The organism is Nostoc sp. ChiQUE01b (genome assembly GCF_034531255.1).
GTDB lineage: Bacteria > Cyanobacteriota > Cyanobacteriia > Cyanobacteriales > Nostocaceae > Nostoc.
In genome coordinates this window covers 1-49,215 of the sequence record NZ_JAVRBM010000049.1, presented here as the reverse complement: position 1 = coordinate 49,215, position 49,215 = coordinate 1, and the positions used below count along the sequence as shown (strand labels likewise).

The following is a 49,215-nucleotide window of genomic DNA, read 5'->3' as shown; positions in this document are numbered from 1 at the left end:
AATACTGTGGATGAACTATCAGAAACCGTCAGTTTTGGGGAAACTTCAGATTCAGTCCAGACAAGCCCAGAAGTTTTAGAGACTGAGGAAAATAATAATCTAGAAACTACCTTTGATCTAAGAGGAAACACAGTTGTTGAAAATAATTTATCGTTTACAGAAACTACTGAAATAGTTGCTCAAGAAGATGAATTTGCAGACTTGGCAGCATTATTAGGAGAGGACGTAGCACCCATCCCCCAAGCTAAGAAGATACCAGGAGTAGATTTTGCTGCCCTGGAAGAATTGCTAAGTACAGATAACAACAGCTATGTCTACGACGGGCTACGCCAACGCCAGCCTTTCAACATTCAACCAGTCCAAGCTAAAAATGCTATTCCATCACCAGCCATAAAAGATGAATTTGGTGATTTAGAGAAGTTGCTGGCAGAAGCGAATCAAACAATATCCCATTCAACTGTAGTAAAATCGAACACCAACAAAACTACTGGCCCCTCTACTCGTCGGGCTGCGAGATTTGAAGAAACGATGAAGGTTCCGGTTAAGCAACTGGATGATATGAGTAATTTAGTTGGGGAGTTGGTGGTAAACCGCAATACCTTAGAGCAGGATCATGAACGACTGCGACAGTCATTAGATAACTTGCTGATTCAGGTACAACAACTCTCAGATGTGGGTGCAAGGATGCAGGAGTTGTACGAGCGATCGCTACTGGAAGCGTCTCTGTTAGCTGGACGCAAAAAGAAAGAACCGGGCTTACAAAGCGCTGATTCCAATGCTGACAGGGGTTTTAGCGAGCTAGAAATGGATCGTTTTACTCCCTTCCATACACTCTCACAGCAGATGATTGAGCGGATTGTACGAGTGCGTGAGTCGGCTAGTGACATTGATTTTGTTACCGAAGAAACCGAACGAGTCGCCAGGCAGTTCCGCCAAGTAACCACCCAGTTGCAAGAGGGATTAACTAGAGCGCGAATGGTTCCTTTTGCTCAAACTATTGATCGCTGGCGGCGAGGAGTGCGCGACAACGCTATCAAGTGTGGCAAACAAGTAGAGTTGGTGATCGAAGGTGGCGATACCTTAATTGACAAGATGATTTTGGATCATCTTACCGATCCGCTGACTCACATGCTGAATAATGCGATCGCTCACGGTATTGAAACGCCAGAAGAGAGACAAGCTGCTAGTAAACCACCTGTAGGAATCATTACTATCCGTGCCTTTCACCAAGGCAACCAAACGATCATTTCCGTAGGCGATGATGGCGCAGGTATCGATTCCGCAAGGGTTAAGGCTAAGGCGGTAAAGATTGGCATGATTACAGAAGCGCAGGCAAAAGCGATGTCTCGGCTGGAAGTCTACGATCTGCTGTTCCAGTCTGGTTTTACGATTAAAGACCAAGCAGATGAAATTTCCGGTCGTGGTGTGGGTATGGACGTAGTGCGCTCCGAAATTAGCGAAATTCGGGGAACAGTTAACACCGATTCTGCTCTTGGCAAGGGAACTACCTTCACCATTCGTTTACCACTGACTCTGAGTATTTGTAAAGCTCTCTGCTGCGTCTCCGATCGCGCCAGGATCGCCTTCCCAATGGATGGTGTAGAAGATACGCTAGATATACCAGTCAAAAATATTCAGCATGATGCCAATGGGCAATCATTTATTTCCTGGCGCGATACGGTGCTACCATTCCGACCCCTGAAGGAACTTTTAACCTTCAATCGCCAAATCAGTCGCGGTAATGTCTATGGCGGCACCAGAGATGATGATATGGTTTCTGTGGTTGTGGTGCGATCGGCAAATACCCTAATTGCTCTACAGATTGACTTGGTGTTAAGCGAACAAGAAATTGTAATTAAGCAATTTGAAGGGCCAGCACCTAAGCCAATTGGTGTAGCTGGTGCTACAGTCTTGGGTGATGGTCGGATTATGCCCATTGCTGACGTACTAGAAATAATTGATATCTTCCAAGGACGGATTTCTACACAAACTGGTGGCAATTCTTGGCAACAAAAACTCACTCCTCCAGATACCTCTCCCGCGAAGATTGACCCGACAGTGCTGATTGTCGATGACTCAATTACAGTCCGAGAGTTGCTATCGCTGACATTTAACAAAGCAGGTTATCGCGTAGAACAGGCACGTGATGGTCAGGAAGCTTGGGATAAACTCCGCTCCGGTTTGCCTTGCGATATCGTATTTTGCGACATCGAAATGCCCCGTTGCGATGGTCTGGAATTACTCTCTCGCATCCAGAAAGACTCTAACCTTAACCACTTACCGATCGCAATGCTCACCTCGCGCGGTGCAGACAAGCACAGACAAATTGCCGCTCAACTCGGTGCTAGTGGCTACTTTACCAAGCCTTATCTCGAAGAAGCTCTACTTGAAGCTGCGGCGCGAATGCTCAAAGGAGAGAAACTCGTTAACTAAATCAACCAAAAGATTTCGATTTTAGGCAAAATTCTACACGCTTCTACCTCGATTAAAGCTCAATACGCTTGGGTTAAGGCTAAAACTCTTTATTAGCCGTCAGTTTGACCTTTTGGTGTCGTCCCATGCGCGGCCCGATCAATCCGGGGCCAGACCTCGTTCGCCATGAGCTCCATGGAGCGCCGGGCGAGCGCTGGATCGGTCCAGTCGTGGCCCGTGTAGAGCAGTGTGCCGAACGCGCCGACCTCGTTGCGGAATGCAAGAATCTGGTCCGCGACACTCTGGGGGGTTCCCGCGATTACGAGACGCTCGATGCACCGCTTCGTAGAGAGCTCGGAATCCGGCTGGTCGGGAAAGTCGCGCATGACGTCCAGCGCGCTGGCCTTCGCGAGCTTAGTCCTCATGACGTGGAAGTAGAAGTCGTGCGCGCCGTCCTCGCGATGCACGTAGCGATGTGCCGTGGTCTCGTCATCAGCCACGAAAACGCTGCGCGCCACGCGCCACCCGGAAGCATCGGCACAAAGTCCCGCCGATCGCCGGCCTTCCAGGTAGTTCTTAATGTGGGCCCGGATGACGTGCGCACCCACGTAGGTCGCCGAGATTCCGGACCAGCCGCGCGCTCCCGCGGCGTGCGGTCCCTGAGCGTCCGGTCGGATCGAGGTGATGGCGATGGGCGGATGGGGCTCTTGCAGCGGTCGGACAGCGACACCCACTCCAATGTTCCGATCGAGCGAGCGCTCCGTGGTGGTCCGGTAGAACTTGCCTTCGATCCGGTACGGCGGCTCTTCGCTCCAGATCCGGCACATGTGCTCGAGCGCCTCCTGGGTCTTGCGATTTCGGTCTGAGCCCAAATCTCCGATGGCTTCTGCGTCACCGGCAACGCCGGGTCCGACTCCCAGGATCAATCGACCCTGCACCAGGTGGTCCACCATCGCGACCTGCGCCGCCACCATCGCCGGGTGGTAGTTGGCGAGCGGAAGCACGCCGGTACCGAAGGTGATCGACGGGCACGCATCGGCGAGATTCGCAATGAAAGCGAGGCTCGAGGTGATCGTCTCGGCTGAGTCGACGAGATGCTCGCCGATGAAGGCCTCGCGGTAGCCGAGCCGGTCGGCGAGCACGACCGCTTCGCGATCCTCGCCCAGAACGTCCCCATAGGAACGGGACGGCGGGTGGACGGGCTGGATGAAGAATCCGAGCTTCAGGGAGTTCTGCATTGAGTCTTTATAGTCGTTCATTCGTTCCATGCCGCCCAACTATTTATTATACGGAAACTTTCCGTATAATCTTTTTCTCAATCCTAATATATCAAGCATTACAACGAATTCCTGTCTGAATATACAGAAAACTTCTTTATCAAATTATTGTGCGCGATACAAAGGGAAATGAACCCCAAGTCTTGAGTCTATGTTTGTACTATGTAAAAAAGCACTTTGACCTAAGACTATGCCTTCTTCTGAAAAATCTCTCACTTACCCAACCAGCCATCAGAGCAATCAAGCTGATAATTACCACGGTACTTCAGTCGCAGATCCTTACCGTTGGTTAGAAGATTCTGACTCTGAAGAAACAAGAACTTGGATTGAGGCACAAAATCAAGTTACTTTTGCCTACCTGAGTGAAATTCCTGCTAGAGAAAAAATTAAACAGCGCCTCACCAAACTTTGGGATTATGAAAAATACGGTATTCCTTTTAAAGAAGGCGAATCTCTGCGAGACGGTTCCACCGAACGTTACTTTTATTTCAAAAATGACGGACTGCAAAATCAAAGTGTCCTTTACACTTTGAAAACCCTCGACGACCAACCCCAAGTTTTACTCGATCCTAATAAACTCTCAGAAGATGGCACTGTTGCTCTTTCAGGATTGTCGATTAGCGAAGATGGTAAACTTTTAGCTTATGGTCTATCCTCCTCTGGTTCTGATTGGCAAGAGTGGAAAGTACGCGATGTTGAAACTGGTGAAGACCTCCAAGACCATCTGAAGTGGATTAAATTTTCTGGTGCATCTTGGACACACGATCATCAAGGTTTCTTCTACAGTCGCTACGATGAACCAAATGAAAAAACTCGATTAGAAGATGTCAACTATTATCAAAAACTCTACTATCATCAACTAGGAAAACCCCAATCAGAAGACGTACTAATTTATCATCGTCCTGACCAAAAAGAATGGGGTTTTAGTGGTGGCGTTACTGAAGATGGCCGCTATCTAATAATTTCAATTTGGCTAGGAACTGACTCTAAAAATTTGGTTTTCTCCAAAGATTTAACTAACCCTAATGCGGAAGTTGTAGAACTAATTAACCAATTTGAGGCAGATTACAGCTTTATAGATAATGATGATAGCGTGTTTTATTTTCGCACAGATTTAAATGCACCAAGGGGAAGGGTGATTGCGATTGACACGAAAAACCCTGCATCCGAAAATTGGCAAGAAATTATTCCCCAATCTGCGGAAACTTTGGAAAGTGTCGGTATACTTAATAATCAGTTCGTTGCTGATTACCTCAAAGATGCTCACAGTCAAATCAAAATTTTTGACCTCAAAGGTGCGTTTATTCGAGAGATAGAACTACCCGGACTCGGTTCAGCCGGAGGCTTTGGGGGCAAGCGTTATGATACTGAAACTTTTTATAGCTTTACCAGCTTTACCATACCAGGCACTATTTATCGCTACGACATGGTGACAGGAAAAAGTGAGGTTTTCCGCCAGCCGCAGGTAGATTTTAATCCTGATGATTACGAGACAAAACAAGTCTTTTATCACAGCAAAGATGGTACTAGAGTACCAATGTTTATAACGCACAAAAAGGGTATTAAATTAGATGGAAATAACCCTACTTATCTCTATGCTTATGGCGGTTTTAATGCTTCAATGACACCTAGTTTTTCTGTGAGTCTTTTGGTGTGGATGGAAATGGGTGGTGTCTATGCTATGCCTAATATCCGTGGTGGTGGAGAATACGGCGAAGAATGGCATCAAGCAGGAATAAAAGATAAAAAGCAGAATGTCTTTGATGACTTTATTGGCGCTGCTGAGTGGTTGATTGCTAACAAGTATACTAAGACTGAGAAGCTGGCGATCGCAGGTGGTAGTAATGGCGGTTTATTAGTGGGTGCTTGTATAACGCAACGTCCCGATTTGTTTGGTGCAGCTTTACCAGCAGTCGGCGTCATGGATATGTTGCGGTTCCACAAATTTACCATCGGCTGGGCTTGGACTTCCGAATATGGTTCTGCGGATAATCCAGAAGAGTTTCCAGCGCTGTATGCTTATTCACCATTACACAACATCACACCAAACACAGCTTACCCAGCAACCTTAATTACCACAGCCGATCATGACGATCGCGTTGTCCCTGCTCATAGTTTCAAATTTGCCGCCGCTTTACAAGAGGCTCACACAGGTGATGCGCCAACGTTAATTAGAATTGAGACTAAAGCAGGACATGGCGCAGGTAAACCCACGGCTAAAATTATCGAAGAAGCCGCAGACAAATGGGCTTTTTTGGTACGTGCTTTAGATGTGAAATTTTAGCAACTTTGTCGGGTGGGCATTGCCTACCCTACGATACTAAACTAACTACTGCCCTGACTAACTTCTCTGGCTCTACAGGTTTTGTAATGTGAGTTTGAAATCCTACCTGAAGCGCTCTTTGTTGGTCAATTTCTGCGGCATAAGCAGTCAGTGCGATCGCCCGAATGTTTCCTCCTTGATTCGGTGGGCGAGAGCGAATCTGCTGCATCAGCATATAGCCGTCCATCTCAGGCATACCGATGTCACTTACTAGCACGTCAGGAGTGAACTGCTCTAGAGCTTGCAAAGCTTCTAAGCCAGAAGCGACGGCTGTCACATTTGCCCCGCTTAGTTCCAGGACAAATGCCTGAAACTCGCGGGTATCTGGCTGATCATCCACCAGCAAAATTTGAACGCCGTCTAAAGGCACTTCTGCTTCTGTCTGGGTGTGGATTGGCTCGGATGCGTTGAGCTTTGCTCTTGCCGCAGGCATCGATGTTGCTTGCTGCATGAGGGGCAATTGGATGATGAAAGTTGCGCCTTGATTCTCACCTTGACTTTCTGCTGTGACTGTGGCTCCGTGCATTTCTACAATTTGCCGGACGATCGCTAGCCCCAATCCCAACCCGCCAAATTTGCGTGTGGTTGAGCCGTCTTCTTGGCGAAAATACTCAAATACATAGGGCAAAAACTGTGGATTGATGCCCTTACCAGTATCGATTACCCGAATCTGAGCTACCCCGTCGAGTTGCCGCAGTTCAACGGTTACTTGTCCGCTGTGGGGTGTAAACTTAACTGCATTGGTAAGCAAATTCCACATCACTTGTTGCAAGCGAGCTGCATCGCCAGAAATCGGAGCGATCTCGGAGTCAAGATCGAGCGCGATCGCAATATTTTTTGCTTCTGCTGCCAAACGCACCGTTTCCATTGCGGCAGAAATCACAAAAGTCAAACTGACCGGAGCTGCTGTTAAGCTGAGTTTGCCCTGCATGATGCGGGAGATGTCGAGCAAGTCTTCGATGAGTTGCGTCTGTAGATTGGCATTGCGCTCGATAATTTTCAAGGCTTCAGCTCTACGGGCTTCGCTCAGTTTGCCGTTTTGTAGTAAGTGCGTCCAGCCCAAGATCGGGTTGAGAGGCGATCGCAGTTCATGGGACAGCACCGCCAAAAACTCATCTTTGATGCGGTTGGCGCGATCGGCTGCCTCTCTTGCAGCTTGTTCGCGGGCAAGAAGTTGTTCTCGTTCTGCCTCAATGTGTTTTTGCTCAGTGATATTGAGTACAGTGCCGACAAAGCGTTGTGGATTGTTGGCAGCATCAAAGTAAGCCTGTCCTCTGGCTGCAATCCACCGTTCAATCCCATCCTGAATCCCAATCGTGCGATATTCTACCTCATACTTGCCGCTGCTTTTTGGATTCAAAGTCCATTGCACCACCTGTTCTAGTCGTTCGCGATCATCGGGGTGCAGTCCGGCAAAAAAGACCTCAATGCTGCTCTCGGCTTCTGGTGGTAAGCCAAACATGGCTTTGCAACCCTGATCCCAAATCAATTGGTTGGTGATCAGATTCCAGTCCCAGGTGCCTAATTGGGCAGCTTCGATCGCCATGCGGAAGCGGTTTTCACTGTCGCGCAAGGCTGCTTCGGTGCGGGCGCGTTCGATCAGCGGAGCGACACGCGCTGCAACGTTTTCCAGCAACAACATCTCATCCGCCTTCCAATGGCGCGGCTTGTTGGAACTGACTCCGATCGAAGCTACCCAACGCCCTTCATGGACAAACGGTGCGATGACGTAAGATTGCAGATTGATCAGCGTGTAATTGTCGGCGAAATCCTTTGTCCACGGATGCACGTTCACGTCGTCAATCCCGAACGGTAAACGTGCCGCCGTTTCCCACCATTCCTTCGCGCCGAAAAGGGAAAGGTCATAAGTTCCGGCAAGATCCGATCCGTCGAGCCGCCAATCGGGTAGAACCGTTACCTGGCTGCCGTCCGGCGTGACATCGAGATAATAGCAGCGATGCCCGTTCAAAAACGTTCCGACTTCGCGCGTGACGATGCGGTTGATTTCCACTGCATCCGTCACTGTGCCGAGTCTTCGGCTTAACTCGGTCAAAAACTCCACTTGTCGTTCGGCTTGTTTGCGCTGGGTGATGTTGCTGAAAATAATGGCGACTTTGTGCTGTTCCGGCTCGTCCACCGGGAAAGCGTACAAATCGAACCAGAACCCCATTGCTTCGGAACTGTTGACCCACCTTTCGGGCTGTCTTGTTTTGACGACTTTTCCGAGAGTTTCCGCCCAGTGCGGCTCAATGTCTGGCACCAACTCGCGGATGCTTTTGCCAATTGCGTTTTCGAGCGCGGTGATATTCAAGAAGGCCGGATTGGTTTCAAGAAAGCGGTAGTCAACTGCCTTTCCGGCATCGTCGAATAAAACTTCGACCAGACAAAAACCTTCGTCAATCGAATCGAACAGCGTGCGGTATTTCTCCTCCGATTCGCGCAAGGCTGCTTCGGCGCTGGCGCGTTCGACTGCCGCCCAAGTGCGCTCGGCTACTTCCTCCGCCAAGGACACTTCGTCTGGTGTCCAAGTTCGTGCCTCGGATGTGTGAACTGCCAGCCCAGCTACAAATTCGCCCCCCTTGATCAGAGGTATGCCGATATAAGCACCGATCTCAATTGCGGCGTAGGCTGCTCGCTGATCTGGGGACAGGTTGGGATCGGCTTCCACATCGGACGCGGACACGGCGCGACCAGTGCGGTAGGCTGCGAGCAGCTTGGGGCCGAACGAATCAATTGGGTAGTTGCCAACGAGTACTGCGGCTTTGTTAACATAATCACACTCAACGACGTAATCAGCGCCGCGAACCTCGAAGTACACTACACGGTTCGCGCCGAGATATTCGCCAAGCACACGGCTGGCCGTAGCCTGAATCTCCACTGGGTCGGCAAGTGGGCGGAGTGCGTCGGTCAAAGAGACGCGGAAAGCATTAAATTCGGCGGTTTGCCGCGAAATTTCTTCTCTTAGTTTGCGATCACTAATATCTTTGAAGACAATGGCAACTTTTCGTGCCTCCGGCTCACCCATACGACAGGCATACACATCGAACCATCGCTTCATTGCAACAGAGCCATTTTCAAAGCGAGCAGGTTCACCCGTTAGAGCAACTTGACCGTAAATCTGAATCCAATGGTCTTCTAAATCTGGAACTAACTGACGCGCCGTTTTCCCGACTGCTTGTCGAAGTCCAGTTTGTTGCTCAAAAGTGGGATTGATCTCTAAGAAGCGGTAGTCGAGCGGCGTATCATTTTCGTCAAATAGCACTTCAATAATGCAGAAGCCTTCGTCGATCGACTCAAACAGCGTCTGGTAGCGTTCTTCGGATTGATGCAGGGTTGCGGCAGTTTGAATTTGCTCGGTAACATTCCTGAAATAAACGGTGATGCCCTTTGAGGCGGGGTAGGTGCGAACCTCGTACCAGCGATCGTGGTCAGGGTAAAACGCGGTCATTGAGGCAGCCACACGATGGCTTTGCCCGCCTTTGGCATCGCGCATGGCGCTCCAGTAAACCTGGGCCAATTCATTGTCAATCAGTCCTGGATATTCTGACCACAAATTCTTGCCAATTAAATCGCCTGGAGTGCGATCGAGTAGTATTTCGGCAGATGGATTCATGTAAGTAAACTGCCAGTTCTCATCCAGTGCAAAGAAGGCTTCAGCGATGCTCTCCAGAATATTCCGAGTCTGCTCTTCGCTTTGGCGCAAGGCAAGTTCAGCCTGTCTGCGCTCGGTGATGTCTCGCGTCACGCCTGCCACTGCATCTACTATGCCGTTTATACCCAAAATTGGTACGAAAATGTATTCATAGGTGCGCGTGCTGATTGCGCTAGTGTAGGGCGTTTCATCCTTGAGCGGTTGGCGCGTGGCGATCACCTGTTGAATCTGTTGCTGAAGTCGGGTTGCTAAATCCGTTGGATAATCCAGGTCAAAAAAGTTCTTTCCCAAAGCTTCATCCAAAGTTTTCTGCCAAAGATTGAGCAACGCCCGGTTAACATACGTGAACCGTCCCGCCAAATCAAAGGTGTAAATAAAATCGGGAATTGCCGCTACGAGCGCGTTGAACTTCCGCTGTTGCCCTTCGAGTTCGGTGCGGCTCTCGCGTAATGCTGCTTCAGCACGGGCACGCTCGACGGCTGCCCACGTCTGCTCTGCTGTTTCCTCGACTCGTTTCACCTCATCTTCCGTCCACTGGCGAGGGTTTGCCTGATGCACCGCCAGCAGAGCGACAAATTGATCGTTCTTGATCAGTGGCACATCAATATGCGCGGCAATATCGATTGATCGATACCTTGCCTTTTCGCTGGCTGAGTATTTAGGGTAGTTTGCCACATCAGGAACGATCGCCGTTTGCCCCGCTCGATGGTCATCTGTCAGGTTGCGTCCGAAGTCTTCTAGATGGTACAGCCCGCTCAGTTCGGCAACGCCGTTCGTGTAGTTTTTATGAACGATGACCTCCTTGCCGCCTGGTAACACTTCAATGTAAATGACGCGGCTTGCGCCTAGAGACTCGCCCATAATTCGGGCAGCGATCGCCTGAATCTCATTAGCGTCAGTCAGGGGGCGTAGCGCATTGGTGAGCTTGACTCGAAACGCATCGGCTTGGGCAGCTTGAGGCAAGGTATCTGTTAATGTGCGCCCCAGCAGCAGATCGGATTCTAGCTGCTGGGCTTGATCTAGTTCTGTTAACAGGATCTGCACAGCCGTTTTTAGGCTGTCCGACCAGGTTTCCACAACCCCTAGCGGCGTTTGCGACCAATCGTGCGATCGCAACAATGCACCGATCTCGCCACCACCAACAAAGAGGTTTTCAGCCTTTGCCTTGCGATCAGCAGCCCATCCCCGGCGGTGTCGCATCTCCCGTTCTAAAGCCTCAACTATTAAATCATTAAATGATTCACTGCTTTCCTTGAGTTTCCTGGCTTTTGCAAGCAAGTCAGGCGGAAAACAGATTGTTAAGGCTTCGTGTTCCATAGCAATGAGTGTAACCAGATATTGATATTATTTATTGTATTCTGCCCATAGAATAGTACGAGTGGGTTTGGTTCCATTCTCCTTATCTGCAATCAGAGGGTGAGTTTTAATATTGATAGATCAGTTAAAATTCAATCAATCACTCTAAGCAGATATTAACTATGAGATGGGAAGAAGTTTGCGAACACAAACAATTACAAGATTTACCCTTCAAAATTGAATTAAATAAATGGGGTCAAATCATCATGAGTCCAGTCAAAATTAAACATTCTTTTTATCAAGGAAGAATTCAACGTTTATTAGAATCTTTATTGAATACAGGAGAAGTAATGCCAGAATGTGCTATCAACACATCAGACAGTGTGAAAGTTGCTGATGTTGTCTGGTGTTCAGAAGAACGATTTTCTCAAATTCAAGATGAAGTCTCAGCGTCTATTGCACCAGAAATTTGTGTAGAAGTCAAATCAACTGGTAACACTTTGGAAGAAATGGAGTTTAAAAGAAATTTGTATTTAGAAGCTCAAGCAATTGAAGTATGGTTATGTAATGAACAAGGTCAAATTAAATTCTATAATCAGCAAGGTGAATTAGGACAATCTTTGTTAGTTCCTAAGTTTCCTAAACAAATTAAACGGTAATTGTAGAGAAGAGGGAAACAGCGTAGTTTACCGCCGTAGGCATCGCCTAAATTACCTATTTTTAAAATATAGCAATCATAAATCATTCGTGAAAAGTTAGATCCCCGACAACTTTTACGAAGTCGGGGATCTGGACACCGAAAATTTTCACAAATCAGATAGGATTGCTATATCTGTTAAAATTATTCATAAACTCTCCTTCGATGCTGAATTAAAATAATCCGCCCTTGGCGTTCCCCAAGGGTAGCGATCGCAAAGTACGGATGTTGCGATTGCTTCTCTTCAGTACGTTACGTACCCTGCGGGAACGCCTAACGGCGAACGCAATGACAAATTATGTTTTTACGCATTTGGGATGCTCCCGCTCCATCTAAGCAAAAGTTTAATATCTTTATCCTCCTTGTGTAGTTAAAACGCGACAGCTTGTGCTGTACCAGTCAAATGGATTGTGGTATAAGTTTGTCTTTGCCCCTGGTTGAATTTAGGAATCACAGAAAAGAGGTTTGTTGTTGTGATTCCCTTAGTTTCTACTGCGGCTGAGTTGCTTTTTCCAAGGTTTACACGGGGTAAGATCAAAGTAAACACGGTATTGCCAGTATCTACTGTCTTACGGATAGTTACAGTTACTAATGTACCAATTTCTGTTTCTACACTACGGATCTGCTCAGTACCTTGAAAGTTTAATGTCTGTTGCTTATCTTTATAGGTAAAAAGGGGCTTGCCAATAAAGCTTGTCGTTGAGTAACTAATGCTGACATTCTTACCTTGAAACTGGTACAAGTTCGGTACTGTTTCTGAGGCATTAGCTGATAATACAGGTATTGCTGTTAACAGCATACCTAATGTGAACGATCCAATTAAGTTTCTTGTTTGCATATCTAAAAAAGTTTTTGCTAGTTTGACAGAGATACTTACCCGAATGGGATGACAACAGGTATCAAACCAATTTTACAAGTAGATATTACTACAATCGTGTAAAATGGAACACATTGCAATGCTTGTTAATCTATTTGCAATAATTTCTAATATTCTGTAAAAGTTCGAGCTGCGAACCTGATAACCCGTGGGTAGTTTTAACAAATGCACCCAGATATGCTATGGGCAAAAAAGTAGTCCAGCAATAAGTTTACACATCATCTCCTGCCACATTTATTTTGAGGGGATTTGATTTCATTTTTGTCTTATTCCCTCCATAACTAGCAACTTGAGTTAGATTTAAATTTTGAAATACCCTTTGGGGTTTTATTTTAAGCTTGGAAATTTTGTATTGCTTATGAAACGGCGATCATACATGCTTCTAGGATTTTTCCTCAGCCTTCTTTTAACTATCGTGCCAATGCCTGGTAATTTCACTAATGCTGCAACACCAACAGCAGTCACACCTGTCTCTGCTCTCTCATTCACCCAAGGAGTGCAAAAAACGGTATTAGACAACGGTTTAACGGTGCTAACCAAAGAAGTTCATACTGCTCCAGTGGTGAGTGTGCAAGTTTGGTATAAAGTTGGTTCGCGCAACGAGGTTAAGGGAGAGAATGGTATTTCTCACCAGCTAGAACATTTGATGTTCAAAGGCACAAATGAGCGTCCAGTACAGTTTGGACGGTTGTTTAGTGCTTTGGGTAGCCAGTTCAATGCTTTTACTAGTTATGACGAAACAGCTTACTTTGGCACAGTGCAGCGAGACAAATTGGAAGCACTGCTGACACTGGAAGCTGATCGCATGGAAAACTCCTTAATTGGGACTGAACAACTCACAAGTGAAAAGCGGGTGGTGATCTCCGAGTTACAGGGATACGAAAATTCACCAGGTTATCGTCTGAGCAAGGCAGTGATGCGAGCTGCTTTTCCCAATCGAGCCTATGGTTTATCGGTGGGAGGCACAAAAGCCGATGTAGAGAAATTCACGGTGGAGCAGGTACGGAATTATTACCAAACCTACTATAGCCCAGAAAATGCCACATTGGTAATTACCGGGGATTTTGCTACAAAACCTGCACTCAAAGTTGTGAAAGAAACTTTTGGTAAGTTATCGCAACGAGCAAAAAAGAATACGGTAGTCAATAATGCCAGGAGAGCAATTGATAGCTCCTCGCCTTCTTCTTCCATTGCTGACGCTTCCCCGTCTACCCCTGTTGCGAAAAAAGCAACCATTGTCCTCAAGCAACCTGGAAGTGCAGCACTATTGCAGGCGGTATATCCTCTGCCAGATATCAAACATCCTGATGTTCCGGCAATTGATTTGATGGATGCCATTCTTACAGGTGGACGTAGCTCTAGGCTTTATCAGGCTTTGGTGGAATCTGGACTGGCGAGTTCAGTGAGTGGCGGTGCTGCCGAACTGATCGAACCGGGTTGGTATGAAATTGATGCTACGGCGGCTCCCGGTCAAGAGTTGGGGAAAATTGCCCAGGTACTCCAGGAATCTTTAGTAAAATTGCAACAGCAGCCTGTCACCTCAGAAGAGTTGAAGCGGGCGAAGACGCAACTGCAAGCCTCGTATATTTTGGGAAACCAAGATATCACTAGTCAGGCTAATCAACTGGGATATAACCAAACGATCGCAGGAGATTATCATTTTATTGAAAGGTATCTGGCTGCGATCGCTAAAGTTACCCCTGCTCAAGTCCAGAAAGCAGCAAAAACTTACCTCAATCCCGCTCAACAAACCATCGGCTTCTTTGAGCCGACTCAACCAGATGGTAAACCAGGGAGTTCTAACGCTGGTTCTAGTCGCACGGTGGAAAATTTCAGCCCTGGTAAGCCTGTAAATCCAGCAGAACTAGCAAAATATTTGCCACCTGCCACATCACAGACAGATTCTAATAAACAATCACTACCAGAAGAGTTTACCTTAAAGAATGGTTTGAAGGTTCTGCTGTTAAGCGATCGCAACCTTCCCACCATTAACCTGAGTGGACAAATTGACGCTGGTACTGAATTTGACGGCAATCAAAAAGCTGGATTAGCGAATCTAACTGCAAATAACTTAATGAATGGGACGCAGACTAAAAATGCTCTGACTCTAGCAAAAACTTTAGAAGACTTGGGAGCCGATTTGAGCTTCAGTGCTAGCCGCGAGGGAACTAACGTTAGTGGTCAGGGACTTTCAGCAAATCTGCCAATATTAATTCAAACTCTGGCAGATGTGTTAGAAAACGCCACTTTTCCAGCCGATCAGTTAGAACTGAGTCGCCAAAGGGCACTGACAAGCCTGAAAGTCCAGCTAGATGACCCTAGAGGTTTGGGAAGACAAGTATTTCAGCAGGCAATTTACCCTGAAAATCATCCGTTCCACAGCTTTCCCACAGCCGAGAGTTTAAAGACTATTACTCGTGATGATTTGCTTGGTTTCTACCAGACACACTATCGACCAGACACCACAACGATCGCAATAGTTGGAGACTTTGATCGAGTTAAGGTAAAAACTTTGCTAAATGAGGTGTTTGGGAAATGGCAAGCCGCAGGTAAGCCACCTGTTCTGAAAATCCAAACCGTACCATTTCCGCAAACTTTGACACAACTAAACAAAGTAATTCCCGGTAAAGCTGAGGCTGTGACATACATCGGCTACAGTGGTATCTCTCGGAAAGACCCGCGTTATTATGCGGCACTGGTGCTAAATCAAATTTTGGGTGGTGATACCTTAGCCAGCCGTCTGGGTACGGAAGTACGCGATCGCCAAGGTCTAACTTATGGTATATATAGTGGTTTTGCCGCCGGGATCAATCCGGGGCCGTTCTTGATTCAAATGCAGACTGCTCCTGGAGATGCCCAAAAAGCGATCGCCAGTACTCTCGCTCTACTAAAACAGTTACGCGAGCAAGGAGTTACTGAGGCTGAATTCAACACAGCAAAACGCTCAATTACCAATAGCTACCCAGTGGATTTAGCAAATCCTAGTAATGTATCAGGTATCATTTTGGATAATGCTGTTTTAGGACTTTCACGGTCAGAAATCCGAGAGTTTCCTCAGCGGATTCAAGCAGTGACTATGACTGATATGCAACAGGCAATTGAAGACTTAATTAAACCAGAAAATCTGGTAATTGTCACCGCCGGCCCTGGAGATAGTGTAACCAAGGGTAGCTAATTATTTCAGACACATAGCAATCCTATCTGATTGGTAAAAATCGCAATAACAAGATCCCCGACTTCTTAGAGAAGTCGGGGATCTCATTGTTCACGAATAATTTAGGATGGCTAATATCACTTCCTGCCCCCTGCCCCCTGCCTCCTTCAAACTGAATAAGACACTGGGAAGGACTTTGCATCCTTTGGCTTTACATACACTCGCTGTTTTGGTTCTAACTCTAAATCATTAAAGCGATCGCGTGTTAAATGCGCCATCACCACTTGCCCGTCATCGAAAGTTAATTCTACCTGAATTTCCCAACCCAAATGTATCAATCGGCTCACTGTCGCAGCAGTAGTCGCACCGTTGGCAACCTTTTCCAAAATCACATCTTGCGGGCGCAAAAATACTTGTGGGTGTGGTGCATCAAAGCCGCTACTTTGAAAAATCTTTGAGCTGCTGGGTAATACATTCACCGGGCCGATGAAGCTCATTACAAATGCCGTGGTGGGATTATCGTAAATTTCGGCTGGTGTCCCCACCTGTTCCACACGTCCTTTATTCATCACCACAACCTCATCGGAAACTTCCATTGCTTCTTCTTGGTCGTGGGTAACGAAAACTGTGGTAACATGAACCTCATCATGGAGACGGCGTAACCATGCCCGTAAATCTTTGCGGACTTTTGCATCAAGTGCGCCAAAGGGTTCATCTAGCAATAAAACTTCCGGTTCTACTGCCAATGCCCTGGCTAAAGCTACCCGTTGTCTTTGACCACCAGAAAGTTGTGATGGATAGCGATCGCCTAATCCACTCAATTGCACCAATTCGAGTAACTGTTCTACCCGCCCCTTAATCTTCTTTGGCTGTGCCTTACGAATTTCTAAGCCAAAGGCAATATTTTGTTTGACAGTCAGATGCTTGAACAGGGCATAGTGCTGAAACACAAACCCAATATTCCTCTGTTGCACGCTTTGGTATGTAGCGTCCTTACCGGTCAGCAGGATTTTGCCGCTATCTGGCATTTCTAAACCTGAAATTAACCGTAGTAGCGTAGATTTTCCTGATCCCGATGGCCCGAGTAATGCAACTAGCGAACCACTTTTAATTTCCAGGCTGACTTGATCAACTGCCTTGAAACTCCCGAATTGTTTGGAGACGTTCTCAACTACTATACCCACTGCTACTATACCTCTGCAACTAAATCTACAGATCCTTGGTAGGATTACTGTGTCTTACATATACCATATATCGTTATTTATGGATGAACAAGATTTAGCTACCGCAACTGCCGCAATCGATGAAGCTACAGTCAGCACTACTACAATCTAGGGAACTGCAATCAGGAGTCATGCTAACCATCTCGGCACAATTGCAGCCCAAATCGGCACAATCAAAACAGTCAGTATTGTTGCTACTAATAAATGAGGATTTTTGAGCAACTTTCCGAGATGCTTGTTGTGATTGCTGCGTGTCCGCTTCCTCCTCTGTGGATTCTTCTGAGTTTTCGCTATGCATTCGCAAAATTTCGTTGGCTTGCTTGCAAGCTTGAAATCGTTCACGGGAATTAACAAAAGCTGCTTTTAACCCTTTCTTGGCAACTAACTGCTTAATGTATTGAGAGCAAGATTCGCCGCCATATAGTATTCTGTGGGCACAAGCAAAACCTTTGTGCAAAGAAATATGCTTTTGATAGCCAGTAATTGCGGCAGTACTAACTTGTCTAGTAAAAGAATCAAATAAGGAACTCTGCATATTGAGGACTGGGGACTAGGTAGGCAATATTCTTCATTCTTCCCAATACCCAATGCCCAATACCCAACTCTAATTCGTATCGAAACATTAAGGAATATTGCATTTGTGCAGAAACCTGAAGGGAAAGCGCCAAATCACCCAAAAGTCCGTGGTAGTATGCTCTCGGTAAATGTGAAGATTGGGAGAAAGACCTTTGACACTACGGGTTGCTGTTATTGGGTCAGGCCCTGCTGGTTCATCTGCCGCTGAAACATTGGCAAAAGCTGGGATTGAAACCTACCTGTTTGAGCGGAAGCTAGACAATGCAAAGCCTTGTGGGGGTGCAATTCCCCTATGTATGGTAAGTGAATTTGACTTACCACCAGAGATTATCGATCGCCGGGTACGGAAGATGAAAATGATTTCGCCTTCCAATCGCGAGGTTGATATCAATCTGGTAAATGAAGATGAATATATAGGAATGTGCCGCCGGGAAGTGCTAGATGGCTTTTTGCGCGATCGCGCGGCAAAAGTCGGCGCAAATTTAATTAATGCCACTGTTCATAAACTCGATATACCAGGAAACAATACTGATCCCTATACCATTCATTACATTGACCACACAGATGGTATATCACAGGGTATTGCCAAAACTCTGAAAGTGGATTTAATTATTGGGGCAGATGGGGCTAATTCCCGCGTTGCTAAAGAAATGGACGCTGGGGATTACAATTATGCGATCGCTTTCCAAGAGCGAATTCGCTTACCCGAAGACAAAATGGCCTACTATAACGACCTCGCCGAAATGTATGTCGGTGATGACGTTTCTACCGATTTCTACGCTTGGGTTTTCCCCAAATATGACCACGTAGCTGTCGGTACTGGCACAATGCAAATCAATAAAGCCAGCATCAAACAATTACAAGCTGGTATCCGCGCCCGTGCTTCCGAGAAACTGGCAGGCGGTAAAATCATCAAAGTCGAAGCCCACCCCATCCCTGAACATCCCCGTCCCCGTCGTGTCGTTGGTCGCATCGCTTTGGTGGGAGATGCTGCTGGTTATGTTACCAAGTCCTCTGGTGAAGGTATTTATTTTGCCGCTAAATCTGGGCGGATGTGTGCCGAAACTATTGTGGAAGCATCTAACAGTGGTAGCCGTATTCCTACAGAAGGCGACCTCAAGGTTTACCTGAAGCGTTGGGATAAAAGATACGGACTCACTTACAAGGTGCTGGACATTCTACAAACCGTGTTCTATCGTTCCGACGCTACCCGCGAGGCATTTGTGGAAATGTGCGATGACCTCGATGTACAACGGCTAACATTCGATAGCTATCTGTATAAGACGGTTGTCCCAGCTAATCCCATCACCCAATTAAAAATTACTGCCAAAACCATTGGTAGCCTCATTCGGGGTAATGCCCTTGCACCTTAATTGCGTGCAAAGGACTGGGAATTCCAACAAATAAATTACCCAATTTTGTGGAGTGGACATCTTGCACGCTTATTAATCAGGGGGGCAAGATACCCTACTCCACAACATAGATATATCAATACTTTGGACAGAAAGAATTAAGCACTTCAGCCGTAGGCAAGTCTGAGTAGTTCACCTGCCGTATTTTAAGTAAAAATAATTCTGAAAAATACCATTGGGGTCATACTTGCGCTTGAGGGCGAAAAATTTAGCAGATTGTGGATAAGCTCGACGAAATTGTTCCGGTGTGGCATGAAGACGATAGGGGAGATAATACCTACCACCCACTGCTAGGGCTGCCTCAATCAATTTCTGGGTCATTACCTGCATCTTTGCCTCCCCCTCTTGGGTGCGTTGCTGATGAAACAGCATCACCAATCCAAAAACTTCCCCATCGGCATATCTGAGAAAACTGTCGTTATCTTGATGAACATTTCGCACCGTGACATTGAGCAAATCCCCTTCGGACTGGGGAATAATGGTGCGACAATTCTCTAAAAAAGCTTCCAGAGATTTAGGGGGAATAAAGTACTCATGGAGAATGTCAGTCTCTGCCTGGTGACGATTCTCAAATAAGGTGGAGGGACGGTTGAGAATCTGGTTTCTCAAAACCCGGTTTCTGGCTTCTCCCCCAACGATTTTTTCTAGTTGCCAGCGCAAAGTTTTGCCATAGTCACTGCCGATGCTGCCACGGAAAACCGTTCGAGGTAATCCAGAATCTGGCTGTTTTTCTAAAGAGACAATAGCGGGAGTTGCTTGAGGAATTTGGTGGTAGGTGGTGAGAATAGCTTCTTGTAAAAAGCTTTCCGGTGCAACAGAAAGTCTACCGTATGCCATACCAATATTGGCTGCACCATCTACCTGTTGCCGATAGGTATCAACATAGTTCTCGCTCTTAATCACCAGCCGTTCAGCTACATACGTCTCATTGGGTACTACTCTCAAGTCCACGTCAAGAATGATCCCGAATAGCCCGTAGCCGCCTAAAACGAGAGAAAATAACTCTGGGTTTTCCTGTCTGGAACAGTTTACAACCTTGCCACTTGCCAGCATTAACCGGAAACCTTCGACCGTACTAGCGAAGGGGGGACTATTATGTTGCCAGCCATGAGCATTGGCACTCATCGTGCCGCCGACAGAAAAATCGTTATTGGACTGCATGACGGCGACAGAATAGCCACGTTCATTTAGGTAGGGAATAATATCAGACCACTTAGCTCCTGATTGCACCGTCAGAATTTTAGTTGCTGAGTTGAATTGCATCCGGTTGAAGTGGAGCATCAAGAGCGAAATGCCCTTAGCATACAGAGTGTGACCACCCATAGTATGGCGTGAACCTGCGATCGCTACCTTCTTACCTTGACGTAAGGCATCTCTAAGTACAGACTGTAGTATCACCTCAGTAACTCCAGGCTGACTCTTAACCTGCTTAATTGTTACCTGTGTCTGATTCAGGTGACTGGCATCATCAACTGTACCAGGAGGCAGGGGTTGACGATCGTCGCGATCGCTCCAGGCTGTTAAAGTGAGGTGAGCAACAGGTCTGGCGATGACTGTCAGGGCAATAGTGGTAATTGCCACAAGCACAAGCAGGATAATCTTCAGCCTGTTTTTTAACAATTTACTGCGGTAGGAACGCTGCATAATCAGGATTGAAGGGGCAAAATAGAAAACATGACGATTGAATCCGATTCCTCTAATCTACCAACCCCAGAACCAGTCCCCGAAAACGACTTGCAACAGGATGACTTTGACGATAGTGCAACTGAAAAGAACCTAAGCTCAGAAACGCTAGCGACACAACAAGCACTAGCGGCGATCGCATCTTTGCAATCTCCGCAACATACAACTGCTCTAAAACTTGCCCGTTCTGACTTCAAGCAACCCACTACCAATCAATTCACAGTTAAGCCCAGGGCATTGCTGATTACTTTAATAGCGATCGCCATCACCTTCATTGGAGTTATCCTTAATAACTGGATCGTCGGCATTGTCGGAACACTGATGGCTTTGCTGTTATCCCTAGCGATATTATTGCCTTGGTTGCAAGTAGTTTTAGATGAGTGGTTTTCACCCCAAGAACGCACGCTGTTTGTGGCCTTTTTGGGACTACTAGTAGCCATCATCGGCTTGATCAGATTCACAGGTGTAGGCGATCGCTTGCTTGTTTGGGGACGCCAAATTAACTGGGATATTGCCGGAACTCTAGCAGAATGGTTTGGCGCTTTGGGGCAAATTCTCATTGCGATCATCGCTGTTTACGTGGCATGGCGACAATATGTCATTTCTAAAGACTTGACAATTCAGCAAAACCTGCTAACAGTTCAGCAAAATATTATCACCCAGCAGCAAACAATTGATTCCTATTTCCAAGGTGTTTCCGACTTGGTATTAGATGAAGAAGGATTATTAGAAGATTGGCCCCAAGAAAGAGCGATCGCTGAAGGACGCACTGCGGCAATTTTAAGTAGTGTCGATGGTAGTGGGAAAGCGAAAATTCTCCGTTTTTTGTCACGTTCCAAGTTGTTGTCACCCCTAAAACGCGATCGCTTATTAGGTCGAGCTATTCTCGATGGTACTGGTGGATATGCAGAAGACCGCCTCGAAGGTGTGCGCGTCATCGATTTAGGCGTAATGCTAGCCGCAGCCGACCTTTCTGGTACTGATTTACGTTGGACTGACCTCAGCGAAGCTAATCTTGTCCGCGCCAATTTGAGCGGTTGTGATTTAGTAAAAGCCAACCTCTCCCGCACAATTTTATATGGTGCTAATCTCAATGGTGCTGACATCAACGGAATTCGTCTATTCTATGGTGTAGTAGATAAAGCCTCACCCCGCAGTCGCACTCAACCACCAGATTATGAAACTGGCGAACAAACCGGCGCTGTGGTGGAAAATGCCGATTTCACGAATGTGCAACGGATGTCTGAGTCTACACGTAACTACTGTTGCACTTGGGGTGGCGAAAAAACTAGAGCTACTATCCCTGGTGGTTGTGAAGGTATTCCTAATAAGTTGGGAAGATAGTTATAAAAAGGAGTCAGAATACAGAATTCAGAATTCAGAATATTCTAACTATAAGCCCATGATTCGGCTTGGTTTTAAACCAATATTCATCCGCTTTTTCGGTCATAATTCATGCTGAATTCTGACTCCTGACTCCTGAATTCTGTTTTCTAAAAAATTAGTTAGCCGCATTAAAAATTTGTTGTGCAGTTAAATTTAATTGGGGAAAAGTAGGTGATAAAATCGCGGTGTTACCCTGAAAAGGTGTCATTTGATATTCATCATCAACTAATTCGCATACAAAAATAGTGGGTTGTTTAGGATTGCCGATGAACTTTTTTGCACCCAATGCAGCATAATCAGCAATCCAATATTCGGGAATGCCCATTTCTTCATAATCTGCAAATTTATTGTAGTAATCATCTCGCCAGTTGCTTGAAACTACTTCAATAACTATTGGAACTGATGCTGCTTGACTCACTATTGACTGTTTTTGAAAAAGCGGTTCATTGTCAAGATTATCAAGATTTAGCAGTAACACATCAGGCGAATAAGCGGATTCGGCAGAAGGAGTTTGGATCAATGCAGTTTTGGGTATAGTGTAGGGAAGATTCATACGATCAAACTCGACAGTTAGCTTATGGGCTATAAATCCCACAACTTTTTCATGTGTTCCGGTCGGAGGCGGCATTTCAATAATTATTCCTTTGTGCAACTCATAGCGTTTTCCATCGTTGGGATACCATTCGATAAATTCATTGAAGGTTAGTAATTTTGGCAACGCTTGGGTCATAATCTTACCTCCATATATGTTTGATTTTATCATGCAATAAATGTGTACACGAAGAAAGAGCGATAGAAGAGAAATTGAATAGTTGATTTACCAAGCATTGTTGACTTGCCAAACTACTATAGCAATCCTATTTGATTTGTGAAAAATTAGATATCTATGTGTTGTCCCATGACTGCTACTGTTGCGCTTGGGGTGGCGAAAAAGCTAGAGCTACTATTCCTGGTAGTTGTGAAGGTATTCCTAATAAGTTGGGAAGATAGTTATAAGACTAGATAAAAAATTAGTTAGCCGCATTAAAAATTTGTTGTGCAGTTAAATTTAATTGGGGAAAAGTAGGTGATAAAATCGCGGTGTTACCCTGAAAAGGTGTCATTTGATATTCATCATCAACTAATTCGCATACAAAAATAGTGGGTTGTTTAGGATTGCCGATGAACTTTTTTGCACCCAATGCAGCATAATCAGCAATCCAATATTCGGGAATGCCCATTTCTTCATAATCTGCAAATTTATTGTAGTAATCATCTCGCCAGTTGGTTGAAACAACTTCGATGACTATTGGAACCGATGCTGCTTGGCTTACTGTTGACTGTTTTTGAAAAAGCGGTTCATTGTCGAGATTATCAAGATTTAGCAGCAACACATCGGGCGAATAAGCCGATTCAGCAGAAGGAGTTTTGACTAATGCAGTTTTGGGAATTCCGTAGGGTAAATTAAGACGATCAAACTCCACGGTTAATTTCCGCGACAAAAACGCAATAACTTTCTCATGTTCTCCGGTTGGAGGCGACATTTCAATAATTACTCCTTTGTGCAATTCATAGCGTTTTCCATCGTTGGGATACCATTCGATAAATTCATTGAAGGTTAGTAATTTTGGCAACGCTTGGGTCATAATCTTACCTCTATATATGTTTTACTTTATCATGCAATAAATATTGATTAGGATTACAAATATATTAAATGGCTTTATGTAAATTCTTGGGGGTTGCCTAAATTCAATCAACGACTGTCCGAATTCAATCAACGACTGTCCGAATTCAATCAACGACTGCCCGAATTCAATCAACGACTGCCCGAATTCAATCAACGACTGTCCGAATTCAATAAACGACTGCCCGAATTCAATATAGGAACTTAGTACACGTCACCCTAAAAAAGGGTCGAAATTTAATTTTTTGTAGGTTGGGTTGAGGAACGAAACCCAACAAGCGCGGAAACGTTGGGTTTCGCTCCGCTTAACCCAACCTTGGAAAGGGGAGGGAACTAGATTTTCCGGTTTCCCCCCAATGCATCGGGGGGATTAAGGGGGGTAATTCGACTTCTGTATACACCGTAGTACCAAGGGGAGGGGTTGTGGGTGGGGTATTAAGGACTTTTGCAAGAAGTCTATTAAACGATAATATCGCTTGCCACTAGTAGTGGTGATCCTTCAAGCTGAATCTCGAAATTAGCCGCTAGATTACTATCAGTGTTACCTTGGAGAATACCTCCAGAATAACGGATCTGACCTGCTGCGGTGAATGCGCGAGTTCCAATGTAAGTGAAGGCTTGGTCGCCTTTTATGGTGGTGTTAGCGTCTATACGAGATAGATCGATTCGATCTCCTGCAAAGATACCGTTTCCAACAAAGTCTTTGATAATATCCCGTGACAAACCAGGTTGACTATCTGAAACTGAGTCGAACTGGAAAACATCGTTGCCATCGCCTCCTATGAGCTTATCAGTGCCACTACCCCCATCGAGTAAATCATTGCCACCAATGCCAAAGAGGGCATCGTTGCCCTCACCCCCAATGAGAGTATCATTGCCAGCAACGCCATCAAGCAGATCATCCCCTACGAGGATATCATCGTCAAAACCGCCAGAGAGGAAATCGTTGCCTGCACCCCCATAGATGAAATAGCTGCTAAAAAGATCAAACCCGGCCAGAATGTCGTCACCGCCAAATCCGTTGATGGTAACCGTATTAAATTCAACATAGGGGAACTGAGCCAAGCTAGAGTGATTGTAGTCAATCAGACTGTCAGATCCATTTGTACCGTCATGATTATAAACTGCCATTAATGAGTTTCTCCTGAATTTAGAGGGTAAAAAAATTACCTCATCACTTCCCCATCATCAAACGGCGTTACTGATTAAAAGTATGAATTTAGTTTCCTCCAAAGGCGCAAAGGAAACAGTTTAAAACATGGAGTTTCACACTTTCATTCAGCAACGCCGAGAAAATAAGTTGGAGAAATAATGAGTGGGAAGAGATAATAGAACCACACCTGATTTGAACAGGTATTTGCTATTAACTCTGAAGATTTGAGAAGCACTGGATTTATTGATGTTGACATCAAAACAGTGCCAAGAGTCATGTTATATAGTTTTTGCACTTTTCCCACATAACCCCCACTAACGAATTATTAAGTAGTTCACATACTTCTCCCCAGAGAACGCCACCTGTTCCCCAATCCTAACTCTAGCAACCTGCAACAAATATCTGTTCTGCGGTCAAATTCAGGTCTGGAAATGTTTGGGAAATGAGGCGTTCTGTTCCCCTAAACTGCTGTCCTTGATAAGTTCCATCAACTAACTGATAAATTGTGATTACAGGTTGTTTGGATAAGCCAATGTAGCGTTTACCTCCTAACCCTAGATAATCTGCGATCCAATACTCCTCAATGCCTAAAGCTTCGTAGTCTTCCACTTTCCGGGCATAGTCATTCTGCCAATTAGTACTGACAACCTCCACAACCAATTTAATAGACTTGCCTAATGTAATCACTGGCTCAGTTTTCCATAATGGCTCATTTGCCAAAGCTGTCTGATCAAGAATCACAACATCAGGTCTAAAGGCTGAATTTTGACCTAATGGTTTAATCAGGCATTTCATGGGAATAAACCAAGGCAAGTTGAGCAGCTCAATTGCTACATTGAGCTTACGATTAATTAACCCAGCTACCTGTTCATCAAGTCCAGTGGGTTTCAAGTCGATTAGTTCTCCGTCAATTAATTCGTAGCGTACATCATCCACATAGCCAGCAACGAATGCCTCAGAGCTAAGATTGCCTGTATTAATAGTGGCTGAAACCATAGATATTTATCCTTCCAGGTTCAGAACTAGAGCAAGTATTGCTGCTCTTAATTATTTTAATTACCTTTGATCAGGCAAAAGTCAATTGACTAATACGCTTCAAAATCCGCAGTACATTATATAACTCATTACCACGATTACGGACATCAAAAATATCCGAAGTGGCATAGCGAGGAGGATGACCTTTAAGCAGTTTAATGAACATAAAACTACCACCAGAAGTAATCATCCCAAATACTACATCTTGTGACTGGGGAGCAGCCAGCATATATGCCAAAATTTGGTCAAGTCCTGCTTCTACCGAATAAGCAACCTGTTTTGACTCAATAACTGTTACCCAGAATTTTTGATTGAGAAGTAAGAAGTCAATTCGTCCTTTGATGATAGTTTGGTTATCTTGTGTTTCAATCTCGATAGATTTCTCTAATTTGAGGTGAAAAGGAGGTAAATAAAACTTGCCAATGAATAGCAGTGGCGATAAAACAATCGTATTAACTGTATTTTCTAATAAAGGCGGATAGTTTCGTAAATTTATGTAACCTGCCTTTATTTGATGCAATAGCTGCTTTTCTAAGTTTGTCAGTTCTGGTAGGTCATCTTGCCACTCTCGAAAGAATTCTTCCGAATCAACTAACTCTAATCCATAAAGCAATATTAGTTGCTCAAGTGTGAGGTTTTCCGCAGCAAGAGTTTCAACCATTATGTTAATCAAGGAGTAGAAAAATCTACTAGTTTAGTAATTCTCGCCTTCTGGTAGGGTAAGGATTTCAACGCCATCTTCAGTTACAGCTAAGGTATGCTCACATTGAGCAGAAAGCTTGCGATCGCGCGTGACAGCAGTCCATTTATCGCCCAGAACCTCGACTTCGTAAGTACCTTCGTTTATCATTGGCTCAATGGTAAAAACCATCCCTGGTCTGAGGCGCTTGCCCTTACCGCGTGTACCATAGTGGGGCACATCCGGCGCAGTATGGAAAATATTACTGATGCCGTGTCCAACAAAATCTCGCACCACAGAAAAGCCTTGTGCTTCAGCATACTCTTGAATGGCTGCACCAATATCGCCAATGCGTGCCCCAGGTTTAACTTCAGCAATACCCAAACGCAAACACTCTTCTGTCACCTCTACCAGCTTTCTCGTTTTTGGAGAAGGTGTACCAACAAAAAATGTCTTCGATGTATCGCCGTGATAACCTTCAACAATTGGCGTTACATCAATATTAATAATGTCACCATCCTTGAGAATTTGTTTGGCATTAGGAATGCCGTGACAAATTACCTCATTTACACTGGTGCAAATTGATTTAGGATAGCCTTTATAACCAAGGGGTGCGCTTTTTGCTCCATGCGCTTGCGTCCAACGTTCTGCTTCATCATTTAGTTCGAGAGTGCTAACTCCTGGCTTCACAAAGGGTTCGAGATGCTGGAGAAGTTTAGCTGCTAAACGCCCAGCTTGACGCATTTTCTCTAATTCTCTCTGAGATAAAATAACAATTAGTTCGGTTTTCATTAACTTTTATCTAAAGTATCTTTCATAAACATAGTTAACCCAGTCTGTGCGGCCCTTTGTGCCGCATCAGCTACTTTTAGGGTATATAAGCTCTCCTCTGGGGTAACGTACAAAGGAGTGCCATCAAAAAGATGGTCTAACACCATACTCGTGTCTTTGGCGAACAAACCCCGGCGAGGGCCAACCTCTATAGAAGATGTTGTTTCCCCTGGCTGGACGAATATTCCGGTGTCGCGATCAAAAATTAAACCACCTTTTTCACCGTGAACTTCAAACTTGCGTTCTGATTGCCAAATGCTTTCGCCTTTGCCGTATACTACTTGGGCTAAAAGTCCACTTTCAAAGCAGAGTTGACTAGTACAGAAACAGGTTTGGTAGTATTCCGGTTCTATTTCCCAATATCGCTGATGACAGTTAACAGTAAATACTTTACCAAATAAATCGGTAAGACGATGTAGGCGAGACAGGGCACCAATTAAGGGAAAGCCGAACAACTCGTGGTTATAAGTCCATTTACGAGGTGCAGGATTCTGGGGATTGATGGTGCTGTAGCGAACATAAAACACTTCACCAACTTTGGCTAAGTTTTGCTTCAAGGCTTGATGCAAACCACCCAAAAGTTCTAGATGTTCCACGTGCAAGAGTTTTTTTTGTGCTTTGGCTAAGGCAATCAGTTCTTCTGCTTCGACTACATCCAACGAAAGAGGATATTCTACAATCACATGTTTGCTGTTGGTAAGGGCTGCACGAGCGATCGCACCATGATCTCGATTGATAGTGGAAATCACCACTAGGTCTATATCTTCACGCTCTACTAGCTCTTGCCAAGAACTCGACGCTTCAATCTTGTATTCTTTGGCAAAAGTTTCTGTTGTTTCTCTTGTATGACCAACAGCTGCGATTAACTGCGATCGCTCATCATGGAGCAATGCCTCAGCCCGAAACTTTGCCGCATACCCAGTACCTACCAAACCTACACGCACTCTTGCTTTTTCCAAAGCTGCTTCTGAATTATACATGATCCTCATTAGTTCTATTTTTGATCTTCCTACGCTTCTAGCGGTGAGATTCTCTCTTCATGGGGTTCACCAGTCTAGACTCTACAACATTCGTCCTACCCCCTCAAGGACAAATCAGACTTTATTTGAAGCTAGATAGAATTACGTGTACTCAAAAAGGAAGACTTTAAAAGAAAGTTCCCTTTTAACTCATAATGTAAGAAATTTGTCAAGATAATGAACAAAAAAATTGGCAAGCAAAAGAAAAATTATATCTGTACTGTTATGTTTCTTTCATTTATAACGGGCACGTTTAATCAGATTAGAAAATGAAACAGTCCTACTGCTTTTTAAAGGAATTGGAGAACCTCTTCTACGTAAGTCCTATAAAATATAGGTAACATTAAACTTACTCATGCTTACTTGTCAAAATATAATTTTTTTTAATTACAACCTGAGTAAGGTCGAAAATAACATAAATAAAACTTATCGGGATTAAGTAACTAAATTTCATTACTAATCGGGTTCAATTTCCAGGTACATCGTTTAATTTTTCTCGTAGTATCAGAATTGAAGCAAATTTAAACCAGCGGCTAATCCCACAGAATAGCCGTGACCTTTGCCTTAAGATAACTTATACTGCCGTTTGCAAAAGAGAGGATTACTCAATGTCAACTTATAAAGTGACACTAATCAACGAGGCTGAAGGACTGAACCAAACAATTGACGTTGATGATGATGTCTATATTCTAGATGCTGCTGAAGAAGCTGGTCTTGACTTGCCTTATTCTTGCCGCGCTGGTGCTTGCTCGACCTGTGCAGGTAAAATCATCAAGGGTACTGTCGATCAGAGTGACCAGTCATTCTTAGATGATGAACAAATAGAAAAAGGATATGTACTGACTTGTGTCGCTTACCCAACCTCTGACATAACAATCGAAACTCACAAAGAAGAAGACCTTTACTAAGAGTTAAGCTACTCAACCATAAACCTCTTGCAAGAGTTACTAATGTTGACAAAATAGAAGTAGGGCATCTAAAACTTATACCCTTGCAATGCCGTGCCTACCTCTGAAAGCGACTTTGAAAAAAAGTCTAATTTTATGTTGAGCAGGAACACAGTAAATGTTGTGTTCCTGCTTAATTTTTTTGCCTCTTCTTAACTCCCGACTTCTAGATTATGCTGCAACTTCAATGCCAATTAGCTTAAAGCTTAGTCTCTTTTTTGAGAATTTGAATCTGAGTACCAGGATAGTAAAATTGGAGAATTTTTGGACTTGACCAACCTAGTTTTGCTAAATTTTGAGCGCCAGTTTGACTCAAGCCGACTCCATGTCCTAATCCACCACCAATAAAAGCGTATCCCCAGAGTTCCGGTTTGCCTTTGTTCAACGGTTCTATGTAAAAAAGCGTACTTGTCGGGGCTGCAAAAGCACTGCGCACTTCGTCTTTGTGCAGAATAAAGGTGCTGCGATCGGTTTTAACTGCAAGTTCAAGGATACGTCCACTCTGGCTTCGCTCCACTACTGCCATAGCCTGAATTGTTTTAAATTTGGCATGGGGACTGTTTTTCACCTGTAAAAATTTCTGCAAGTCCTTGATAATATCCTTTAAAGGGGTTTCCTTATGCCAACGAAACATATCCCACTTGCTTTCATTAAATCCTTGTTGCGTATTAATAAATTTTTGGAAATTTTTTTCATCTGCTAAACTCTGCTTAGACAAGTCCCAAAAATTAGTCGGAGCATCCAGTACAGGGCGCAGATAGGGACGATCATCGCCATTCCAGACATCGCTAAAGGAAGCGGTGACGCCACCAGTGGTAGAAGAATACAGGGCGTCTACGAGTTCATTTTTATAAGTTAGTACTTTACCCCTAGTTGAGGCGATCGCTCGGTCTGTTTTGGCAGCTGCTCCCTTCAGCCCATAATAAACTTGGCAATGAGTATCCGCACACAACTGATAGTTATCTGCGGCAAACCTACGTAAATTTCTCAAGGCATAAGTCCGAGCGAGAATTGCCTGGGCTTCGAGCGCTGCTTTTGGTGCATCTGTTCCTATTTCGTAAGGCACAACCCCACGCAAATAAGTTTCTAAAGGTACTTGATTAACTAGAGTGTATGTGCCGTAAGCATTTGGCTGCAAATTCATTCGACCGGCATAAAGACGACCAAACTCTGGTTTTTCGCTTTTATTTACCCGAATCAAGTTTTTATCAGTGCTAATTTCCAAGTCATTCGGGCTATAGCGATTACCATTCACCACCCAACTTACTCGCGGCACTTGCTTCAAAACTTTAGTATCAAGATATACTTTATCTTTAGTAGAAGCTTGGATGTTTTGTAATAACAAGCGTCGCAGCAAAGGAGTGCTGTAAACATCTCGTTTTGCCCAAACCTGCCAGCGTTCTGGCTGGGCTATTTCCACTTCCATTCCTTGAGAACGCCATTTTTTAGCACTGTCTTCCGCAGTTTCAAAAGTGCGGTATGTGCCCAAAACTACTACTTCTTCGACTGCTGACTGGGGTAAAGCTTGCATGACTGTTTCCAGCTTTACAGGATTCTTAGTAAACAGGATTTGCTGCTTATTGCCCGCTTGAAATTTTAGCTTTAAGCGATCGCCTTTTATGGGTTCCAGTTGCAGCTTGGCTGTGGCTTCGGCGCCAAATCGCTGCACAATCCCAATTTTCAGTTCTATATCCTGGATGTTGCTCTCAGGCCCTGATGCCGCAGTCAGTCCCAATAGACAAAATATTGTCAGCACAGTATGGGGAAAACGCCAAAACGAAAATTTCATGGCTACCTGATAGGGAAGCGATAGCGAGTACTCAAGCGTCTTCTGCCCCTTAATGCGTCGTTGGAGCTGATTTTCCAATTGCTTTGTAGCGCGGTTTTTTTGTCGCATGAATGCTCCAATGATACCATTACCAATTTTGCTCTAAATACTAGTTGCAAAACGAAGTCATAATGACTATGATTTATATAGAGACAAAAAACAGAACTAGTTGGATAAACTCTTTATGGTTAGAGTCCAAGAAATTCCATTAAATCAGATAAAACGGCCATTGCCCCGTACAAACGATCCAAATAAAGTACAAGCCTTAATGGAATCGATTGCGGAGATTGGGCAGCAAGAACCTATTGATGTCCTAGAAGTAGATGGACAATATTATGGCTTTTCTGGTTGCCATCGGTATGAAGCTTGCCAGCGTTTAGGCAAAGAAACCGTTTTAGCAAGAGTCCGTAAAGCACCCCGTAGCGTTTTGAAGATGCACTTGGCATAGAGAATGGGAATGGGGAGATGAGGGAGAAATCAATTCAAAATTCAAAATTCAAAATTTAAAATTAAAGAACTTCTGCCTCCTGCCTCCTCTTTCCCAATGCCGCATGCCCAATCCCTCATTACATATAACCTAATTAGGAGAAAATTATGTCATCGAAAGTAACAGTCAAAAATGTAAATATCGGCATTGACGAGGCGAGTAGGGCTAAAATTGCCGATGGTTTATCTCACCTGTTGGCTGACACTTATACACTGTATCTGAAAACTCATAACTTCCATTGGAATGTAACGGGGCCGATGTTTCAAACATTGCATTTGATGTTTGAGACCCAGTATACAGAATTAGCCTTAGCAGTTGATCTAATAGCCGAGAGAATTAGAGCACTTGGCTATCCCGCACCAGGAACCTACAGCGAATATGCAAAACTGAGTTCGATTCCAGAAACTCCCGGAGTTCCTAAAGCTGTGGAGATGATTCGCGAACTTGTGGAAGGACAAGAAGCTGTAGTCAGAACTGCACGATCTATTTTCCCCGTGATAGAGGAAGTTAACGACGAACCTACCGCCGATTTATTGACTCAACGGATGCAAGTACACGAAAAGACAGCTTGGATGTTGAGAAGTTTACTGGAAGAATAGGAAATAGGGCATGGGGCATGGGGCATAGAGAATAGAAAGGGATAGAGAAGAAACTTAATCACTAATGCCCAATACCCATTACCCCTTATCCCCAGAGGGGGCCCCACCTTCCCCAGTACCCAATCCCCAGTACCTAATCCCCAGTACCCAATGCCCAATGCCCAATGCCCAATGCCCCATTCCCAAAAGTTGCAAGATTTAATGCAAAAGGTGGGTATTTCTAGTTTTAAAGCACTAAGTCGCGCTGCTGGTGTCTCAGAGCGTCAACTTTTGAGGTTACGCCAAGGAAAGCTAGAGCAGATGCGGGTAGATGTGCTGCTCAAGCTGTCGCCAGTGCTACAGATTTCATTGAATGAATTAATCGCAACTTTTTCAAGGGTAGAGCTGTTACCAGAGAAAACAGCGCCTACTCAGGAATTGTTGCAAGAAATTACAGATTTAAAAAGAGAGTACGATCGCTCGCAACTTCAATTAGAACAGCAGCGAGAGATATTACTACAAGAACTCCAGCAGTCGAGTTTGCAACTGCTGGAGTCTTTATTATTGCAATGGCCAACAGCAGCACAGAAAGCGCAGGAGAATCCCCAGCTAGCAGCAGTCAAAATAGTACCGTTGGTGCAGAAACCTCTGGAAAAGCTTTTACAGGCGTGGGGAGTGGAAGCGATCGCACCTGTGGGAGCAGAATTACCTTACGATCCCCAACTGCACCAATTGCTGGAGGGAACTGCACAACCTGGAGAAACAGTCAAAGTACGCTACACTGGCTACCTTCAAGGTGAAAAGCTGCTTTATAGAGCTAGAGTAAGTCCTGTTTGAGGGAATGAGGAGTAGAGACGCGATTAATCACGTCTGTACAGGAGTAACAAATTCATAACTCTTTACTTTTTGTATTGTCTATCGAGAAATGACAGATATTGGGAATACTAAGATAGCAGAAGCGATCGCCTTCAGAAAACTTCTTTTAAAGTGATACTTTCATGAGATTTATTGGAGAATCTCAGTTTTGTAAAAATCTTTGGTAAATAATCTGAAAAGCAGTAACTTCAGCTTGTAAGTAAGTATATATAGGACTCATATTTGATTGCGTGAAAAAACTCAGTACACCTTTATTCCTTCTTAAGAGTCCCCAGTCCCTAGTCTCTACGAGTAATTCACCGAATCAAATCAGATTGCTATATCTAAATCCATCAGATGCAAGTAAGTCGGCGTTAAAAAATCAACATACATGATAAAACATCAAATCAACGAACGGCTTATAAATTGGTCATTCTAACATTTTTATAAAACTCAATATACCAGTTGTTTATCATGCCAACTTACTTAGCAGTTTGATTTATAATTGGTCTATTTATATTAAAAAAACTATACTTAATTAAGCTAATAAGTTTTAAAAATTACAAAAAACTAGATTCAAAATTTTATAATTAATTTTTATCTATCCTGATTAATTATCAATGATTACTAAATATTTAATCTTGAATTTTATTTTACAAGCATTTTTAAATGCTCTATAATAGCGAAATCAGAACATTATTTACATAAGTCAGAGTATCATAATTATGATAGAACAAGTAAAAGTTATTAAGCTCAGTGGTAATTTGAACGCCACAACTTCACAAGATTTTCGACAAAAAATCACTGAGATTCTAGAAATTGGTGCGAAAATTGTGTTAGTTGATTTTAAAGATGTAACATTTATGGATAGCTCAGGTTTGGGAGCTTTAGTATTAGCTTTTAAAACCTTGCGAGCTGCGGATACTAAGCTTGTTCTCTGCTCAATTAATGAGCAAGTCAGGATATTATTTGAACTGACTAATATGGATAAAGTATTTGAAATCTTTCCCAGTCAAGATGCATTTAATCAGGTTTTAGTCTCGAATACGTAATTAATCAAACTTCACTTGCAAAATAGATAAATCATCATCAAAAGCATCTTTGGAGTTCAGAGCTATTAAATAACTGAGCACGCGATCAAGTTGGCTATCAACAGGATCTTGTAAGCTAACTAGTAGCTGAATAAAAGCATCTAAACTCCAAAGAGTGCCGTCTGATTTAGTTATTTCATAAGCACCATCACTAAAAATATAAAGGGTACTAAATTCTTCGATATTGCAAAACCCATCAATATATTTTGCCTCTGGAAACATGCCAACTGGCATACCAGGGGTTTTCAATAGTTTAACTTCAGACTTTCTTGGAGATGTGCCAGTTACTAAAACTGCTGGTGGATGACCTGCACTAGCATAAATTAACTGGTGGTTGATTCGGTTGTAAACTCCATACCAAATCGTAAAGTATTTATCATTTTGATAATCCATCTGAAAAGTATCATTTAAAGCCTTCAATACATCACTAGGCTGATAGTAATCGAGACTTTTGAGCGCACGGGAACGCAGCAGATTCAGCACTGAAACAGAGGGAAGAGTCGCTTTTAGTCCATGTCCGGCAGTATCGAGCAAGTAAATTGCTAGATAGTCATTATCGAGCCAATAGTAATCAAAACAGTCACCGCCAAGTTGTCGTGAGGGAATGAATCGGAAATTTATATTGAAGGGTTCAGTCATAGAAAGAGGTAGCAGCGATCGCACATATTCTGCTGCTTCTGACATTTCTGATTCTAGAAGCAACTTTTGAGCCTGCAAATCTCTACTCAACTGATGCAGGCGTAATCCCGCTCTTACCCGTGCTTGTAATTCATTATGCTCAATAGGTTTAGAGATAAAATCATCAGCACCAGCATCTAGACCTTTGACGCAATCGGCAACGGAATCTAAGGATGTTAATAAAATAAAAAATGTGGTAGAAAATTTGCTGTCTGCCTTAATGCGGTGGCAAACTTCCAGACCATTCAACCCCGGCATGATCCAATCACAAATAATTAGTGCTGGACGATAAGCTAGTGCCTTTTCTATTCCTTCCTCGCCGCTACTGGCAGTAACTACTTCATAACCTTGTTTTTCCAACATCCTTTTCAGGAGTATTTTTATTGAATAGTCGTCATCAATTATTAGTATTTGAAACATATAAATTTGTTGAAAACACTTATTAATAATTTTTTGTCAAAATAGAAAATAAAAATATGATATGAGCTAATAAGCTAGTAGTATCAATACAGAGATGCTGCTATAGCGCTGATTGTACCCTGCGGGTACTGCTTCTCCCTTCTCTACGAGACGCTTTGCGAAGGCGTTAGCCTCTCCCTTTGGGAGAAGGGGAGACGCTAGCGCCAACGGAGAACTCGTAGAGTAGTCGCTACGCGTCTATGTATGCAATAGACTTTGACTCCTCTCTCTTTTTAAAAGAGAGTATCCTCCGTTGTAGCAACAGACGTAAAGAGTTGAGGGTTTGGTCTTTATTAAACTCAAATTAGAAGCACTATAACTCATTTCTATTTACTCATCGAATTTACAACTGTTTAGTTTAACAGTCATAAAATACAGCAGATTGCAAGTAAGTAAGGTACAAAATCCAGGACTGATTTATCAGATATAAAGAGTTTCTCCCCCTGCTCCCCTGCCCCTCTGCCCCCCTGCCTCAAAACCCGTAACTTTGTACTTCATGCAAATCAAAACTGCTGTATTATGGCGCTCCCAAAGGATTTAGCCATAAAAGAATGTTGCTTTTTAACTGGTTTAAGTCGCGGTATGCTTCTTGCTTGAACCATTGCCCTAAAGCATCAAAGGGGGTAAAAGATGTTCCCGTTTGCCATTTAATATCTTGACCTAAAGGTGTTGTATGATTTCCTGGTAACGTTTGTGCTGTCACCATCTCATCAAAACGTTCTTGTAAGATTTTAGTTAAAGCTACCGATTGATCGATGGTGTCATTACTAAATTTTATTAATAAATTGCGCCGGATATTGTAACGTTCTTGGACAAGTTTGTTAGTTTCCAACGGCGAGGGGGTAAATTCGATTTTCAAAGTAGAATTGAACTGCTCTACTAGAGGGATAGCTTCTTTAGCGGCATAATTGTTGAAGGATATTAAAATATTGCCTGCACGTTCTACTTTAAAAAGGCTACCAATCAGCAGGTGGAGTTTACAGCCCATACTGTGTCCAACGCCGTAAATGGGAAAGTAAAGCTTGCGTAATGCCCCAGAATCATGCAATCGTTCGAGGGTGCGGTCAAAGTTTAACAGCACGGATTTAGCGATCGCAGTATGATCTAATGTGTTCACAAAAGGCGTAGCAATTACAACATAACCTTTGCTTGCCAGTTGTTCGAGTAACCAGCGATAAGTAATGTGCGGTGCAGTGGCGACAAATGCACCTCCTAAAAAATGAACGATACCTATGGGATTTTGGGGAATGATTACCCAGTTCCCTCTAATTTCTTTCCAGTCCATACGGATAAGCGATCGCTTTACAATTATTCTTTATGTTAGACCGGAGATCGCAACGGTGGGAAGGATTATGGAAAAAGCCATTGAAAATATCCTACTAAGCTGTCGCGCCTACAAGTTGCACTATTTTCATTGTCAATAAAAGCTGCAAACCCTCACCCTTGCTCCCTACCCCCTGCCCCCCTGCGGTCTCAATGTGCTTTCTTAAATGCTTAACAGCTTAGTAGTGTCTATGGACTTATCGGCAGCACCTACGCTTTCTCCAACTCTTACTGAATTCTGAGTGAATTCAGGAGTGCTTTCTAAATTACCATTATAAAACTTAATTATGAATTACGAATTATCTTAACGTTGAGTCTGTAATCTTTTCATCTCGTATTGCACATCTAATGCAATTTGTAATGCTTCATTGAGTAACCTTCCATGCTCAGTAGCCTCCTCTGTTACTTGCATAGCTGTTAAAGTTGCTAAATTGTTGACAAATAGTTCTGTATTACTCAGGATAAAATTCTTATTCTCTCTTAAAATTCTTTCTGTCTTCAAAGCACGAACTAAATCAGCTTTGGTGAGTTTAAGTGCTTCAAGCACACCCTCTCTTTCGTTTATAGTCACTTCTGGATTCCCAGCTTCTTCTATTTGGTCATTGATATCTATAACTCTAATCACAGTATTATATCTATTAACCTCCTTTAAAAGGATTTGTAGAGATTTTGTCATATTAGCTTTAACAATTTTACTTCTACTTTTCCAGATTAAATATAAGATAGTTTGTGTTAGACCACCAACCCAAAGACCTAAGAAAATTAATAATATCCAAGATGGGATTGTTATCCATGTAACAAACATTTTAATAATTACATCAAAGAAAATATATACAAAAATAAATGTAGAAAATCCAATAAAAACTACAGTTGCTCCTTCAGAGCTTTTAAGCTTTTGTATATATATATATGCTAATCTCTTGAGAGGATTTGTAATGATTAAAAGTTCCCCATTGACAGGTAAATTAGTCAGCTTTTGCAGATCATCTTGACTAATTTCTAAATCCTGTAAATCATCCCGCACAGCTTTTCAACCTTTGCCAGAATAGTTATTTAATCTAATATAGCAATCAAATTTCTAGAATGCTGGCATTTTGTCTAAACTTTTTTTTGGTAAGTTAATACTTATAGGCAATGTCAAAAAATTTTGTACAATATGATACTCTTTTGCCAACATAACTATTTACAGCATAATTCAGAATTTAGGAGTAAAACAGGCGTTATACCTGGGTAACAGACTTAGCTTATGTACCTCACCAACTTAAAATCTGTTGTATACTATAGCAATCCTAAATTATTTGTGATAAACCAGATCCCCGACTTATTTAAGAAATTGGGTATCTGTGGGTTGCAATTTTCACAAATCAAATCGGATTGCTATGTAATAGTTAGGATAAAAAAACAAATTAATTGCCTGTAAATAGAATCGCAAGGCAACAGGTTATTTAATAATGGAAAAGTCCGCAAAAACGGACTTTATTTGTTGAGTTATAAATAATCGTGTATTAGTCGTTACATTAGCTTTGCTTTGGAGAAGGTTGTTTCTGTTTTGAAACACTAGGCTGAGGGTTTAAAAATGGGGGGATGGGACAGTCTAGCATCATGGCGATCGCTCTGAGTAAATCTGCTTCTGAATGAGTAACTTTATTATCTAATAGTACCGTGTGGGCACATGCATCAACAATAGCCTGTTTGAGTTTGGGAGTGGCAAGACGTAAACGCTCAATACTTTTCTTTAGTTCAGTAAAATTACAACTTAATGGTATTTCTGGTTTTTCTTGCTCTCCGGCTTTGGGAAGTCGAAAAACTCCAGAACGAAAAGCATAGGCGATGTCTTCAGTAGACGCATCAGGTTGGGAGTGTCCGACACGGGCAATTACGGACAATACTAATAGACTATCTGGCCAAATCTGTTCGATGGAGGTGAATTCTACGGTTGTAGTAGATATGGGATTTATACTAGGTTGAAGACGATACCACAGTATTAACTGCAACACAAAATGCCACAGCGATAAACTTCCGGTGGCTACAACTAAACCGTGGACGCATTTGCACAGCCTTTGGCATTCTTTAGCAGAGTTTTGGCGCAATACGGGTACTGCCAAATCCACAAGTGGTAAGCGAATTCTGGGATCTAACTGATTAATTTCACTACTTAGTTGTAGGGTTTTGTCTACCAAATCAGCAGGCTGCACCTCGCGTAACCAAGCAATTTGACGTTCTTGAATTTGGAGATTTTCTGTATCTAACGTTAAGGCAAAAGCGATCGCCATTGCACTTTGCTGCTGCCGCGCACCCAAACGCAAAGATTCTGGTAACTGCAATAACAGCACTTGAGTATGGGTAAAATGCTCTGGTGTAACGCTTCCCACTTGGTTTACAACCTGTTCTGGTGTGGCGCTGTCACCACCAGCAAAGCCCATTGTGAGCGATTCCTGGGAAGAGGAACGCATTTGATTGCGAGATGGCATTGTTGGCAAATTGCTGACGTTCAAACCTCCAACACGACGGATACGTTCTGCTAAGGGTGGGTGAGTAGAAAACATATTTTCCCAGAAAGAGGGGTTGAGGGCATTGCCAAAAAACATGTGGCTAGCGGCTTCTGCTCCGGGCGATATCAAGCGTGAATCCATCTGTTGGAGTTTTTGGAAGACTCCGTTAAGTCCGTTAGGGTTGCGAGTGAACTGTACAGCTGAAGCATCAGCGAGAAATTCGTGTTGGCGAGAGACAGCGGCTTTAATCAAGCGTCCACAAAGTAATCCGATACCGCCAATTGCCATTAGTGCTAAACCAAAAGCCCACAAAGGCAAACCCTTGTCTTCGCGGGAAGTACCACGAAGGCGCAACAGCAATTCTCCGGTTAAATAAATGAACAAAATCCCATGCAGCAGTCCCACTAAACGCAAATTTAGCCGCATATCTCCATTGAGAATATGACTGAATTCGTGGCCGATGACTCCTTGTAACTCATCCCGGCTCAAGTGTTCCAAAGTTCCACGGGTAACTCCAATTACAGCATCATTGGGCGTAAATCCGGCAGCAAAAGCATTAATGCTGGTTTCTCTGTCAAGGAGATAAACTTGTGGGACGGAAATACCAGAAGCGATCGCCATTTCCTCGACAATATTTAATAGTTGTCGCCCTTGTTCATCGGCCATCTCTGGTAACAGTAGTCTTCCTCCTAACTCTTGGGCAATTACGCTTCCGCCCTGTCTCAGACAGGCAATTTTGTACAAACTTCCTACTGCGATCGCAATTATTGTAATCCCAGCCACGTAGAGAAATAACCCTGGATGCCACCAAATCCGAGGAGCCATGCGAAACAGAAATAAACTGGCAATATAAATCGCCATAATCATAACTGCGATCGACAAGGAAAATAATCCGATTAATTGTTGCGTATTTTGGCGTGCCCGATCCTGATGTTCAAAGAAATTCATAGACACCTAAAAAGACACGCGTGGAGCATTTCTTATTTCTGGAGTAGCTTCAGGGAGCAATTCTGCAACAGTAAAGTTAAAAGTATTTGCCACCAGGTTGCTAGGGAAAGATTCGCTTTTGGTGTTGTAAAGTGTCACCGCATCATTAAAAGCCTGACGGGCAAAAGCAATCCGGTTTTCGGTGGAAGATAGTTCTTCCATTACCTGAGTCATAGCGCGATCGGCTTTCAATTCTGGATAAGATTCTGAAAGTACCATCAACCGACTTAACGCACCCGTCAGCGCCCCTTCAGCATTGCCCAACTGTTGCATCGCTTGGGGATCTCCAGGATTTTGCGCAGCACGACTGCTAGCATTAATTGCAGAGTTTCGGGCGGCAATAACTGCTTCTAAGGTTTCTCGCTCATGTTTCATGTACCCTTTAGCAGTTTCCACCAAGTTGGGAATTAAATCATAGCGACGCTGTAATTGAACATCGATTTGAGAATAAGCATTTTTGTAACGGTTGCGATACTTAACTAAATCGTTGTAGCTATTAATGATAATCACAGCAACAATGGCAACTAAAGCAACAGAAAATATTAAAAGCCCCATATTTTTAGATTATTTCCATCAGATACTTACTTTTTGCAGATTTACCAATAACGGTAATCCTTATATCCAGCAAAATTTGTGTGGATATAAAGATGAGTCTACTTGTAGCAAGTTGGCTTCGTCGTCTGTAAAATTAGTTACGCAATTTTACTGATGTAGAATTTTTTAAATAACCGCAGAGGCGCAGAGGGAAAGAAATACAAAGACAAGAGAAATAATTTACGACAATTCCAAACTATTTCTGAAGTTTATCATCTCTCTTTTCTCTGTGTACTCTGCGCCTCTGTGGTCGATTAAAAATTGTAGCCAGATATGTCACCCATGAATCTGAATAAATAGGGAATAACCACTGACAGCAAAAATAAAAAGGATGGCGGCAGGAAAAATTACTACATCCCTGACAATAAATAAAATCCAATCTTTTCTTAGTTCTTGTTTAAACTTGAGTTCTCGCAATTTTCGCTCAAGTTCTAAGTCTTCTTGTGATTGCAAGTTTACAGGTGACAAAATTAGCGGATTGTCGCCAATGCTTGCAATTATTTTTGATAAATCTGTTATATCTGTCATGTTGTTTAGATACCAATAATTTCAGTTTCAGGATTTTGGTTATCATCTGCAACCCAGATAGATTTGCCTTTTTAATTAACTTCTATAGCTACTTCTAGTAGTGTGTAGGCATCCAGGTAAGATCATCTCAATATGTTGCGCCAGATTATTTAGTATATTCATAAAGTTCTGGCGAAAATCTAAATTTATTTAAATTCGTTGGGTTTTTGCTTGTGTGTCATTTCTATTTTAGCTACACTTCACGACGTTTCAGGTTCATCAATCAAATCCAATACTTCTTGTTGAATCACTCTCGAACAAAAAATATAGCAGTCGAAGCATAGGTTAGGACTATGTTGGTTGCTGAAACCTTTGATAATACTGAGTTTCTACTCAGCACTCAGTACTCAGCACGGGCTAAACGCACCGCTTCCGCTAACAGCACTTTGCTATATCTAGAGCATCCTGGCGATCTCTCAAGATAATTTAGCGAAAAAAGAGCCAGAGAACTAACTCTCTGGCTCAAAGCTGGAGACAAAAGAATCATCAAATAAGGCTAACTTGGTTAAAAACCTAAATTCTTCCCATGTTATGCAACCCTAAGATAGCTCCCACTCCTAAGATATGACCAAAGGCGGTAGTTGCTAAAAGGGCTGGTAAACCAAAATTACCAAAGAAATTGGCTGAGGGTAGTTTTGGCTCTGCGTTGGGATACTTGATGGTAGATTTGCCAAAGGCAATGGCAATGATATTAGCAATAATCATAATCAGTCCAACTATAGGACTCCATTGCAGAGGTGGGCTTGCAGCAGCGAGTAAGGTTGAGGTCAACACCTGATTTGCTCCTGAGATTTTATTAATGGTTGAAAACATAATCTGAAACTTTCCGAAGCAAATTCAAGAAATTACCCGATTTTGCATCAATATTTAACAATTATTCTTACTACTTAATACAATATGAGTTCAACGCGGTGAGCTGATTGTGGTAGCTAGTTTGAATTTCAATGTCTGAAATAAGTGATTTATTAGTACTTATTTATACTTGTAATAAATTCAGGAGTAAAATACGCTTTATGAAGAAAATTTAGGTTCAAAACCCGACTTCGTCCCGCTACGCTAACGCCCGCAAGTGGCGCGAAAGAATCCTTGTATCCCAAGGTAGGTATAAACCCCACCTGCAAGTGGCGTGGCTGTATTTAATGCGTGAATTTTGAATTGATTCATACCTGGGTAACAGACTTAACTTGTGTACCTCACCAACTTGAAATCTGCTGTAGATAAAAGTGATTCCGATAAAATTATGTCAATGTATTTATAGAAATCTGTGCAGGAGTTATGAACAAAATGATCTCTGATTTTTTGAAGGATACAGCTGAAGTCAGAAATTTAAAGAGCGGATTCACCTTTCGGTAGATTTAGACAGAATCATCAAAACTGTATATTTGGATGTGATAACACATAATTTGTCACAAAACTTCATGCTAAATCAGTAATTTTTAGATCAACAGATGAAATTTTGATTGAATTCTAGTTAATTTGTTCCTTAAGTTCCTCAAAAGCCATGACATCCCCTGAGCCTCAAACTGATTTTGGAGAAAAAGCTCCAGAAACGTCATTTGAGCCACCTTCTGGAAAACGGCGGTGGCTTTGGTTGAGTTTAGCTGCACTCCTATTGTTAGGAGGCGGAGCAACTCTAGTTTGGCGTTTACTCACTCCGCAAAATTCAGCACCTTCAAATGCTAAGGCTCAACCTCAAGGGGTAAGAGTCAAAATATCAACAGTACAAAGTGGCATAATTGAGGAAAGTTCAGATTTTATTGCTAGTCTAAAATCCCTGCGCTCAGTCACCCTCCAGCCGAGAATTCCGGGTCAAGTTACCCAGATACTTGTCAAATCGGGAGATCCAATCGTCGAAGGAGCGGCAATTCTCCAAGTAGATTCTACGCCACAGGCAGCGATCGCGAGGAATAATACTGTACCTCAAGCATTTTTAATGCAACTGGCAAATGCCCGCGCCACACTCAAATCTTTAGAAGCAGAACGACCATCCTATGTTGCGAATGTGCAACTGTATCAGCAGAACTACGAAAAGTTTGTCAGCCTAGCTGAACAAGGAGCCGTGTCTCGACAGACTAGCAATCAGTTTGCTAATCGGCTTGCCAATGCTAAGACTAGTCTGGATGCAATAGATTCCAGGATTCAAGCACAACGAGCCACCATTTTGCAGGCTGAAAAATCTTTGCAGCAATCTAATGTAAATACTCAAACACCACAGCCCCATTCTGACAAAATTACCGCTCCCTTTAGTGGCACTGTTGGCAACATCCCTGTGAAAGTCGGTGATTTAGTTAATACTTCCACACCATTAGTTAATATCACGCAAAATCGACCTTTAGAAGTGAATATCTCTGTACCACTACAGCAAGGGCCTCAATTGCGTAAGGGTATGCCAGTAGAGGTGATGAACACACAAGGTCAAAAGCTTGGTAGAAGTAGAATATTTTTTATTGCACCTAATGCCAGCAATGAAACACAAACGATATTGATTAAAGCACATTTTGACAACACTAACGGTCAGCTACGTGCAGATCAATTGGTGAGAACTAGAGTATTTTGGAATCAGCGCCCCGGAGTTTTAATTCCCACAACAGCAATGACTCGTGTAGGCGGGGACACTTTTGTTTATGTAGTTGAAACAGAGACATCTCCTCAAGGTGTATCCCAACAAGTAGCTCGGCAAAGGCGAGTGAAGCTAGGCGAGATTAAAGGTAATAATTACCAAGTTATTGAAGGATTACAGCCAGAAGATAAAGTTATTATTTCAGGGTTGCTTAATCTTAGGGATGGTGTTGCGATCGTTCCAGAATTTTAATTAAAGGGGAGTAGATAAGGAGGAGCAGGAGAGAAATCTTAATCTTGTCTCCTACTAATCTTCACCCAAAAGCGTTAACTATAGCGATCGCTCTTTGTTGGAGAACTTGTAAAGTAGTCTCTACGTGTCTATGCATGCAATACACGCTGAATTCACTTCCATTCATTTCTCCTAAAAAGAAAGTATTCGTAACATTTTAAGATATAACTCGTTTTGTGAATAGTGATTACGCTAGAAATTATCTATGCTATTGAGTATCTAATTAAGCTTTATACTAAATTTTAAGGCAAGGATGAACGATACTTTTAAATATTCGTAGGCGTAGCTAGTCTTGTCAATGAGACGCTATGCAAAGACATCACAGGCTGGAAATTTACGTTTGCAACCTCGATTTTTACTAAATTTAATCACGATTACTTATTGACAAATGGTTAATGACTTTACCCTGTCACCAATGAGTAAAAGTAAGCAATTGACTTGATTACATAACAAAGGTAAACAATTATTATGTCAGGGAAAATCATCCAATCTAAATGTGGTTTAGTTTTAACTTGTTTACTTGGACAGATAATGTTGTTGGCTGCGCCAGTACAAGCTGGAGTGGAGGGCAAAAGTTATAATGTCAATCTTAAGTCAAGTCAGGGAGATAATTTTACTGCTTGTTTTGAATTTAACGCCGATGGTAGCAGCCTACGCTTTGTTGGGCTAGACGCTACTTATAGCCGCACAAATCTAGGTCAGGCTCAGAGAAATTGGCAAGCAGTCACAAATCCAACTTTAGAAGAAAGTATCGCACTTAGCGGTGAAGTAAGAGGAGACTTGGTTCCAGCTCGGAGGATAAGTGGTAATGCTATCAATTCCAACGGCACTACTTATACATTTAATGGAACACGCTTATCTGAGCCAACATGTCCGCAGTTTTTGATTCAAGGAGAAGGTCAAGAAAACCCCTTCTTTAGATAATTTAATCTATGCAGATTTGATCGACCAGATGAGCTTTTGGTTAACGAAGACAGACAATTTATAAAAGATGTTTGTAGACTATGGTCACTCAATTTTAGATTTTGGATTTACGATAGCGTTCGCAAACAGCGTCTCGTAGAGAAGCTCCTTCTCAAGGAGAGGCTGCACCAACGAGTCCGCGTACTCTGTAAGAGTTGCAAGCTACGCGTAGCGTCTTGTAGAGAGCGTCTTTGGATTAACCTTTCCTTATAAAGAAGATGCTTAAATATTGAAAAGTTTTGTTTTTTTCTCCGTAAACAGAGAGGCTTGAAACCGTTTTTTGGATTCTAGATTTAGATTTAATCCAAAATCCAAAATCTAAAATCCTTGCATTGTCTCGGTCAAGACAATACCTGTGTGATCAGCACTTAAATTCTGTCAGGTTCGGTAGGGCGTAGTTTACTGTCTTAGGCATCGCGTTTAGCTCAAAGAACACTCAGAAAGTCAATTTAGCTCAACATATTCAACAATATTCGCCAAGCCGTAGCAAATCTTAATCTGCTGTGAAAATGCCGCCAAGAGGCCACGTATCCTCACCTTTTGCAAAGTATAGCAAAGTGCTGTTAGCGGAAGCGGGGCGTTTAGCCCGTGCTGAGTAAAAACCCAGTAATTTCAAGGTTTTGAGCAATCACCAATGTCCTAACTGCCTTGGCGGTTGCTATATTTTCATTTCTCCCGCCTGAGAGTTACTTAAATTCGCTGGCGGGATTTCGGCTGGAATGAAGTCGAGAGTTTTAGCAGCGATCGCTAAATTTAACCTTGGAATACTACTGTAAGAGCAGATAATCACTTTAGTTAACCAAAATAACTCAATTAATCTATGGCATCAATAGCCGGAAAAGTTGCAATTATTACTGGTGCATCGCGGGGAATTGGACGAGCGATCGCACTAAAATTAGCTGGTAACGGCGCATCTATTGTCGTCAACTATGCAGGTAATGCAGGCAAAGCACAAGAAGTTGTTGCAGAAATTGAAAAGTTGGGAGTAGAGGCAGTTGCTATTCAAGCTGATATTAGCAAAGTGCCCGACATCCAAAGGTTATTTGAGCAAACACTTGAACGCTTTGGTAAAATCGATATTTTGGTCAATAATGCCGGAATCGCCTTTTATAAACCAATTACTGAGGTGACAGAAGAAGATTTCGACGCGATTTTTGCCATTAATGTCAAAGGCACTTATTTTGCTTGTCAACAAGCCGCGCAACATATATCAGAAGGCGGACGGATTATCAACTTTTCTTCTTCAACTACGGTGATGATGCTGCCAACTTATAGTGCCTATGTAGGAACCAAGGGTGCTGTTGAACAAATTACGCGGGTACTAGCTAAAGAATTGGGTGCAAAAGCGATCGCAGTTAATGTTATTTCTCCTGGCCCCACCGATACAGAACTATTCCGAGAAGGTAAAACACAAGAACAGATAGATCGTTTAGCCCAAATGGCTGCTTTTAATAAACTCGGAGATGTGCAAGAAATCGCCGATGTAGTAGCGTTTCTCGCTAGCGATGAAGCTAGGTGGATCACTGGGCAAAATATTCGTGTCAACGGTGGAATCGCGTGAGAAAAAGCTCTCCTGATGAAAGCAATATTCCCCGTTTCAAAACCTCAGCCAGTAATGTGCAATGCCGTAATAGAAATTTAAGTCATGAATTCCAATATCAATCTTTTCACACCAGTTCAGCTTGGCCCTTACACCCTACCAAACCGGATTGTAATGGCACCGATGACGCGTTTGCGGGCAATTGCAAGCATCCCTAACTCGCTAATGGCAACTTACTACACCCAACGCGCTAGTGCGGGGCTGATCGTTACTGAATGTACAATGGTTTCACCTCTGAGTTTAGGATACATTAACTGTCCAGGAATTTACTCAGAAGAACAAGTGGCAGGATGGCGGTTGACAACTAATGCAGTACACGAACAAGGGGGGAGAATTTTTTTGCAACTTTGGCATTCTGGGAGAGTTTCTCACTCGGCTTTACTTGGTGGAGAGTTGCCAGTTGCTCCTAGTGCGATCGCTGGGATTGGCTCACTCCACACACCTATAGGTAAAGTATCTTTGGAAACTCCCCGCGCTTTAGAAACCCCAGAAATTTCCGAGATTGTTGAACAATTTTGCAAAGGTGCCGAAAATGCCTTGGCGGCTGGTTTTGATGGGATTGAACTTCACGGTGCATTTGGCTATTTAATCGACCAATTCCTCCAAGATGGCTCGAACCAGCGTACAGATGAGTATGGCGGCTCCATAGAAAAGCGTAGCCGATTCCTCTTAGAAGTTGTGGAAGCAGTCGCTAGCGTTTGGGGTGCAAACCGGGTTGGGATCAAACTTTCGCCAAGTAACACTTTTTATGGAATGAATGATTCCAACCCTCAAGAAACTTTTGGTTATGCGATCAATGCTCTTAACACCTTTGGACTTGCCTATCTTCACCTGATGGAACCGAACGAAGTCGATTTAGCAACCCGCGAAGTCATGAACCCTGTTACACCCTACTTCCGCCAAGTATTCCAAGGTACTTTGATTACCAATGGTGGCTATGATCGCCCCACAGGAGATAGTATTCTTACTAGTGGTAATGCAGATTTAGTTTCTTTTGGCAAGTTATATCTTGCTAATCCTGACTTACCAAAACGCTTAGAACTTAACGCACATTTGAACACCCCAGATCCAAAAACATTTTATGCCCCTGACGCCACAGGATACACCGACTACCCATTTTTAGAACTTCAGACCACATAAAGGAATCACAGTCATCTCTAAATCAAAAATATAATTTGTCAGTTGCAAAACTTTTCGGTTTTATATTTTAGGACTTACGCAAAAATCGCCCAAAAGCTTAATTTGTCGAACCACCAACTCTTGGAGAGGCTTCCACCAATGCGTAGCGTCTTGTAGAGTTGACGCCAAGAACGCCTTCTCTGCGAGAGGCTCCGCCAACGCGTAGCGTCTCGTTAGAGAAGAACGCCTTTCCTTCCCTACGGGACGCTACGCGAACGCGCAGCGTCTTGTACAGCGCAAACGCATCTAAATATTGACGAGCCTGAATCAGGGTGAAATACACAAAAACTCAAACTACATAAGGCTTTCAGAAAAATAAATTTCACTTTGTATGGAAATGATAATCATTACGAGGGGGGAGTTAGAGGCAGCCAACAGCTGCCTGAATTTTCACGGTCAGTTCTCAAGTCAAATACATGGTGTACAAGGCTTGAATAGTAATTTGAAAGCAATCGCCCCATCACTCAGCAAACGGACTGCGATCGAGCATTTGATTCCAACTTGATGAAACAAAGCCATGAACGCAACTTCGTCCCACTTCTGCTAGCCAGGTAAAAGCGGTGGTATGCGGCTTACGTTTGACTTGTGATACTAACAATTCAGTCATTGCTGCATTAAAGCCGAATCGAGGATACGCATCCAGCACTTGCTCGACTGTTTCTGGTAAAATGTCAGCCATTCGGATGCCTAACACGTCTGCACTTGCTCCCAGATGCACCAAAGCAATTTCGGGCTGTTTGCGCGAAGCAATTCCAAGGGATGTGTGAAGGGCGACCGCGTCCCAAACGATTTCTGCCTTTTCGTCTGATAGTCCATGCTCCAGAACAAAAGCCTGTGCTGCGTCTGCACCATCCACTTCAAATCGCTGTTCCCCATCAAAGCGATCGCTTAGTCCCAAGTCGTGCAGCACCGCACCGAGATACAGCAGTTCGCGATCGCACTTCAGTCCATCCCGTTGACCAAGCAAATCGCCAAAGAGAAATGTGCGAATACAGTGGTTACACAAAAAAGTGGGTGACACTTCTGCAACCAGTTGAGTTGCTTTCTGACAAATCTCGCTGTTTGGAATTGAGTGATGAATTGAGGACATGTGTGTTTCCTTATTTGATGAATCAACAGTTTCAACATCAAAATTGGTTGAAGTTACGTTGTGAGAGCCGCGCCCAAAGCGCTCTATAAAGGTGGCTCTCAGAAAGTGACCGAAACAGTGCTGAGTAACTCGGCTTAGAGTAAAAAAAGTAATAATCGCACTCAGCACAAAAGGTCTGAAGCCCCAACATGCGGTATGGAAAAACAAAAAAAGATTTATTTCGATAGCGCAGCGTTAGCGAGTCATTAGACCTATCCGAAATATAAATACGGCATAAAAAAGTGGTAGAAGAATAAAA

Annotated in this window: 39 protein-coding genes; 16 read left to right on the top strand and 23 right to left on the bottom strand. The window is 43.3% G+C overall.

Features of this window, described 5'->3' with window-relative positions; genetic code table 11:
* On the top strand, positions 1-2,433 hold a 2,433-nt coding region (locus tag RMY63_RS26820; RefSeq protein ID WP_322731612.1), incomplete at its 5' end, for a hybrid sensor histidine kinase/response regulator.
* 92 nt (positions 2,434-2,525) lie between these two features.
* Here the strand turns inward: RMY63_RS26820 and RMY63_RS26815 are convergent.
* The gene (locus RMY63_RS26815; protein WP_322731611.1) at positions 2,526-3,671 is read right to left on the bottom strand and encodes an LLM class flavin-dependent oxidoreductase; all 1,146 of its coding nucleotides are present in this window, start codon (positions 3,669-3,671) and stop codon (positions 2,526-2,528) included.
* A gap of 208 nt (positions 3,672-3,879) precedes the next feature.
* Between RMY63_RS26815 and RMY63_RS26810 the strand changes: the two genes are divergently transcribed.
* Positions 3,880-5,973, top strand: coding sequence for a prolyl oligopeptidase family serine peptidase (locus RMY63_RS26810; protein WP_322731610.1), 2,094 nt, complete (start codon positions 3,880-3,882; stop codon positions 5,971-5,973).
* 28 nt (positions 5,974-6,001) lie between these two features.
* On the opposite strand, the gene RMY63_RS26805 is transcribed toward RMY63_RS26810, so the two are convergent.
* Positions 6,002-10,864, bottom strand: a complete 4,863-nt coding sequence (locus RMY63_RS26805) for a PAS domain S-box protein (RefSeq protein ID WP_416212552.1) — start codon at positions 10,862-10,864, stop codon at positions 6,002-6,004.
* Between the two features lie 278 nt (positions 10,865-11,142).
* On the opposite strand from RMY63_RS26805, the gene RMY63_RS26800 reads away from it, so the two are divergent.
* Positions 11,143-11,619, top strand: a complete 477-nt coding sequence (locus RMY63_RS26800) for a Uma2 family endonuclease (protein WP_322731608.1) — start codon at positions 11,143-11,145, stop codon at positions 11,617-11,619.
* Between the two features lie 408 nt (positions 11,620-12,027).
* Here the strand turns inward: RMY63_RS26800 and RMY63_RS26795 are convergent, their stop codons facing one another.
* Positions 12,028-12,495: a hypothetical protein gene (locus RMY63_RS26795; protein ID WP_322731607.1), complete on the bottom strand. Its 468-nt coding sequence runs from the start codon at positions 12,493-12,495 to the stop codon at positions 12,028-12,030.
* 397 nt (positions 12,496-12,892) lie between these two features.
* Here RMY63_RS26795 and RMY63_RS26790 point away from each other — a divergent pair, with 397 nt between their 5' ends.
* Entirely contained in the window at positions 12,893-15,709 is a 2,817-nt protein-coding gene (locus tag RMY63_RS26790) for a pitrilysin family protein (RefSeq protein WP_322731606.1), read from the top strand.
* Between the two features lie 146 nt (positions 15,710-15,855).
* Here the strand turns inward: RMY63_RS26790 and RMY63_RS26785 are convergent, their stop codons facing one another.
* Both RMY63_RS26785 and yidD read right to left on the bottom strand, forming a co-directional pair.
* A complete protein-coding gene (locus tag RMY63_RS26785) occupies positions 15,856-16,872 on the bottom strand; it encodes a sulfate/molybdate ABC transporter ATP-binding protein (RefSeq protein WP_322731605.1) in 1,017 nt (338 codons plus the stop codon).
* Between the two features lie 94 nt (positions 16,873-16,966).
* Positions 16,967-17,446, bottom strand: coding sequence for a membrane protein insertion efficiency factor YidD (gene yidD / locus RMY63_RS26780; RefSeq protein WP_322731604.1), 480 nt, complete (start codon positions 17,444-17,446; stop codon positions 16,967-16,969).
* A 193-nt stretch (positions 17,447-17,639) separates the two neighbouring features.
* On the opposite strand from yidD, the gene chlP reads away from it, so the two are divergent.
* Entirely contained in the window at positions 17,640-18,860 is a 1,221-nt protein-coding gene (chlP, locus tag RMY63_RS26775) for a geranylgeranyl reductase (RefSeq protein WP_322731603.1), read from the top strand.
* A gap of 171 nt (positions 18,861-19,031) precedes the next feature.
* Here the strand turns inward: chlP and RMY63_RS26770 are convergent, their stop codons facing one another.
* Positions 19,032-20,543, bottom strand: a complete 1,512-nt coding sequence (locus RMY63_RS26770; RefSeq protein ID WP_322731602.1) for an FAD-binding oxidoreductase — start codon at positions 20,541-20,543, stop codon at positions 19,032-19,034.
* Positions 20,544-20,573: 30 nt separating this feature from the next.
* On the opposite strand from RMY63_RS26770, the gene RMY63_RS26765 reads away from it, so the two are divergent.
* Positions 20,574-21,926 (top strand): pentapeptide repeat-containing protein, encoded by a 1,353-nt coding sequence (locus RMY63_RS26765; protein WP_322731601.1) that lies wholly within the window; start codon positions 20,574-20,576, stop codon positions 21,924-21,926.
* Positions 21,927-22,083: 157 nt separating this feature from the next.
* Here RMY63_RS26765 and RMY63_RS26760 read toward each other — a convergent pair whose 3' ends face one another.
* The 7 genes from RMY63_RS26760 to RMY63_RS26730 form a co-directional block, all read right to left on the bottom strand.
* Complete coding sequence (locus tag RMY63_RS26760) at positions 22,084-22,698, bottom strand: Uma2 family endonuclease (protein ID WP_322731600.1); 615 nt, start codon at positions 22,696-22,698, stop codon at positions 22,084-22,086.
* A gap of 280 nt (positions 22,699-22,978) precedes the next feature.
* Complete coding sequence (locus RMY63_RS26755) at positions 22,979-23,593, bottom strand: Uma2 family endonuclease (protein WP_322731599.1); 615 nt, start codon at positions 23,591-23,593, stop codon at positions 22,979-22,981.
* A 497-nt stretch (positions 23,594-24,090) separates the two neighbouring features.
* Complete coding sequence (locus RMY63_RS26750) at positions 24,091-24,762, bottom strand: M10 family metallopeptidase C-terminal domain-containing protein (protein WP_322731598.1); 672 nt, start codon at positions 24,760-24,762, stop codon at positions 24,091-24,093.
* A 403-nt stretch (positions 24,763-25,165) separates the two neighbouring features.
* A complete protein-coding gene (locus tag RMY63_RS26745; protein ID WP_322731597.1) occupies positions 25,166-25,780 on the bottom strand; it encodes a Uma2 family endonuclease in 615 nt (204 codons plus the stop codon).
* Between the two features lie 70 nt (positions 25,781-25,850).
* Positions 25,851-26,480 (bottom strand): restriction endonuclease subunit R, encoded by a 630-nt coding sequence (locus RMY63_RS26740; RefSeq protein WP_322731596.1) that lies wholly within the window; start codon positions 26,478-26,480, stop codon positions 25,851-25,853.
* 33 nt (positions 26,481-26,513) lie between these two features.
* On the bottom strand, positions 26,514-27,290 hold the full coding sequence (gene map / locus RMY63_RS26735) for a type I methionyl aminopeptidase (RefSeq protein ID WP_322731595.1): 777 nt from the start codon (positions 27,288-27,290) through the stop codon (positions 26,514-26,516).
* Positions 27,290-28,309: a Gfo/Idh/MocA family oxidoreductase gene (locus tag RMY63_RS26730; protein ID WP_322731594.1), complete on the bottom strand. Its 1,020-nt coding sequence runs from the start codon at positions 28,307-28,309 to the stop codon at positions 27,290-27,292. The genes map and RMY63_RS26730 overlap by 1 nt, the downstream gene beginning before the upstream one ends.
* A gap of 647 nt (positions 28,310-28,956) precedes the next feature.
* Here RMY63_RS26730 and RMY63_RS26725 point away from each other — a divergent pair.
* Positions 28,957-29,256, top strand: coding sequence for a ferredoxin (locus RMY63_RS26725; RefSeq protein WP_322731593.1), 300 nt, complete (start codon positions 28,957-28,959; stop codon positions 29,254-29,256).
* Between the two features lie 238 nt (positions 29,257-29,494).
* Here the strand turns inward: RMY63_RS26725 and RMY63_RS26720 are convergent, their stop codons facing one another.
* Positions 29,495-31,192, bottom strand: coding sequence for a SpoIID/LytB domain-containing protein (locus RMY63_RS26720; RefSeq protein ID WP_322731592.1), 1,698 nt, complete (start codon positions 31,190-31,192; stop codon positions 29,495-29,497).
* 115 nt (positions 31,193-31,307) lie between these two features.
* Here RMY63_RS26720 and RMY63_RS26715 point away from each other — a divergent pair, with 115 nt between their 5' ends.
* The 4 genes from RMY63_RS26715 to RMY63_RS26700 all read left to right on the top strand — a co-directional run bounded on the left by RMY63_RS26715 (position 31,308) and on the right by RMY63_RS26700 (position 34,095).
* Positions 31,308-31,571, top strand: coding sequence for a ParB N-terminal domain-containing protein (locus RMY63_RS26715; RefSeq protein WP_194043156.1), 264 nt, complete (start codon positions 31,308-31,310; stop codon positions 31,569-31,571).
* 146 nt (positions 31,572-31,717) lie between these two features.
* Complete coding sequence (locus RMY63_RS26710; RefSeq protein ID WP_289799395.1) at positions 31,718-32,209, top strand: Dps family protein; 492 nt, start codon at positions 31,718-31,720, stop codon at positions 32,207-32,209.
* A 171-nt stretch (positions 32,210-32,380) separates the two neighbouring features.
* Positions 32,381-33,025, top strand: coding sequence for a nucleotide exchange factor GrpE (gene grpE / locus RMY63_RS26705; RefSeq protein ID WP_322731591.1), 645 nt, complete (start codon positions 32,381-32,383; stop codon positions 33,023-33,025).
* A gap of 743 nt (positions 33,026-33,768) precedes the next feature.
* Positions 33,769-34,095: an STAS domain-containing protein gene (locus RMY63_RS26700; protein WP_322731590.1), complete on the top strand. Its 327-nt coding sequence runs from the start codon at positions 33,769-33,771 to the stop codon at positions 34,093-34,095.
* Here RMY63_RS26700 and RMY63_RS26695 read toward each other — a convergent pair whose 3' ends face one another.
* The 6 genes from RMY63_RS26695 to RMY63_RS26670 all read right to left on the bottom strand — a co-directional run bounded on the left by RMY63_RS26695 (position 34,096) and on the right by RMY63_RS26670 (position 41,195).
* On the bottom strand, positions 34,096-35,232 hold the full coding sequence (locus RMY63_RS26695; protein ID WP_322731589.1) for a PP2C family protein-serine/threonine phosphatase: 1,137 nt from the start codon (positions 35,230-35,232) through the stop codon (positions 34,096-34,098).
* A gap of 556 nt (positions 35,233-35,788) precedes the next feature.
* Positions 35,789-36,556 (bottom strand): DUF1350 family protein, encoded by a 768-nt coding sequence (locus tag RMY63_RS26690; RefSeq protein WP_322731588.1) that lies wholly within the window; start codon positions 36,554-36,556, stop codon positions 35,789-35,791.
* A 342-nt stretch (positions 36,557-36,898) separates the two neighbouring features.
* On the bottom strand, positions 36,899-37,618 hold the full coding sequence (locus RMY63_RS26685) for a hypothetical protein (protein ID WP_322731587.1): 720 nt from the start codon (positions 37,616-37,618) through the stop codon (positions 36,899-36,901).
* 493 nt (positions 37,619-38,111) lie between these two features.
* Positions 38,112-40,034 (bottom strand): M48 family metallopeptidase, encoded by a 1,923-nt coding sequence (locus RMY63_RS26680; protein ID WP_322731586.1) that lies wholly within the window; start codon positions 40,032-40,034, stop codon positions 38,112-38,114.
* Positions 40,035-40,040: 6 nt separating this feature from the next.
* Positions 40,041-40,628: a LemA family protein gene (locus tag RMY63_RS26675; protein ID WP_118169528.1), complete on the bottom strand. Its 588-nt coding sequence runs from the start codon at positions 40,626-40,628 to the stop codon at positions 40,041-40,043.
* A 315-nt stretch (positions 40,629-40,943) separates the two neighbouring features.
* The gene (locus tag RMY63_RS26670; RefSeq protein ID WP_322731585.1) at positions 40,944-41,195 is read right to left on the bottom strand and encodes a hypothetical protein; all 252 of its coding nucleotides are present in this window, start codon (positions 41,193-41,195) and stop codon (positions 40,944-40,946) included.
* 332 nt (positions 41,196-41,527) lie between these two features.
* Between RMY63_RS26670 and RMY63_RS26665 the strand changes: the two genes are divergently transcribed.
* Positions 41,528-41,659 (top strand): hypothetical protein, encoded by a 132-nt coding sequence (locus RMY63_RS26665; RefSeq protein ID WP_322731584.1) that lies wholly within the window; start codon positions 41,528-41,530, stop codon positions 41,657-41,659.
* A gap of 88 nt (positions 41,660-41,747) precedes the next feature.
* Here the strand turns inward: RMY63_RS26665 and psaK are convergent, their stop codons facing one another.
* Positions 41,748-42,008, bottom strand: coding sequence for a photosystem I reaction center subunit PsaK (gene psaK / locus RMY63_RS26660; RefSeq protein WP_322731626.1), 261 nt, complete (start codon positions 42,006-42,008; stop codon positions 41,748-41,750).
* A 727-nt stretch (positions 42,009-42,735) separates the two neighbouring features.
* Between psaK and RMY63_RS26655 the strand changes: the two genes are divergently transcribed.
* Positions 42,736-44,046, top strand: a complete 1,311-nt coding sequence (locus RMY63_RS26655) for an efflux RND transporter periplasmic adaptor subunit (protein WP_322731583.1) — start codon at positions 42,736-42,738, stop codon at positions 44,044-44,046.
* A gap of 507 nt (positions 44,047-44,553) precedes the next feature.
* Positions 44,554-45,009 carry a hypothetical protein gene (locus tag RMY63_RS26650; protein WP_322731582.1) on the top strand — a complete coding sequence of 152 codons (456 nt, stop codon included), beginning with the start codon at positions 44,554-44,556 and terminating at the stop codon, positions 45,007-45,009.
* Positions 45,010-45,706: 697 nt separating this feature from the next.
* Here RMY63_RS26650 and RMY63_RS26645 read toward each other — a convergent pair.
* Entirely contained in the window at positions 45,707-45,838 is a 132-nt protein-coding gene (locus RMY63_RS26645) for a hypothetical protein (protein WP_322731581.1), read from the bottom strand.
* A 30-nt stretch (positions 45,839-45,868) separates the two neighbouring features.
* Between RMY63_RS26645 and RMY63_RS26640 the strand changes: the two genes are divergently transcribed.
* A complete protein-coding gene (locus RMY63_RS26640; RefSeq protein ID WP_322731580.1) occupies positions 45,869-46,609 on the top strand; it encodes an SDR family oxidoreductase in 741 nt (246 codons plus the stop codon).
* 84 nt (positions 46,610-46,693) lie between these two features.
* The gene (locus RMY63_RS26635) at positions 46,694-47,788 is read left to right on the top strand and encodes an alkene reductase (RefSeq protein WP_322731579.1); all 1,095 of its coding nucleotides are present in this window, start codon (positions 46,694-46,696) and stop codon (positions 47,786-47,788) included.
* A gap of 499 nt (positions 47,789-48,287) precedes the next feature.
* On the opposite strand, the gene RMY63_RS26630 is transcribed toward RMY63_RS26635, so the two are convergent.
* Positions 48,288-48,917, bottom strand: a complete 630-nt coding sequence (locus RMY63_RS26630) for an HD domain-containing protein (RefSeq protein ID WP_322731578.1) — start codon at positions 48,915-48,917, stop codon at positions 48,288-48,290.
* Positions 48,918-49,215: the final 298 nt, after the last annotated feature.

Excerpts from the sequence above, each read along its gene's own strand:
- RMY63_RS26815 (WP_322731611.1), bottom strand. The coding sequence starts at position 3,671 with ATGAACGACTATAAAGACTCAATGCAGAACTCCCTGAAGCTCGGATTC.
- RMY63_RS26810 (WP_322731610.1), top strand. The coding sequence starts at position 3,880 with ATGCCTTCTTCTGAAAAATCTCTCACTTACCCAACCAGCCATCAGAGC.
- RMY63_RS26805 (WP_416212552.1), bottom strand. The coding sequence starts at position 10,864 with ATGCGACACCGCCGGGGATGGGCTGCTGATCGCAAGGCAAAGGCTGAA.
- RMY63_RS26800 (WP_322731608.1), top strand. The coding sequence starts at position 11,143 with ATGAGATGGGAAGAAGTTTGCGAACACAAACAATTACAAGATTTACCC.
- RMY63_RS26795 (WP_322731607.1), bottom strand. The coding sequence starts at position 12,495 with ATGCAAACAAGAAACTTAATTGGATCGTTCACATTAGGTATGCTGTTA.
- RMY63_RS26790 (WP_322731606.1), top strand. The coding sequence starts at position 12,893 with ATGAAACGGCGATCATACATGCTTCTAGGATTTTTCCTCAGCCTTCTT.
- yidD (WP_322731604.1), bottom strand. The coding sequence starts at position 17,446 with ATGCAGAGTTCCTTATTTGATTCTTTTACTAGACAAGTTAGTACTGCC.
- RMY63_RS26770 (WP_322731602.1), bottom strand. The coding sequence starts at position 20,543 with ATGCAGCGTTCCTACCGCAGTAAATTGTTAAAAAACAGGCTGAAGATT.
- RMY63_RS26765 (WP_322731601.1), top strand. The coding sequence starts at position 20,574 with ATGACGATTGAATCCGATTCCTCTAATCTACCAACCCCAGAACCAGTC.
- RMY63_RS26760 (WP_322731600.1), bottom strand. The coding sequence starts at position 22,698 with ATGACCCAAGCGTTGCCAAAATTACTAACCTTCAATGAATTTATCGAA.
- RMY63_RS26755 (WP_322731599.1), bottom strand. The coding sequence starts at position 23,593 with ATGACCCAAGCGTTGCCAAAATTACTAACCTTCAATGAATTTATCGAA.
- RMY63_RS26750 (WP_322731598.1), bottom strand. The coding sequence starts at position 24,762 with ATGGCAGTTTATAATCATGACGGTACAAATGGATCTGACAGTCTGATT.
- RMY63_RS26745 (WP_322731597.1), bottom strand. The coding sequence starts at position 25,780 with ATGGTTTCAGCCACTATTAATACAGGCAATCTTAGCTCTGAGGCATTC.
- RMY63_RS26740 (WP_322731596.1), bottom strand. The coding sequence starts at position 26,480 with ATGGTTGAAACTCTTGCTGCGGAAAACCTCACACTTGAGCAACTAATA.
- map (WP_322731595.1), bottom strand. The coding sequence starts at position 27,290 with ATGAAAACCGAACTAATTGTTATTTTATCTCAGAGAGAATTAGAGAAA.
- RMY63_RS26730 (WP_322731594.1), bottom strand. The coding sequence starts at position 28,309 with ATGTATAATTCAGAAGCAGCTTTGGAAAAAGCAAGAGTGCGTGTAGGT.
- RMY63_RS26725 (WP_322731593.1), top strand. The coding sequence starts at position 28,957 with ATGTCAACTTATAAAGTGACACTAATCAACGAGGCTGAAGGACTGAAC.
- RMY63_RS26720 (WP_322731592.1), bottom strand. The coding sequence starts at position 31,192 with ATGCGACAAAAAAACCGCGCTACAAAGCAATTGGAAAATCAGCTCCAA.
- RMY63_RS26715 (WP_194043156.1), top strand. The coding sequence starts at position 31,308 with ATGGTTAGAGTCCAAGAAATTCCATTAAATCAGATAAAACGGCCATTG.
- RMY63_RS26710 (WP_289799395.1), top strand. The coding sequence starts at position 31,718 with ATGTCATCGAAAGTAACAGTCAAAAATGTAAATATCGGCATTGACGAG.
- grpE (WP_322731591.1), top strand. The coding sequence starts at position 32,381 with ATGCCCCATTCCCAAAAGTTGCAAGATTTAATGCAAAAGGTGGGTATT.
- RMY63_RS26700 (WP_322731590.1), top strand. The coding sequence starts at position 33,769 with ATGATAGAACAAGTAAAAGTTATTAAGCTCAGTGGTAATTTGAACGCC.
- RMY63_RS26695 (WP_322731589.1), bottom strand. The coding sequence starts at position 35,232 with ATGTTTCAAATACTAATAATTGATGACGACTATTCAATAAAAATACTC.
- RMY63_RS26690 (WP_322731588.1), bottom strand. The coding sequence starts at position 36,556 with ATGGACTGGAAAGAAATTAGAGGGAACTGGGTAATCATTCCCCAAAAT.
- RMY63_RS26680 (WP_322731586.1), bottom strand. The coding sequence starts at position 40,034 with ATGAATTTCTTTGAACATCAGGATCGGGCACGCCAAAATACGCAACAA.
- RMY63_RS26675 (WP_118169528.1), bottom strand. The coding sequence starts at position 40,628 with ATGGGGCTTTTAATATTTTCTGTTGCTTTAGTTGCCATTGTTGCTGTG.
- RMY63_RS26670 (WP_322731585.1), bottom strand. The coding sequence starts at position 41,195 with ATGACAGATATAACAGATTTATCAAAAATAATTGCAAGCATTGGCGAC.
- RMY63_RS26665 (WP_322731584.1), top strand. The coding sequence starts at position 41,528 with ATGTTGGTTGCTGAAACCTTTGATAATACTGAGTTTCTACTCAGCACT.
- RMY63_RS26655 (WP_322731583.1), top strand. The coding sequence starts at position 42,736 with ATGACATCCCCTGAGCCTCAAACTGATTTTGGAGAAAAAGCTCCAGAA.
- RMY63_RS26650 (WP_322731582.1), top strand. The coding sequence starts at position 44,554 with ATGTCAGGGAAAATCATCCAATCTAAATGTGGTTTAGTTTTAACTTGT.
- RMY63_RS26640 (WP_322731580.1), top strand. The coding sequence starts at position 45,869 with ATGGCATCAATAGCCGGAAAAGTTGCAATTATTACTGGTGCATCGCGG.
- RMY63_RS26635 (WP_322731579.1), top strand. The coding sequence starts at position 46,694 with ATGAATTCCAATATCAATCTTTTCACACCAGTTCAGCTTGGCCCTTAC.
- RMY63_RS26630 (WP_322731578.1), bottom strand. The coding sequence starts at position 48,917 with ATGTCCTCAATTCATCACTCAATTCCAAACAGCGAGATTTGTCAGAAA.